Origin of the sequence: Nocardia anaemiae NBRC 100462, assembly GCF_001612725.1 — a bacterium.
Classification (GTDB): Bacteria; Actinomycetota; Actinomycetes; order Mycobacteriales; family Mycobacteriaceae; genus Nocardia; species Nocardia anaemiae.
In genome coordinates this window covers 115,344-172,815 of record NZ_BDAZ01000029.1, presented here as the reverse complement: position 1 = coordinate 172,815, position 57,472 = coordinate 115,344, and the positions used below count along the sequence as shown (strand labels likewise).

54 protein-coding genes are annotated in these 57,472 nt (G+C 65.4%); 35 read left to right on the top strand and 19 right to left on the bottom strand.

All coding sequences use genetic code 11. The features are described from left to right. Positions 1 to 545: 545 nt before the first annotated feature. From NA5_RS19175 to NA5_RS19140, 8 genes are all read left to right on the top strand, one after another. Positions 546 to 1,184, top strand: a complete 639-nt coding sequence (locus NA5_RS19175; protein WP_062987921.1) for a mycothiol-dependent nitroreductase Rv2466c family protein — start codon at positions 546 to 548, stop codon at positions 1,182 to 1,184. Between the two features lie 48 nt (positions 1,185 to 1,232). After that, positions 1,233 to 1,874 (top strand): mycothiol-dependent nitroreductase Rv2466c family protein, encoded by a 642-nt coding sequence (locus NA5_RS19170; protein WP_062987919.1) that lies wholly within the window; start codon positions 1,233 to 1,235, stop codon positions 1,872 to 1,874. A gap of 2 nt (positions 1,875 to 1,876) precedes the next feature. Next, positions 1,877 to 3,895, top strand: coding sequence for an ABC transporter ATP-binding protein (locus tag NA5_RS19165; protein WP_062987917.1), 2,019 nt, complete (start codon positions 1,877 to 1,879; stop codon positions 3,893 to 3,895). Further along, on the top strand, positions 3,892 to 4,731 hold the full coding sequence (locus NA5_RS19160) for a CbiQ family ECF transporter T component (protein ID WP_062987915.1): 840 nt from the start codon (positions 3,892 to 3,894) through the stop codon (positions 4,729 to 4,731). Before NA5_RS19165 ends, NA5_RS19160 begins: the two co-directional genes overlap by 4 nt. A gap of 108 nt (positions 4,732 to 4,839) precedes the next feature. Then, positions 4,840 to 6,027 (top strand): sensor histidine kinase, encoded by a 1,188-nt coding sequence (locus NA5_RS19155; protein ID WP_062987913.1) that lies wholly within the window; start codon positions 4,840 to 4,842, stop codon positions 6,025 to 6,027. Next, positions 6,024 to 6,701 (top strand): response regulator transcription factor, encoded by a 678-nt coding sequence (locus NA5_RS19150; protein WP_062987910.1) that lies wholly within the window; start codon positions 6,024 to 6,026, stop codon positions 6,699 to 6,701. The genes NA5_RS19155 and NA5_RS19150 overlap by 4 nt, the downstream gene beginning before the upstream one ends. 302 nt (positions 6,702 to 7,003) lie before the next feature. Further along, complete coding sequence (locus NA5_RS19145; RefSeq protein ID WP_084484247.1) at positions 7,004 to 7,738, top strand: SDR family NAD(P)-dependent oxidoreductase; 735 nt, start codon at positions 7,004 to 7,006, stop codon at positions 7,736 to 7,738. A 28-nt stretch (positions 7,739 to 7,766) separates the two neighbouring features. After that, positions 7,767 to 8,450 (top strand): SDR family oxidoreductase, encoded by a 684-nt coding sequence (locus tag NA5_RS19140; RefSeq protein WP_157110507.1) that lies wholly within the window; start codon positions 7,767 to 7,769, stop codon positions 8,448 to 8,450. Positions 8,451 to 8,544: 94 nt separating this feature from the next. Here the strand turns inward: NA5_RS19140 and NA5_RS19135 are convergent, their stop codons facing one another. The 4 genes from NA5_RS19135 to NA5_RS19120 form a co-directional block, all read right to left on the bottom strand. After that, the gene (locus NA5_RS19135) at positions 8,545 to 9,555 is read right to left on the bottom strand and encodes a sigma-70 family RNA polymerase sigma factor (protein WP_062987906.1); all 1,011 of its coding nucleotides are present in this window, start codon (positions 9,553 to 9,555) and stop codon (positions 8,545 to 8,547) included. 340 nt (positions 9,556 to 9,895) lie between these two features. Next, positions 9,896 to 11,278, bottom strand: a complete 1,383-nt coding sequence (locus NA5_RS19130; RefSeq protein ID WP_218020122.1) for an MFS transporter — start codon at positions 11,276 to 11,278, stop codon at positions 9,896 to 9,898. A gap of 71 nt (positions 11,279 to 11,349) precedes the next feature. Next, a complete protein-coding gene (locus NA5_RS19125; RefSeq protein ID WP_063813484.1) occupies positions 11,350 to 12,018 on the bottom strand; it encodes an SGNH/GDSL hydrolase family protein in 669 nt (222 codons plus the stop codon). Positions 12,019 to 12,050: 32 nt separating this feature from the next. Further along, on the bottom strand, positions 12,051 to 14,465 hold the full coding sequence (locus NA5_RS19120; RefSeq protein WP_157110506.1) for a LuxR C-terminal-related transcriptional regulator: 2,415 nt from the start codon (positions 14,463 to 14,465) through the stop codon (positions 12,051 to 12,053). 145 nt (positions 14,466 to 14,610) lie between these two features. Here NA5_RS19120 and NA5_RS19115 point away from each other — a divergent pair, with 145 nt between their 5' ends. From NA5_RS19115 to NA5_RS19100, 4 genes are all read left to right on the top strand, one after another. After that, positions 14,611 to 14,925 (top strand): hypothetical protein, encoded by a 315-nt coding sequence (locus tag NA5_RS19115; RefSeq protein ID WP_157110505.1) that lies wholly within the window; start codon positions 14,611 to 14,613, stop codon positions 14,923 to 14,925. A 217-nt stretch (positions 14,926 to 15,142) separates the two neighbouring features. Continuing rightward, positions 15,143 to 16,246, top strand: a complete 1,104-nt coding sequence (locus tag NA5_RS19110; protein ID WP_245672294.1) for a terpene synthase family protein — start codon at positions 15,143 to 15,145, stop codon at positions 16,244 to 16,246. Positions 16,247 to 16,365: 119 nt separating this feature from the next. Further along, on the top strand, positions 16,366 to 17,634 hold the full coding sequence (locus NA5_RS19105; protein ID WP_245672293.1) for a sensor domain-containing diguanylate cyclase: 1,269 nt from the start codon (positions 16,366 to 16,368) through the stop codon (positions 17,632 to 17,634). A 213-nt stretch (positions 17,635 to 17,847) separates the two neighbouring features. Beyond that, entirely contained in the window at positions 17,848 to 18,147 is a 300-nt protein-coding gene (locus NA5_RS19100; RefSeq protein ID WP_062987898.1) for a hypothetical protein, read from the top strand. 13 nt (positions 18,148 to 18,160) lie between these two features. On the opposite strand, the gene NA5_RS43505 is transcribed toward NA5_RS19100, so the two are convergent. Both NA5_RS43505 and NA5_RS19095 read right to left on the bottom strand, forming a co-directional pair. Then, the gene (locus NA5_RS43505; RefSeq protein WP_443093740.1) at positions 18,161 to 18,403 is read right to left on the bottom strand and encodes an FDXHR family putative zinc-binding protein; all 243 of its coding nucleotides are present in this window, start codon (positions 18,401 to 18,403) and stop codon (positions 18,161 to 18,163) included. Positions 18,404 to 18,495: 92 nt separating this feature from the next. After that, the gene (locus tag NA5_RS19095; RefSeq protein ID WP_062987896.1) at positions 18,496 to 19,191 is read right to left on the bottom strand and encodes a TetR/AcrR family transcriptional regulator; all 696 of its coding nucleotides are present in this window, start codon (positions 19,189 to 19,191) and stop codon (positions 18,496 to 18,498) included. A gap of 307 nt (positions 19,192 to 19,498) precedes the next feature. On the opposite strand from NA5_RS19095, the gene NA5_RS19090 reads away from it, so the two are divergent. The 5 genes from NA5_RS19090 (at position 19,499) to NA5_RS19070 (ending at position 23,860) form a co-directional block, all read left to right on the top strand. Further along, positions 19,499 to 20,098, top strand: a complete 600-nt coding sequence (locus NA5_RS19090) for a hypothetical protein (protein WP_157110504.1) — start codon at positions 19,499 to 19,501, stop codon at positions 20,096 to 20,098. A gap of 135 nt (positions 20,099 to 20,233) precedes the next feature. Next, positions 20,234 to 20,437: a hypothetical protein gene (locus tag NA5_RS19085; RefSeq protein WP_062987892.1), complete on the top strand. Its 204-nt coding sequence runs from the start codon at positions 20,234 to 20,236 to the stop codon at positions 20,435 to 20,437. 24 nt (positions 20,438 to 20,461) lie between these two features. Further along, entirely contained in the window at positions 20,462 to 21,463 is a 1,002-nt protein-coding gene (locus NA5_RS19080; RefSeq protein WP_062987890.1) for a glycosyltransferase, read from the top strand. Positions 21,464 to 21,594: 131 nt separating this feature from the next. Continuing rightward, on the top strand, positions 21,595 to 22,776 hold the full coding sequence (locus tag NA5_RS19075; protein WP_062987888.1) for an alcohol dehydrogenase catalytic domain-containing protein: 1,182 nt from the start codon (positions 21,595 to 21,597) through the stop codon (positions 22,774 to 22,776). 13 nt (positions 22,777 to 22,789) lie between these two features. After that, positions 22,790 to 23,860 carry an NAD-dependent epimerase/dehydratase family protein gene (locus NA5_RS19070; protein WP_062987886.1) on the top strand — a complete coding sequence of 357 codons (1,071 nt, stop codon included), beginning with the start codon at positions 22,790 to 22,792 and terminating at the stop codon, positions 23,858 to 23,860. A gap of 3 nt (positions 23,861 to 23,863) precedes the next feature. Here the strand turns inward: NA5_RS19070 and NA5_RS19065 are convergent, their stop codons facing one another. Then, positions 23,864 to 26,077 (bottom strand): MMPL family transporter, encoded by a 2,214-nt coding sequence (locus tag NA5_RS19065; protein ID WP_062987884.1) that lies wholly within the window; start codon positions 26,075 to 26,077, stop codon positions 23,864 to 23,866. A 73-nt stretch (positions 26,078 to 26,150) separates the two neighbouring features. After that, the gene (locus NA5_RS19060; RefSeq protein ID WP_157110503.1) at positions 26,151 to 26,495 is read right to left on the bottom strand and encodes a hypothetical protein; all 345 of its coding nucleotides are present in this window, start codon (positions 26,493 to 26,495) and stop codon (positions 26,151 to 26,153) included. Between NA5_RS19060 and NA5_RS19055 the strand changes: the two genes are divergently transcribed. The 5 genes from NA5_RS19055 (at position 26,475) to NA5_RS19035 (ending at position 28,855) form a co-directional block, all read left to right on the top strand. Then, positions 26,475 to 26,876: a VOC family protein gene (locus tag NA5_RS19055; protein WP_062987986.1), complete on the top strand. Its 402-nt coding sequence runs from the start codon at positions 26,475 to 26,477 to the stop codon at positions 26,874 to 26,876. The genes NA5_RS19060 and NA5_RS19055 overlap by 21 nt on opposite strands. 227 nt (positions 26,877 to 27,103) lie before the next feature. Beyond that, entirely contained in the window at positions 27,104 to 27,529 is a 426-nt protein-coding gene (locus NA5_RS43240) for an SH3-like domain-containing protein (protein ID WP_062987879.1), read from the top strand. Next, a complete protein-coding gene (locus tag NA5_RS43235; protein ID WP_062987877.1) occupies positions 27,526 to 27,825 on the top strand; it encodes an SH3-like domain-containing protein in 300 nt (99 codons plus the stop codon). The genes NA5_RS43240 and NA5_RS43235 overlap by 4 nt, the downstream gene beginning before the upstream one ends. Next, positions 27,822 to 28,529: a thiocyanate hydrolase subunit gamma gene (scnC, locus tag NA5_RS19040; protein ID WP_062987875.1), complete on the top strand. Its 708-nt coding sequence runs from the start codon at positions 27,822 to 27,824 to the stop codon at positions 28,527 to 28,529. The genes NA5_RS43235 and scnC overlap by 4 nt, the downstream gene beginning before the upstream one ends. Further along, a complete protein-coding gene (locus NA5_RS19035) occupies positions 28,526 to 28,855 on the top strand; it encodes an SH3-like domain-containing protein (protein WP_062987874.1) in 330 nt (109 codons plus the stop codon). The genes scnC and NA5_RS19035 overlap by 4 nt, the downstream gene beginning before the upstream one ends. A gap of 11 nt (positions 28,856 to 28,866) precedes the next feature. Here the strand turns inward: NA5_RS19035 and NA5_RS19030 are convergent, their stop codons facing one another. Beyond that, the gene (locus NA5_RS19030; protein ID WP_062987872.1) at positions 28,867 to 29,196 is read right to left on the bottom strand and encodes a cupin domain-containing protein; all 330 of its coding nucleotides are present in this window, start codon (positions 29,194 to 29,196) and stop codon (positions 28,867 to 28,869) included. A 171-nt stretch (positions 29,197 to 29,367) separates the two neighbouring features. Here NA5_RS19030 and NA5_RS19025 point away from each other — a divergent pair, with 171 nt between their 5' ends. Next, positions 29,368 to 31,542 (top strand): hypothetical protein, encoded by a 2,175-nt coding sequence (locus NA5_RS19025; RefSeq protein WP_063813481.1) that lies wholly within the window; start codon positions 29,368 to 29,370, stop codon positions 31,540 to 31,542. A 4-nt stretch (positions 31,543 to 31,546) separates the two neighbouring features. Here the strand turns inward: NA5_RS19025 and NA5_RS19020 are convergent, their stop codons facing one another. Beyond that, positions 31,547 to 32,041 carry a MarR family winged helix-turn-helix transcriptional regulator gene (locus NA5_RS19020; RefSeq protein ID WP_371856439.1) on the bottom strand — a complete coding sequence of 165 codons (495 nt, stop codon included), beginning with the start codon at positions 32,039 to 32,041 and terminating at the stop codon, positions 31,547 to 31,549. A 141-nt stretch (positions 32,042 to 32,182) separates the two neighbouring features. On the opposite strand from NA5_RS19020, the gene NA5_RS19015 reads away from it, so the two are divergent. From NA5_RS19015 to NA5_RS19000, 4 genes are read left to right on the top strand one after another with little or no spacing between them, the layout of a single operon-like run. After that, positions 32,183 to 32,809 carry a TetR/AcrR family transcriptional regulator gene (locus tag NA5_RS19015; protein ID WP_062987866.1) on the top strand — a complete coding sequence of 209 codons (627 nt, stop codon included), beginning with the start codon at positions 32,183 to 32,185 and terminating at the stop codon, positions 32,807 to 32,809. Next, on the top strand, positions 32,772 to 33,521 hold the full coding sequence (locus NA5_RS19010) for an ABC transporter ATP-binding protein (RefSeq protein ID WP_245672292.1): 750 nt from the start codon (positions 32,772 to 32,774) through the stop codon (positions 33,519 to 33,521). The genes NA5_RS19015 and NA5_RS19010 overlap by 38 nt, the downstream gene beginning before the upstream one ends. Before the next feature lie 6 nt (positions 33,522 to 33,527). Continuing rightward, positions 33,528 to 35,876, top strand: a complete 2,349-nt coding sequence (locus NA5_RS19005) for an FtsX-like permease family protein (protein ID WP_062987864.1) — start codon at positions 33,528 to 33,530, stop codon at positions 35,874 to 35,876. 44 nt (positions 35,877 to 35,920) lie between these two features. Continuing rightward, positions 35,921 to 36,355 (top strand): helix-turn-helix domain-containing protein, encoded by a 435-nt coding sequence (locus NA5_RS19000; protein WP_062987862.1) that lies wholly within the window; start codon positions 35,921 to 35,923, stop codon positions 36,353 to 36,355. Here the strand turns inward: NA5_RS19000 and NA5_RS18995 are convergent. Next, a complete protein-coding gene (locus NA5_RS18995; protein ID WP_062987860.1) occupies positions 36,335 to 37,549 on the bottom strand; it encodes a PucR family transcriptional regulator in 1,215 nt (404 codons plus the stop codon). The two genes, NA5_RS19000 and NA5_RS18995, sit on opposite strands and share 21 nt — an antisense overlap. Before the next feature lie 247 nt (positions 37,550 to 37,796). Further along, positions 37,797 to 39,173, bottom strand: a complete 1,377-nt coding sequence (locus tag NA5_RS18990; RefSeq protein ID WP_062987858.1) for a condensation domain-containing protein — start codon at positions 39,171 to 39,173, stop codon at positions 37,797 to 37,799. 197 nt (positions 39,174 to 39,370) lie between these two features. Here NA5_RS18990 and NA5_RS18985 point away from each other — a divergent pair, with 197 nt between their 5' ends. Next, positions 39,371 to 40,408 (top strand): alpha/beta hydrolase, encoded by a 1,038-nt coding sequence (locus NA5_RS18985; protein WP_062987856.1) that lies wholly within the window; start codon positions 39,371 to 39,373, stop codon positions 40,406 to 40,408. A 9-nt stretch (positions 40,409 to 40,417) separates the two neighbouring features. Here the strand turns inward: NA5_RS18985 and NA5_RS18980 are convergent, their stop codons facing one another. Continuing rightward, positions 40,418 to 42,865, bottom strand: coding sequence for a hypothetical protein (locus tag NA5_RS18980; RefSeq protein WP_157110502.1), 2,448 nt, complete (start codon positions 42,863 to 42,865; stop codon positions 40,418 to 40,420). A gap of 327 nt (positions 42,866 to 43,192) precedes the next feature. Beyond that, on the bottom strand, positions 43,193 to 44,749 hold the full coding sequence (locus NA5_RS18975) for an amino acid permease (RefSeq protein WP_245672291.1): 1,557 nt from the start codon (positions 44,747 to 44,749) through the stop codon (positions 43,193 to 43,195). A 271-nt stretch (positions 44,750 to 45,020) separates the two neighbouring features. Between NA5_RS18975 and NA5_RS18970 the strand changes: the two genes are divergently transcribed. Further along, positions 45,021 to 46,370 carry a lipase family protein gene (locus tag NA5_RS18970; RefSeq protein ID WP_371856438.1) on the top strand — a complete coding sequence of 450 codons (1,350 nt, stop codon included), beginning with the start codon at positions 45,021 to 45,023 and terminating at the stop codon, positions 46,368 to 46,370. Here NA5_RS18970 and NA5_RS18965 read toward each other — a convergent pair. Both NA5_RS18965 and NA5_RS18960 read right to left on the bottom strand, forming a co-directional pair. Then, a complete protein-coding gene (locus NA5_RS18965; RefSeq protein ID WP_062987979.1) occupies positions 46,324 to 47,367 on the bottom strand; it encodes a GlxA family transcriptional regulator in 1,044 nt (347 codons plus the stop codon). The genes NA5_RS18970 and NA5_RS18965 overlap by 47 nt on opposite strands. Positions 47,368 to 47,420: 53 nt before the next feature. After that, positions 47,421 to 48,299 (bottom strand): alpha/beta fold hydrolase, encoded by an 879-nt coding sequence (locus tag NA5_RS18960; protein WP_062987853.1) that lies wholly within the window; start codon positions 48,297 to 48,299, stop codon positions 47,421 to 47,423. A 295-nt stretch (positions 48,300 to 48,594) separates the two neighbouring features. Here NA5_RS18960 and NA5_RS18955 point away from each other — a divergent pair, with 295 nt between their 5' ends. After that, entirely contained in the window at positions 48,595 to 48,957 is a 363-nt protein-coding gene (locus NA5_RS18955) for a cupin domain-containing protein (RefSeq protein WP_062987851.1), read from the top strand. Between the two features lie 4 nt (positions 48,958 to 48,961). Here the strand turns inward: NA5_RS18955 and NA5_RS18950 are convergent, their stop codons facing one another. Together NA5_RS18950 and NA5_RS18945 are read right to left on the bottom strand one after the other, a co-directional pair. Next, positions 48,962 to 50,248, bottom strand: coding sequence for a hypothetical protein (locus NA5_RS18950; RefSeq protein ID WP_062987849.1), 1,287 nt, complete (start codon positions 50,246 to 50,248; stop codon positions 48,962 to 48,964). Continuing rightward, positions 50,248 to 50,469 carry a hypothetical protein gene (locus tag NA5_RS18945; protein ID WP_062987847.1) on the bottom strand — a complete coding sequence of 74 codons (222 nt, stop codon included), beginning with the start codon at positions 50,467 to 50,469 and terminating at the stop codon, positions 50,248 to 50,250. Before NA5_RS18945 ends, NA5_RS18950 begins: the two co-directional genes overlap by 1 nt. 288 nt (positions 50,470 to 50,757) lie before the next feature. On the opposite strand from NA5_RS18945, the gene NA5_RS18940 reads away from it, so the two are divergent. From NA5_RS18940 to NA5_RS18925, 4 genes are read left to right on the top strand one after another with little or no spacing between them, the layout of a single operon-like run. Further along, on the top strand, positions 50,758 to 52,065 hold the full coding sequence (locus tag NA5_RS18940; RefSeq protein WP_062987845.1) for an ABC transporter substrate-binding protein: 1,308 nt from the start codon (positions 50,758 to 50,760) through the stop codon (positions 52,063 to 52,065). Positions 52,066 to 52,067: 2 nt separating this feature from the next. After that, the gene (locus NA5_RS18935; RefSeq protein WP_062987977.1) at positions 52,068 to 52,913 is read left to right on the top strand and encodes a carbohydrate ABC transporter permease; all 846 of its coding nucleotides are present in this window, start codon (positions 52,068 to 52,070) and stop codon (positions 52,911 to 52,913) included. Beyond that, positions 52,910 to 53,764: a carbohydrate ABC transporter permease gene (locus tag NA5_RS18930; protein WP_062987843.1), complete on the top strand. Its 855-nt coding sequence runs from the start codon at positions 52,910 to 52,912 to the stop codon at positions 53,762 to 53,764. The genes NA5_RS18935 and NA5_RS18930 overlap by 4 nt, the downstream gene beginning before the upstream one ends. Positions 53,765 to 53,810: 46 nt before the next feature. After that, positions 53,811 to 54,902, top strand: a complete 1,092-nt coding sequence (locus tag NA5_RS18925; protein ID WP_062987841.1) for an ABC transporter ATP-binding protein — start codon at positions 53,811 to 53,813, stop codon at positions 54,900 to 54,902. Positions 54,903 to 55,132: 230 nt separating this feature from the next. On the opposite strand, the gene NA5_RS18915 is transcribed toward NA5_RS18925, so the two are convergent. Continuing rightward, entirely contained in the window at positions 55,133 to 55,762 is a 630-nt protein-coding gene (locus NA5_RS18915; RefSeq protein WP_157110501.1) for a hypothetical protein, read from the bottom strand. Between the two features lie 695 nt (positions 55,763 to 56,457). Between NA5_RS18915 and NA5_RS18910 the strand changes: the two genes are divergently transcribed. Then, entirely contained in the window at positions 56,458 to 57,285 is an 828-nt protein-coding gene (locus NA5_RS18910) for a DUF1460 domain-containing protein (protein ID WP_062987836.1), read from the top strand. Positions 57,286 to 57,472 lie beyond the last annotated feature (187 nt).

Here is a 57,472-nt window from a genome sequence, read left to right as displayed (position 1 = left end):
GACACGATTGTTTCCGGCGTGCTGGCAAAGTCCGCAAGGTGCCCGGCGGCTATCGGGTGGGCGGACGCTTCGGCCAGTCTGCACTCCCACTGGACCACCAACGGGGCGCTACTTGTCGACGACAACGATCAGGTGCTCGACCAGGTCGCGGTGGCGATCCCCCGGACTTTCCAGCGAGCAGTCGTTGCGACGGAGACCGCACGCATTCGGCGGCCATGTATGACATCCGCTCGCGAACACGAGTTGCTGACCGCCGCGCCGACCCTGGCGATCGATAGTGCATCGGAGCCCGAATCGGCGGCTCAGATTTGGCGTGCGGTCCAACCGCGGGGGCGGTTCAGATGTCCGACAAGGCCGATCGGGCGACGCTACGGCAACTGCAGCAGCGTCGGCGCACCGGAGGGGTTCGAATTCAGTAGCCAGCTGCCGTTGATTGCACGACGACACACCGGGGTCGCGGCTGGAACCGTGGATGTCGAGCCCGAATCCGGCCGAACCTCGGTGTGGACGGGCGCACCACGATCACGTCTACGAAAGGGCGCCCCATGTCCGGAAAGTCCCGTGTCGATTTCTGGTTCGACCCTTTGTGCCCGTGGAGCTGGATCACCTCCCGCTGGCTTGTCGAGGCGCGGCAGGTACGGGAGTTCGAGCTGTCGTTCCACGTGATGAGCCTGGTGATCCTCAACGAGGGTGATCTGCCGCATCAGCTCGACGACCCGGAGATGATGAAGAAGGTGTGGGCGCCGGTGCGGGTGGCGGCCGCCGCCGAGTTCGCTGCGGGCCCGGAGATTCTCGGGCCGCTCTACACCGCGATGGGCTCGCGGATCCACCACTCCGGCAACACGGGCTTCCACGATGTCGTGGCACGCGACTTCGACGCGCTGATCGCGCAGTCGCTGCACGAGGTCGGGCTGCCGAGCGAACTGGCCGCCGCGGCGAGGTCCGATGAGTACGACGAGGCGTTGCGCACGAGTACCAGCGCGGGCATGGATGTGCCCGGCGCCGGGATCGGCACCCCAACCATCCACATCGACGGGGCCGCGTTCTTCGGGCCGGTATTCGGCCGGATTCCCCGCGGCGAGTGGGCCGGTGAGCTGTGGGACGCGGCGGTGACCTTCGCGTCCTATCCGCACTTCTGGGAACTCAAGCGCGACCGCGGTGACCTGGAGCCGCAGTTCGACTGATCACCACACATCAACCCGGTTTTACACCGCACCGAGAGGGGATTTCTCATGTCCGACAAGACTCATGTCGACTTCTTCTTCGATCCGTTCTGCCCGTGGGCGTGGATCACGTCCCGCTGGATCGTCGAGGCCCAGCGGGTTCGTGAGTTCGATGTGTCGTTTCACGTGATGAGCCTGGCGATCCTGAACGACGGCGATCTGCCGCCCCAGTTGAACGACCCACGAATGCTGCGGAAGGTGTGGGCCCCGGTGCGGGTGGCGGCCGCCGCCGAGCAGACCGCGGGCCCGCAGGTTCTCGGGCCGCTCTACACCGCGATGGGCTCGCGAATCCACAACGGGGACAACAGGAGTTTCGGCGACCTGCTGACGAAGGACTTCGACCAGATCGTCGAAGAGTCGCTGCGCGAGGTAGGGCTGCCGGGCGAGCTGGCCGCGGCGGCGACCTCGCCGGAATACGACACCGCATTGCGTCGGAGCACCGCCGAGGGCACGAGCGTTGCCGGTGCCATTGCCGGGACGCCGACCATGCACATCGACGGAGTCGCGTTCTTCGGACCGGTGCTGTCGCGGATCCCGCGCGGCGAGCAGGCGGGCAGGCTTTGGGATGCCGCAACGGCCTTCGCGTCCTACCCCGATTTCTGGGAGCTCAAGCGTGCCCAGCCTGCGGATCTGCGGCCCGAGGTCGACTGACGATGTCGGATGCGCTGGCAGGCACCGGGCCACTGCGGCCCGGCGAACTCGCCCACGCCGCGGTGATGGCCGCGGTCTGCAGTGCCATCGCGGTCAGTGCCGTCGCTCTGCCGTTCGCGGCCGGGCTGGCGGTGCTGGCCACGGTGCCGATGGCGCTGCTGGCCTACCGTCACAGGCTCCGTGTCCTGGGCGCTGCCGCGGTCGCGGGTGCGCTGGTGTCGTTTCTTGCCGTGGGCCTCGGCGGCCCATGCGTGATCGCGCTGAGCGTCTACATCGGCGGCCTGATCGGACTGCTGAAGCGTCATGACGCGAACGGTCCGGTCGTGCTCGTCGGCGCGCTGGCCGCGGGCACGGTGTTCGCCACATGCCTGCTGGCGCTGCTGACGGTGCTGTCGCAGCTGCGCCAGCTGATCTTCGACCTCGTCACCGTCACCTGCCACGGCCTCGCGGCCCTCGTCGGCGCCCTGCCCGTCGGCGCGCCGGTTGGCCGGGGGTTGCGCGGCCTCGCCGCGACGCTGATCGGCCACTGGCCGGTGTTCATCGCCGCGGTGTCGATCCTGGCGATCGCCGCGGGCACCATGATCGGCTGGTGGGCGGTCCGGCGCATCTTCGCGCGGCTGGGCGGTGTGCCCGACGTGCACCAGCTCGACCGGGCGGTCGATGATCGCCCGGTCGCGCCCATACCCGCCGTACTGCGGGAGACATCCTTTCGCTATCCCGGCACCGATCGCGACGCGGTCGGCCCCCTGAACCTGAGCGTCGAGGCCGGTGAACACTTGGCCGTCATCGGCGCCAACGGGTCCGGCAAAACCACGCTCATGCTGCTCCTGGCGGGACGCACTCCGACTTCGGGCACCCTGGTCCGGCCCGGGTCGGTGGGGCTGGGCAACGTCGGCGGCACCGCGGTGGTCCTGCAGCACCCCGAAACCCAGGTACTGGGCATGCGGGTGGCCGACGACGTGGTCTGGGGTCTGCCGCCCGGGACTGCTACCGATGTCGACGGGGTCCTCGCCGAGGTGGGGCTGGCCGGTCTCGGTGAGCACGACACCGATGGACTCTCCGGCGGCCAGCTGCAACGGCTCGCCGTCGCCGCCGCGCTGGCACGCGAGCCGCGGCTGTTGATCGCCGACGAGATCACCAGCATGGTCGACCAGACCGGCCGCGAGACGCTGCTGCGGGCGTTGGCGGGGCTGACGCGGCACCGCGACATGGCGCTGGTCCACATCACCCACTACGCCAGCGAGGCCGTCACCGCCGACCGCATCCTCGACCTCACCGGCGCCGACGACAACCTCGACATGGTGCCCACCGCTCCCGCGCCCACCCGGAAGCCGAGCCACCAACCCGCACACCGGTTACTCGAGCTGACCGGAGTCGGGTACCGGTATGCGAGCGGTACGCCCTGGGCGTCAACGGCGTTGGAAGGTATCGACCTCGTCATCGGTGAGGGCGATGGGGTGCTGATCCACGGGCTCAACGGATCGGGAAAGTCGACGCTCGCGTGGATCATGGCCGGACTGCTCGTTCCGACCGCCGGGCAGTGCCTGCTCGACGGCCGTCCGGTCGCAGAGCAGGTCGGGGCGGTGGCCATCGCGTTCCAGGCCGCCAGACTCCAGCTGCTGCGGGGCCGCGTCGACGCCGAGATCGCCGACGCGGCCGGATTCGACCACCAGGACCGCCGCCGCGTGGACGACGCCCTGGCCGCCGTCGGCCTCGAGCCGGGCCTCGCGAGCAGGCGCATCGACCAGCTCAGCGGCGGGCAGATGCGCCGCGTCGCCCTCGCCGGTCTCCTGGCGCGCAACCCCCGCGCGCTCATCCTCGACGAACCATTGGCCGGACTCGACGCTGCCAGCGCCCGTGGACTCCTGGAGCTACTGTCCGGCCTGCGCCGCAGCCGAGGGCTCACGGTGATCGTCATCTCGCACGACTTCTCCGGTCTGGAGGAGCTGTGCCCACGCACGCTGCATTTGTGCAACGGCACTCTGGCGCCGGAGCCGACCAGCACCGGAGGTATCTCATGAGCAGACCGAAGACCAGCTCCCCAGCACGTCCGCTGGTGCTCATGCGGCCAGTGCCCGGCAGAACACCTGTACACGCACTGTGGGCAGGCACCAAGCTGATCACCGTCATGCTATTGGCGGCGCTGCTCACGTTCTTCCCGGGATGGCCCTCGATCACACTGGTCGCGGTCTTCGTGCTCGCTACTGCCCGACTGGCCGGAGTACCCCGGGGCGCAGTGCCGTCGATGCCGCGCACGCTGTGGATCATGCTGGCCGCCGGGGCGGTGGTGACCGCGGCCTCGGGTGGTGCCCCGACGCTGGGCTGGGGATCGGTCCGCCTCGGCGTCGGCGGCCTGCTGGACTATCTGCAACTGATCCTGCTCGCCGTCGTGCTGCTGGGAGTGTGTGCCCTGGTGTCGTGGACTACCAACGCCGCCGAGGTGGCGCCCGCGGTGTCGACGCTGGGCAGACCGCTTCGGGCGCTGCGGCTGCCGGTCGACGACTGGGCCGCGACCATCGCCCTGGCGCTGCGGGCGTTCCCGATGCTGAGCCGGGAGTTCCGCGTGCTCTCCGCCGCGCGCCGGTTACGTCCCCGCCCCGCCACCACCACTCGGCGCGACGGGCTGGCGCGGCGGTCCACCGACCTCATCGATCTGCTCACCGCCGCGATGACCGCGGCATTGCGCCGCGCCGACGAGATGGGTGACGCGATTACCGCACGCGGTGGCTCCGGCCAGCTCGCCGCCCTCCCCGCACGGCCGCGGACAGCCGACGCCCTCGCGTTGGCGGTGGTCTTCGCGGTATGCGGTCTGTCGATCTACCTCGAAACGGGCACCTCCCTGGCCGTCGGCAGCTAACCCGCCACACCTTGTGCGCGGCCGACGGCGCCTGCGTCACAAGCGCCCGGGCCAGGACGCGAGACAATCGAACTGAACTCACACCACCCGAAAGAGGACGAGCACCCCATGGTCAGCGTGGACGATTACGCCGTGCGGCATCCGCAGGTGACCGACGCCGTCATCGTGATGGCGCTGCTCGGCGCCGCGGTCCTCGGGGTGTACATGGTCGGGCCCGGCGAACCTCGCACCGGCGATCCCTGGCCCGGCGTGGTGGTGACCGGGCTGGCCTGTCTGGCGGCGTTCGGCGCACGCGAACACCCACGCATCACCGTCGTGGCGGCCACCGCCTGCACCCTTGCCGCGGGCGGCCTCGGCTACCTGTTGACCCCGCTGCTACTGGCACCGGTGATGGTCGCGCTGTACTGGCTCGCGGTCACCACCTCCTCCCGGGCGACCTGGGCCTATGGCGGCACCGCCACCGTGCTGGTCGTCGGCGTCGCCGTCGGGACCGACCTCGACGCGATGCTGGCCCTGCGCGCCGTCGGACCCGCACTATGGCTGATACTGCCCCTGGCCTTGGGCAGCCGGACACGGCTACGCCACGCATACCTCGACGCCGTCCACGCCCGCGCCGAACACGCCGAACGCGCCCGCGACGAAGAAGCCCGGCTGCGCGTCACCGAAGAACGCATACGCATCGCCCGCGATCTCCACGACATCGTCGCCCACCACATGGCGGTCGCCAACGCCCAGGCCGGTACCGCCGCCCACCTCCTCGCCTCCCAGCCCGCGCTCACCAGGCAAATCCTCACCGAACTGCAAACCACCACCGCCACCGCCATGCTCGAACTCCGCGACACTGTCGGTGTCCTTCGCCGCAGCACCACCGATACCGACACCGTCGAGCCCGTCCCTGGACTGGCCCAGCTTCCCGGCCTGCTGCAGACCTGCCGATCCGCGGGCCTGGCAGTCGACCTGCACGTCGAAGGCCAACCCCGCGAGCTGCCACCCGGAATCGACCTGACCGCCTACCGCATCATCCAAGAAGCCCTCACCAACGCCACCAAACACGCTGCATCGGCGGCCGCTACCCTGCACGTGCGCTACGGCACCACCGACCTCACCATCACCGTTAGCAACGCCACCCACGAAGGCCACCGCAGCCACCCCGGCTACGGCATCATCGGGATGCGAGAACGTGCCAACACCGTCGGCGGCGAGCTACGCGTCACCGACAAAGCCGCCGACTTCGAAGTCGCCGCAATCCTCCCGCTGTCCAACCACCCCGTGCACACTCCGCAGGCGGCCCAATGACCATCCGAGTCCTGCTTGCCGACGATCAGGCCCTGCTGCGCGGCACCTTCCAGATGCTCATCGACTCCTGCGACGACCTCGAGGTCGTCGCCCAAGCCGCTGACGGCGCCCAAGCCATCGACCTCGCCCGGACACATCGCCCCGACATCGTCATCATGGACATACGGATGCCCGGAACCGACGGGCTGACCGCCACCGAAACCATCTGCGCCGACCCCCACCTGACCGACACCCGCGTACTGATCCTCACCACCTTCGAAAACGACGAACACGTCGCCCGCGCCCTGCGCGCCGGTGCCAGCGGCTTCCTCGGCAAATACGTCACCACCGACACCCTGCTCGACGCCATCCGCACCATCGCCGCCGGTGACAGCCTGCTCTCACCGGGCGCAACCAAGGCCCTCATCACCCAATTCCTCGCCACCCCAGCACCGCACACGGCACCCACCACCCCGGGAATCGACGACCTCACCAACCGCGAACGCGAAGTCACCCGCCTAGCCGCAGCCGGGAAATCCAACCACGAAATCGCCGGCGAACTCCACCTCAGTGTGCTCACCGTCCGCACCCACATCCAGCGAGCCATGACCAAACTCGACGCCCGCGACCGAGCCCAACTAGTCGTTCTCGCATACCGCAACGGCCTGGCCACCCCGCAACCCGGCACCACCTGAAATCCACGACCACAGCTCGGGTTCCGTCGCAGACTCGACCACCGCCGGTCCGACCGTCTGGGGCGCGGTGAGCTGCTCCGCGACGCCGGACCGGTCACGGCAGATGACCCGGCCCCGGCCCCGTCACCATCGGATGGATATCGGCCTCCGCACTCGGAACTTCGCCTCTGGCACCGCTCTTCGCACACAGTTCGGATTGCCGCGACGAGTTCGAGTACCGAGGTTTGTCTATATATGTAGCCCCTTCTCGGGGCCGTTCCGGTCGTCCGGCCTGAGCTGATACATCGAAGGAGATCACCCTCATGGTGAGTATTGCGAATAAGGCAGTCCTGGTCACCGGCAGTAACCGAGGCATCGGTCAGGCTTTGGTCGAAGAAGCCCTCAACCGGGGCGCCAAACGGGTGTATGCCGCGGCACGTGTGCCGTTGGCCCACCCCGATACACGGGTTACACCCCTGACTCTGGATGTGACCGACAGGCAACAAATCCAGAACGCCGTCGCAGATATCGAGGCTCTCGATATTTTGATCAACAACGCTGGCGTGGCAATTTACGACGAGTTGAGCGATCGGTCGATACTCGAACAGCACCTCGCCGTCAATGTTTTCGGCACATTCGATGTGACCAATGCTTTCCTGCCATTGTTGGCCAGTTCCAAAGGGGCCGTCGTCAACAACTTGTCGATGAACGCGCTCGTCCCCATGCAGATCATTCCGTCCTATTCGGTTTCGAAGGCGGCTGGGTTCTCGATGACGCAGTCACTGCGAGCGCTGGTGGCCAGGCAGGGCGTAGCGGTACATGCGGTCCTGACCGGCATCGTCGATACCGATATGAGTCGGGATCTCGACATTCCCAAGGCGTCTCCGGAATCAGTCGCGCGAGCTGTTTTCGACGGGCTGGAAAAAGACGAGGAAGAGATCTTCCCCGATGTGGTTTCGGAGACCTTGGCCGAGGGCTGGCGCAATGGAGCGCTGAAGTCGCTCGAGCGTCAGAACGCGACTATGACCGACCAATTTCGGGCCCAGCAATCAGCCTAGGGAAGGTGAGCCGATCATGGTGAACTACATGAGCACGAAAGCTTTGGTTATCGGTGCTGGTAGCGGTGTCGGCCACGCCACCGTCAGCGCCCTCACCGCCGCCGGAGTCCCTGTTGTCGCCTCCGGTAGCGAGCGCGATGCCACTGACCCCGGACACGTCGCTGCCCTCCTCACCGAGGCCGATCCGGACCTCATTGTCGTCACCGCGGGCACACGCCCGCAGATGGCCCCGATCGAGGAACAGAGCTGGGAGTCGTTTTCGAAGCCATGGAACGTCGACGTCAAGATCGCCTTCGAGGTCGGCCGCGCCGCGCTGGCACGCCCCCTGCGTCCGAATTCGACCGTGCTGATCGTATCGAGCGGCGCCGGGCTCGACGGCTCTCCGCTCTCGGGCGGCTACGCCGGTGCCAAGCGGACGCAGATGTTCCTCGCCGAGTACTTCCAGCGCGCCGCTGACGCGCGCGGACTTTCGATCCGGTTCCTCGCCCTGGCACCGCGTCAGTTCCTTGTCGGTACCGCGATCGGGGATGCGGCGGCCGTCGCCTACAGCGCCGGGACCGGCTTGTCGGTCGAGGACTTTATGAAGAAGCGCTTTCCGGCGCCGCTCGACGCAGCCGACGTCGCGAGCGCCATTGTCTCGATCGTCTCTGGCAAAGAGCATCGGAAAGAAACACTGCTGGGCGTCACCGGTAATGGCCTCGAAGTGGTTTGAACTCGCACGCTACCTCGACGGAGGCCGCCGTGGCTCGGATACCCCGGTGACATGGCGGCCTCCACGGTGCATGCGCGCACGAATAGGTCTCGCCTCACGGCCGCGTGCCGCGCGGATCAGCTGATGGTGCCGCGGTGAATACCTCGGGGAGCCCGAACGTCGCGATCAGATCGGCGTCGATGAAGGCGTTGATTCGTGCGATGCGCCCACCGATCAGCGACAGCACCTGCAGACCGTACGCGCGAAACGCTCCATCCTCGGCACGCAGATACACCGCGACCGCAGGCGCACCGTTGGCTCGCGTCGCTGTCATGCGCCATTGGTCCGGGGTATGCAGGACGGCGTCGGCAAGGAATTCGCACACGGCATCGCGGCCGGTGAACCACGTTGGAATGGGGGGCATCTCGAGTTCGACGTCGGTTCGAAGCAGCTCGGCGAGTGCGGTGACATCCGCATGTTCGAAGGCCGACATGTACCGGTCCAGCAGATTCCGCAACTCGGGTTCGTCGGGCTCGGTCAGCTCGTCCTGGATGGGCCCGATGTGTGACAGCTGTGTTCGGGCTCGTTGTAGCGCACTGTTGACTGCCGTGACGGAGGTATCCAGCACGTCGGCAACCTCTTTGGCATTCCAACCGAGGACATCGCGCAGGATCAGCACAGCCCGCTGTCGGGCGGACAGATGCTGCAGGGCCGCGACGAATGCCAGCCGCACTCCGTGGCGGCGCGACACTACCGTCGCGGGGTCGCCGGTAGATCCGCTCAGCAGACTGTCGGGGGCGGGCTGCAGCCAGTTGATCTCCGGATCTGCCGGGCCGAGTGTGACTCCGGCGTGGTCGGCCGGTGCGTTCAGTCCCGAAGGCAGTGGGCGGCGTTTCTGCCCCTTGAGCGCGTTCAAGCATGTTGTGGTCGCGATCTTGTAAAGCCACACTCGCACCGACGATCGGCCTTCGAACCGGTTGTAATAACGCCATGCGCGCAGGTAGGTCTCTTGAACAAGGTCTTCGGATTCGTGAATGGACCCGAGCATGCGATAACAGTGCGCCAGCAATTCGGGGCGATAACTCTCGATAAGTTGCGCGAAATCCGCGGGACCGGGAACAGGCATCGTCACGCCACCGATCCGAGGCCGTGACGCCGAAAGGTGTCGACATCCCAGGTGCGGCTGAAGCCTTCGAGCGCCAGCGTCCGTCCTCGTCGCGAGGCGGATGGAGTTTCGAGTTCTGTCGTCATGTGATCTCCCGAGCCCGGCCCTAGCCGTGTTGATCTTTGGCATCTCATCGAGTTCCCCGCTCAGTCGGACTGCCGATCGAGTGGCACACCACGATTCGGTTGTGGCGTCCTAATAGAGACAACTGGGCCGGTGTGAATTCATCGCAAAACTGAATCCCGTCCGGGAAACGTCGCCGCGGCTGCGCACGCTTCATCCGCAGCCCTGATCCTCGCACTCAGTCCTGGGCCGCTGGCCGCTTCGGCAGCAGGAACACGACAATGCCCGCGATGACAGCGATGACGAACGTGCCGAAGGACGCGACGGCAAAAGCGTGCCCGGCGGCGGCAACTGTGCCGACTGCCTCGGGATGAAACGAGCTGAAGTAGACCGCCCCGATGATGGCAACACCAAGCGCCCCGCCACACTGCTGGGCCGTCGACAACGCGCCTGACGCGATACCGGCCGACTCCGGCCTGACGCGGCTGAGCACCGTGTTGAGCGCTGGCGTGATGACCAGTCCGCCACCGACACTCTGCAGAATGAGGGTGGGGATCACGAGCAGCGGAGTGATCCGCGGGCCGGACACCAGTAGCAGACCGGTCGCCAGGTAACCGCTCGCCAATATGACCGCCCCGACCTCGAGGACACGTCGTCCATATTTCGGGATGATCCGGCTCGCCACCATGCTGAACACGAAGAATGCGGTGGCTGCCGGTGTATAGACCAGACCCGCACCGAGCGCCGACATTTCGAGACCTTGCTGCATCGTTACCGACAAGGCCAGGTAATACGAGTAGATCAGCGCGTACAGGGCCAGCACGAGGATGATCCCGAGCGAAAACGAGCGCTGTCCGAACAGCGTCAGCGGTACCAGCGGGTCCCCGCCCCGCCGTTCCAGACTCCGCTCGATCGCGACGAAAAGGCCGAACGCGACCGCGCTGCCCGCGAAGCAAGCCCAGATCCACCATGGCCAGCCTGCCTGCTGCCCCTGGATCAGCGGCAGCACCAGAAGGAAGAGGGCCGCGCTGAGCACCAGGACGCCGGGCAAGTCCAGCTTGCGGGTGGCGGCTGAGCGCGTCGGCGGCACGTATCGCACGGCGAGCAGGAGCATGGCGATTCCGATCGGCACGTTCACCCAGAACACCAGGCGCCAGCCGGAATCGAACAGATCGGCGCCGATCAGCAGTCCGCCGATGACCTGTCCGCCGATGGTGGCCGTACCCATGACGATGCCGAGCACGCCGTAGACGGTGTGCCGCTTCGCCGCGGGCACCAGCACCGTGACGTACGCGAACACCTGAGGAACCATCAGGGCGGCGCCTAGGCCCTGGACGACACGCGCGGCGATCAGGCTGCCCGCGTTCGGTGACAGCGCGCAAGCGACCGATGACAGCGTGAACAGTGCCACCCCGAGCAGGAAAATCCGCTTGCCACCGTACAGGTCGGCCAGGCGCGTAGCGGTAATGATGAAGACCGCGTAACTCAGCTGATAGCCCGCAAGCACCCACTGCACATCGCTGGCGGAGGCATGTAGGTCCGCGACGATCGAGGGGTCGGCGACCACGACGATGAACGAGTCGAGCACCGCCATGAACAGGGCGGTCAAAACGACCGACATTGTCATCCACGGAATGCCATCGGCTTCCGCGGTGACTACCGGCTGATCAGCTGATCGAATATTTGCCACGATTAAGAGACCTCTTTATTCGTCGCCAGCTTCTTCACCACCTCGGCCGCCATAACGGCCTGACCCGATGTCGAGAAGTGGATCCGATCCGCACTGAGCAGGTCGGCGCGGTTGTTGATCGGGTGATCCCACATGTCCACCACGATGGCGTCGTACTCGGCGGCCAGCCCGCGCACGATCTCGTTGACCGCGGAAATCCGCTCCGCCCAGTCAGGGAAAACCGGGACCACATACGCCCTGCCGAGGGTGAAAGTGGTCAGCATCGCGCCGGTCCCCTTGGCCAGGTCGTACATCTGCCGAAGCGTTCGCTCTATCGCGTCGAAGTCCGGCTTACGCCGCACGATGTCGTTGGCACCGCATGGCACGTGCAGCAGGTCCGGTGCGAACTCGACCATGCGGGCCGCCTGGTTCTCGAGCGTCTGGGCGGTGGTTGCCCCGATCTCGGAGGTATTGAGGTAGGCCAGATCCGGCCGGACCGAACGCAAGATCCCAGCAACCCGGTCAGACCAGCCCTGATCCCGGTAGCCCGGAGTGGGATCGCCGGTTCCCGCCGAAAGGCTGTCGCCGATAACGGCATACCTGCCCCACGGTGCCCCGGTCAGCAATGCCACGGCATCCGCCTGGTCCAGGCAGAACGGGTCGGTCACCTCGGTGAAGACGTGTTGGTTCACAGAGAAGACAATACGGTCGGCCGTATGTTTTCTCAAGGCTGTGTGGTTTCGTCCACGATCCAGGCGGCGATCTGAGCCCGTGAGTTGAATCCGAGCTTGGTCAGGATGTGTTCGACGTGGCCTTGGGCAGTGCGTTGCGAGATCACCAATTTGGCGGCGATCTGTCTGTTGCTGAGTCCCTGGGCTATCAGGTCGGCGACCTGTCGCTCACGCTTGGTCAGTTTCGCGGACGCGCGCGCTGCCTCGGCGTGCTTCTCCCCGAGCGCATACGCCACAGCGGCATCCATCTCGAGTTCCCGACCTTGCCGAAAGGCCGCGTCGAATCTGCGGGTGCCGAGGGTATGGCGCGTCGTCCGCTCACATTCCGCATGAAAGCGCGACATGTTCCGCAGGACCGCCCGCACGCTGCTGCCTCCCAGCCAGTTTCCCTGGGCCGCCCCAAGCAGCACGGCCGCGCGGTCGGCGTCGCCCCGGTCGGCGGCAGTCCAGGCCAGCGCATCCAGCGTGAACGCGGTGAACACCGGACTATTCGACCGACGGTTGACTCGCAATGCCTCCTCGAGCAACCGTTGGGCACGTCCTCGCTCGCCTTGCAGCCATGCGGCGACGCCCAAACCGCGCAACGCGGCCGAACGATAGATCAGTTCACCCTGCGCTTCGGTGATGGACAGCACTCGACGGTAGTGCTCGGTCGCCGGGGTCATCTGGCCGCGCAGTTCATATGACCACGCGAGGATGGTCAGAGCGCTGATGTAGAGCTCGCCCGTCTGGTTCGAGCTGAGCATCGCGACAGCGCGTTCGAGGGCGGAGGATGCGTCGGCCGCCGCGCCGCCAGCGAGTGCGACGATGCCGGATGCGTAGGCGAGCTGTCCCTGGATGGCGGGGGTGGGTTCTTGTGCGGCGAGGACGCGCCCCTCTTCCAAAAGGGTTGCGGCAGCCTGGAAATCGCCCTGCGGCGCGGCAACCTCGCAGGCGGCGCGTAGCCCACTGATGCGGTCGGGTATGGATTGCGCGCCCGGGTGAGCGAGAACGCGGTCGATCCAGGTTCGGCCTTCCCCGTACAGACCGCGAAGGCTCCAGAATTGGTGTAGCGCAGCGGCGGTGCGCAGCCCGGCTGCCGCGGCCTCGTCGGTGCCCTCGGAAAGGCAGGTTTCGAGCGCGTCACGCACGTTGGGTAGCTCGCGTTCGAGGCGGGCGATCCAGTATGGCTGCCGGTCGCTGATCCATCCGGCTTCGGCGTCCAGCACCAATTGTTGGTACCAATCGCGATGCCGTCGACGCATCTCGGCGGCCTCGCCGGAGTCCCGCAATCTTTGCCGACCGTAGTCACTCAGCGTCTCGAGCATTCGGAAACGCACGGCGGTGTGCGATTCCTCCCGGATCAGAATCGACTTGTCCACCAGTGCGGACAGCACGTCGAGCGGCCTGTGCGGCGCCAGGCCGACGCCACATATCTGTTCGACGGCGTCGAGTTCGCAGCTCCCGGCGAATACCGATAACCGGGCCCACAGCAGCTGCTCGGCCGGAGTACACAACTCGTAACTCCAGTCGACACACCACTGCAGCGCCTGCTGCCGGGTCGGCGCGGTACGACTGCCACGGGTGAGCAGCGTGAACCGATCATCGAGACGTTGCAGGATCTGCTGCGGTGACATCATGCGCATCCGGGCCGCGGCCAACTCGATCGCCAGCGGCAATCCATCGAGCCGCGCACAAATCCGGGTGACGGCGGACATGTTGTCCTTGTCGAGTGCGAAACCCGGCACGGCCGCCGCCGCACGGTCGGCGAACAGCGTCACCGCGTCGAAACGGGGCAGCCCAGGCAACGTCGGCTCCCGATCCTGATCCGGGACCGTCAGCGGCGACACCCGCAGCACCGCCTCCCCGGCGATATTCAAGGGTTCTCGGCTGGTGGCCAGCATCCGCAGGCGCGGGCATGTCCGCAGCAATGCCTCGGTCAACTTCGCCGCGGCTTCCACCATGTGCTCGCAGTTGTCCAGTACGAGCAGGGTTTCCCGCGGGGCCAGAAATTTGATCACAACCTCGAGCAACGGACTCGGCGCCGCGTCCCGCACACCAAGAGCGGCGGCCACGACATCGACCAATAGCGCGACATCGGAGACCTCGGCCAGTTCGACCAACCACACCCCATCGGCGAAATCCCGCTGCGCCTGCGACGCGGCCCGCAGCGCCAGCCGCGTCTTGCCCACACCCCCGATACCCGTCAACGTGACCAGCCGGGACACCGAAAGAAGCTTCTTCACCTCCGACAATTCAGTGCGCCGACCGACGAAACTGGTCAGCTCGAGCGGCAGACTGCCGCCACTGTTGCGGCTCATCGCGAATTCCACCACCGCCGACACATCGTCGGGGATACCGCCATCCCGGAGGTCGAGCACCGGCTGGGTGGTGATCCGCAATGTCTCCGAACACCAGGCAACATGCACTCACCTTTCGCCAATGCCCAGCGTATCGCCGACGAGTCCGGAGGGTCTCGAACGCGAACGGACCCGTAAATGCCTTCCATTTCGACGCACCATCGATTAATGTGTCGTTATATAGCGGTACGTTAATTGACGGAAAGATAGTTCGATGGAGATCGCAACGAAGTTCTGGACAGTGCGTCGCGTGGTGGTCGCGACGCTGATCAGCATCGCGCTGGTGCTGCTGACGATCGCATCGCCGCACCTTTTCGAGGCCTCGGCCGGACCTCGGGATTCGCACAGCCCCGGCGGCGGCCACGGCGGCTACGGAGCGGGATCGCGCCCCAACAGCAGCGACCACAGTCAGCGCAACAGCGGCTACGGCAGCGGAGTGCGCTCCAACAGCGACGGCCACGATCAGTACCGAGGCCGCACCGAGAACCCCTGTCAGTACACCCCGACCGGGACGTGCGGCGCGCGCTGACGACAAGGTCGACCCGCCTGCCGCCACCGGCACGATCGGCCGACGCCCTGAGCTGAACCTCGACCACGCCCCTTCTCCCACAAGGCCTTTCACCCGATCGCCGAATGGAGCCATCTGGCTCACGGTCATTTATCATTTGATGACCGGCCGCGGCCAGTGCCGGACTCGGTCCGGCACTCTGGCGAGGTGCGGCACAGTGTGGTCGGGAGGGAGTCTGGTGGTTGGCGAGTACACGCCGGTGGTCGAGGCGCGGCTCGCCACGATGCGGGCAGAGCATGAGGCGTTGGTTCGGTCGCGGGGATGGTCGCTGCGGGAGCTGTTCAGCACTCCCGACTGCGACATCGTCGACTTCTGTCAGGGTTTCGCGCCGAATCGGTTCGGGGCGTTGGCATGTGCGGAGGTGGAACAATTCTGCCGCGGGTACGGGATCTGGTTGGACGCCGGAGGCGCGCACTACAACAGCATGACTCCGTATCTGCATCCGCATGCCGTCACCGCCGAGCGGATGACGATTATCGGGATCTATAACGCGATCCTGTTCTGGCTCAACGATACTGTCGGCCGCGAGAAGTTCGCCCACCTGACGGATACCGAAAAACAGCGGGCCCGCGCGACGGTGGCAGACCTCTGCCGACTTCTCGATACCCGTTGCGCCGCAACCAATCCCACTCCGGTGGAGGCTGCGACCGGGAAGTTCCTCGAGCGGGTGGCGGCCTGGGCGGACCCGGACTGGCTGCAACGGTTCCTCGATTCGACCATCGACCATCTGCGTCCGGCCATCCGGGATCAGAACGCCCGCGCCCGCGGCGAGTTGCTCGCCGTAGCGGACTACATCGACCTGCGCGCGCAGGTGTCGGGCATGTATCCGGCGATCGCGCTGTGCGAGTTCGGCCGCGACGAATATCTGCCTTGGGATCGAATTCGCGCCGTCGGGCTCGACGCCGACCTGCGGCAGCTGCGGCGCTCGACCGTGGAGATCGGAGCGCTGATGAACGACATGTTCTCCTTCGAAAAGGAATGCATCCACGACCGCGCCGATTTCAACCTGATCCCCGTCTGCCTGCTGAACAACCCGGGTGCCACCCTCGCCGACGCTGTGCACGATGCCGCACGACTCGTGCGCGACCGCCTGACCGAATTCCGCAGCATTCGAGCCAGGATCGAGAGCCAGTGCGAGAAGGTCACCGACAGCTCCGTCGCCGATTCGGTATCGGCCCATATCGAGGACCTGCTCGGCTGCGTGCAGGCCACCTGGGTATGGCAGAACACAACCCTCAGATATAAGGGGGCATCGATCTTCGACGAGAACCGTCTTTCGTGAATATTGCCCGACCCGGAAATTTCCACACGAAACGGTCTGCACGGTCTATCGTTCGGTTGGACGCAACGCCGCTCTCGGTCAGGGGTATGTCGAGCGGCGCAAGGTATCGAAGGGCTGTGGTGGACGACTCCCAGTGTGCGGCACTGGCTCGAGCCTGGTGGCAAACGCTTGCCGCCGCCGATGGCATGCGTATGCCCGATGACTTCGGAGACCAACAGTTATCCGGACTGATCCATGACCTTTCCGCAGCCATCGAGGCCGACCCCTTCGACGTGACCGTGGGCAGCCGAGTCGGGGCGGCGCTATCGGCTGCCCGCTTGGCCGAGGATCTGGTGCCGACGGTGTCGGCGCAGGTGTTGTATCGGCTGGCCGACTACTCCGATCGGCCCGACGCCCGACAGCGCCTCGCCGGACTGCTGGCCGCTCTCGGACAAGGTCATCAGGCACACCGCGATGAGTCTCGCGCACAGCAGTATTCAACCGAGCAGGACGAACAGGATACGAGATATCGCATCCTGTTCGACAATACGGCCGTCGCGATCGCCATCGGCGACACCAATGGCACACTGCTGGAAGCCAATCGGGGTCTGGCCGACATGATCGGCGTACCGGTCGAGGCGCTGCGCGGGATCTCGGTGTACGACTTCGCCCATCCCGACGACCGAGACGATATCCGTGCCCTGCTCTACGAACAGCTGGTCCCTACCGGGGCGGGCACGGTCCGACTCGAGCGTCGACTGGTACGTGCCGACGGCAGCGTCGGGTGGATGTCATTCGCCATCTCCTATGTCAAAGGAAACGACGGAAAGCCGGACTACCTGCTGGCCATCGGAGCCGACAGCACCGAAGAACACCGGCTCCAACAGGAACTTCGCAAACAGGCCCGACATGACCCGCTCACCGGCCTGCCGAACCGACGCTACCTACTCGAGCGGATCGAGGGACTCATCGCGACCGCCGACGAAAGCGACCGGGCCGGGCTATGTTTCGCGGATCTCGATCACTTCAAATATGTCAACGACCGCTTCGGCCACGGAACCGGCGATAAAGTCCTGGTCGCGGTGGCCACCCGCTTGCACGACAAACTGTCTGGCTACGACTGCCTCATTTCCCGGCTCGGCGGCGACGAGTTCGTCGTCCTGATCCCGCCCCCGGCCACCGCTGACCAGATAACCGCGATCGCGGACCGACTATTGTCGGTATTCCCCGAGCCCATCACCATCGATGGCCAGCAACTGCGAGTAGCGGCCAGCATCGGTGCGGTGATCACACCGATCGCCGGAGCCAATGCCGAATCCCTGCTCGACGCCGCCGACGCCAGCCTCTACTACGCGAAAACCAACGAAAAGGGGCACTGGGTCCTGCACACCCTGCAAGCCCCGACCTGAGGTCAGAGCTTGATGGCAAGGGTGGCGGGGAAAGACCGTGTTCACGCCCCCTCACGCAGGGGTGGTTTGCGCGAACCAGTTCATGGCTACTGCTAGGTGGATGCCGGTGCCGATGCGGCCATCGGCCGACTATCGGGGCTGGAGACTGGCCCGCGGGAAATGCAGTTCGGTCACCTCGGCCGACTGTGACGGCAAGCGGAAGGAACCAGACAGATGCTGATGCTCACCCCTAGCGCCATCGAGGCAGTTCGCACCATCACCTCGGCAGAGGGCATACCGACGGATGCCGGGCTGCGGATCTCCACCACGGATGGCGCCCAGACCATGTCGCTGGCGATAACCGCGGGACCGGCCGAGCAGGACCAGGTCTTGACCGCGGAGGGGTCGCGGATCTTCCTGGACGAGCAGGCCGCGGCCTTCTTGGACGACAAGATCCTCGATACCGAACTGGACCCGAACGGCCAGGGCACCTTCGTTCTCGCCCAGCAGGACCAAGGCGGCACCGGGCAGTAGTCCGGATCGGACGCTAATCCTGCGGGAATCCCCAGCAGGGATAGTCGCGGCCCGCATCAACAAGCCCGACGCTTTGCGGTGTCCGACAGATGACGTGCGGCTTGTGGCGATAATCGACAACCAGGTGCCGAGTCGCAGCCTTTTCGCCGGTGAACGTCTGATGACATTGGGAACAATGGCAGACATTGTGCGCGCTCAGCGGCCACCAGGACCGGCAGCCCCCGCATTTCACCGTCTCCGGTGATCTCGTCTTCATGATCATTCACTCACTCGCGCACCCCGGACATGGTCCGCCATCAACACCTCGGTCGTACCCGTATCGGGCTCTGGCACACCTTCGATACATGGTCATCCCTGCGGCGTTGGTGTCGGCTCCCCCGGTCCACTGGTGATGATCTCGATCACCGCCGCGACCAGTCGGCCGTGGGGATCGCACAGGCGCGGCAGCGATCTACGATCGACCAGTAGTGAGCCGAGAGTGAGATCTACCAGTTCGGCGCCGACCTGCTCGGCGGAACTACGCCCTTCCGGCTCGAACCACGTCCACGCCCATTGTGCGGCACCGAAGATGAGCAGGCTCCGGATACTGGTATCGACAGCGCGGAACTCGCCCGCGGCAATGCCCGCATCGACCACGCTGTGCAGGATTCCGATATAACTCCTGCGCAGCTTGCGCCCCTCGGACTCCTCATCCTCCTGCGCCAGCCGCGCGACCTCACGCTGGAACGCGACGGTCCGATTTCGATCGTGCACCTGGTAGAGCATGGCCGCGTGCAATAGCCCGGCCAACTGCTCGGTCGGGGTAGCGAACTCCGCCACGATTCGCCGAGCCTCATCGATCCGGCGCCGCATATAGGAAACGTGCAGCGCTTCCAACAACCGCGCCTTCGTGCCGTAGTGGTGCACGATCAAGCCCTGTGAGATGCCCAGCTCGCTCGCTACACCGCTGAAACTGGTCCCGTCATAGCCCTTCTCGGCGACGTGGCGCGTGAATATATCGAGAATCGCGCCCGACTTGCCCGGTCCCGTCGCAGGCCCACTCACTGATCCCACCCCTCCTCGGCCAAATTTCCGCCAAACTCTAGCACCCGCTACCTGCTCGATCAGCCGTTGACTGAGTGCGCAGTCAGTATTAGCATTATGCGCCGAGCCGCAGCGCTGCGCTCACCGCATCAACCATTCATCTCGAAATAGTCGAGCACGACCTATGCATCAGCACGCCCATCTCGCCGAGGCTGTCAACCAACGAGCCTCAGAACACGTCACATGACCGGCCGCTACGTCAGCACCGACCGCAGATGGCGGTCCGTGGCGCCGTGAGCACTCGCTGCCGGAAGGACATGTGATTCCCATGGACGCGGGTTTAGCGGCGACGGAGGATGACCGAGCGATAGACGCGGCATCTGTGCTCTCGCCGGAACAACTATTGGCCGCGATCGCCGGGCGTCTCACCGAGCCGTTCCCACTGATCACCTGGGCGCGAGAACTCGGCGATCTGCATGCTGCCCTGATTTCGGCGGTTTTGAATCCGCAACGGCACCCACCCGAGGTCACCGAGACAGCGCTGCATGCGGATATCGCGAAGGTCATCGACAAGATCAACTCTTGGGCAGCCTCCTACGTCCGCCACAGTCGGTGCGCCCGCCGCCATACGCACACCTTCGGTGAGGTGATCAGCCATGTCGCGAAGACCTACGCCGAGGCATGGTGGACCGTACTGCACACCGACTGCGAGGAGCTTCGGCACTCGGCATGGGTCCATCTAGGCGAGGTCCGGGACGGCTACGCGCACCTCATCGGCGATATCCGGGCAGGCCGCGTCCAACTCCCAGTGGGCTGGCCAGGCATCCGCCGCACCCGACAAGCTGACGGCGCGTTCACAAATCAGGAGACCGACGCTGATGGGGATCGCGGCGAAGGTGGCCTCGACCGCGCACTACCCGCGTGCTGAACGTTCTCATCCGATAATGCGCGCGCCGTAGAGGCGTCCACTCGACGAAGATCAATAGCGGCGGTTTGCTCGTGCCGACGCCGGGTACGACCGATCCACCCAACCAGAGTGCGTTCAGCCTGAAAGGCGCGAACCATGAGGATCTGTCCAGGAACACTGCTCGTACCCGCCGCGACGGCCGAACAAGCCGCAGCTGTCGAGGTCAAGGCGATCAGGCGCAGTCCGGTTCCGTACGCCGAAGTCGAGCCGCACGGCGGCGGGCAGCGGCGGCCCATGCTCCTGCGGGATCTCGAACGCGACTATCGGCTCCCCACACCCGGGACTTTCACCTCGCGATGATCCACAACGGCATCGAGGTGCGGCATGATCGGCTACTACATCCATCACCACGGCTGCGGCCACCTGACGCGGGCGCGAACCATCTGCGCCCATCTCGATGAACCGGTGACCGCGCTGTCCTCGATGCCGTTCACCGGGGAGGACATTTTCGACGAGGTGATCCGCCTGCCGTTCGACAATCTCGCCCCCGAACTCGAAGACCCAACCGCCGCAGGCGTTTTCCATTGGGCACCGAGGCACGAGCCAGGTCTGGCCGCCCGCATGGCGGCCGTCGCGGCGTGGATCGCACAGGCACACCCACGCGCGTTGGTCGTCGACGTATCGGTGGAGGTCGGCCTTTTGGCCCGGCTGCACGGCATTCCGGTCATTTCGATGGGGCTGCCCGGCGTGCGCACCGACCAGCCGCATCAACTCGTGCACCGGATCGCCGACCTGATCATCGCGGCTTGGCCACGCGAACTCTACGATCCGGACTGGTTGCGTCCGTACGCCGACAAGACCAGATATGTCGGCGGCATCGGCCGTTTCACCGACCGCCCCCGGATGCGCACGCCGCACACCGACCGCCCGACGATCCTGGTCCTCGGCGGCGTGGGCGGCGCGGTGTTCACCGCCGCGATGATCCGCGCCTGCGCCGACCAGTATCCCGAATACCATTGGCGCACAGTCGGTGTCGAGCGCTGGGTCGAGGACCCGTGGCCGTCGCTGTGCACCGCGGATGTCATCGTTTCGCATGCCGGTCAAGCCGCGGTATCCGATATCGCCAGCGCGGCCAAACCGGCGATCATCATTCCCGCCGAGCGTCCGTTCGGCGAACAGGACGCGACCGCGCGCGCACTGGACGTGGCCGGTCTCGCGGTGGTATCGCCGCGATGGCCCGACCTGTCCGCGTGGCCCGAGCTGATTTCCCGCGCGCGCGGACTGGATCCGGGCAGGTGGCGGCGCTGGGGTACCCGCGACGCCGCACACCGCGCCGCCGCCGCGATCGCGGCCACCATGGGCCCGATCGCAAGGAGAGCGTCATGAGAAAGGCGGTCATCACCAGCGACTTCACCGATGCCGGACTGCCGGTTAGGTTGCCCGGTTGCGGGTAGTGCCCAAAGGCGGCCGGTATTCGGCTGCGATGCCCTGGCCGAGTGTTCGGGTGAGGAGTCCACATGAGAGCAGTGACTTGGCAGGCGCCGCGCACGGTAGCGGTCGAGGAGGTCCCCGATCCGCGGATCGAGGAACCCACCGACGCGATCGTGCGGGTGACATCGTCGGCGATCTGCGGATCGGATCTGCACCTCTACGAGGTGCTTGGCGCGTACCTGAACGCGGGTGACGTGCTCGGGCACGAACCGATCGGCATCGTCGAAGAAACCGGCCCCGCGGTCAGCACACTGACTCGCGGCGACCGGGTCGTCGTGCCGTTCCAGATCAGTTGCGGCGACTGCTATATGTGCTCGTGCGGGCTGCCGACCCAGTGTGAAACCACACAGGTGCGCGAATATGGCAGCGGCGCAGCACTTTTCGGATATTCCAAGCTGTACGGCCAGGTTCCGGGCGGACAGGCGGAATATCTGCGGGTGCCGCATGCCGACGCCACGCACATCAGCGTGCCGCACGGCCCGGACGACACCCGATTCCTATACCTGTCCGATGTGCTGCCCACCGCGTGGCAGGCGGTGGAATACGCGTCCGTGCCCGCGGGCGGCTCGGTTACCGTGCTCGGCCTCGGGCCGATCGGCGATATGGCCTGCCGGATCGCCGCGCATCGCGGATTGCGGGTGATCGGGGTGGACCGAGTGCCCGAGCGGTTGGCCCGGGTGGCCGCGCGCGGCATCGAGGTGATCGACTGCGATATCGATTCGGCAGTCGGTGATGTCATCCGCGAGCGCACCGATGGCCGCGGCACCGACGCGGTGATCGATGCGGTCGGCATGGAGGCGCACGGGTCACCGGTCGCGGCGATGGCGCAGCGCGCTGCCGCGTTGCTGCCCGATCGCGTCGCACGGCGCGTCACCGACACGGTGGGGGTGGATCGGCTGGCCGCTCTGCACAGCGCGATCGATATCGTGCGCCGCGGCGGAACGATCTCGCTGGTCGGTGTCTACGGCGGCATGGTGGACCCGATTCCGATGCGAATCCTGTTCGACAAGCAGATCCAGCTCCGCATGGGCCAGGCCAACGTAACCCGCTGGGCGCCCGAGATTCTGGCACTGCTTGGCGACGACGATCCGCTCGGCGTGGAAAGCTTTGCCACCCACCGGCTTCCACTATCCGAGGCGCCCGACGCCTATCGGATGTTCCAGCGCAAAACCGACGGTGCGGTGAAGATCGTGCTCGACCCGACCTGAAAGGCGGTGCGACATGCGGGTAGTCGTTCTCGGCGCCACCGGCAATGTCGGAACCAGCGTGATCGAGGCACTGGCCGAGGAGCCGGAGGTCACCTCCATCCTCGGACTGGCACGGCGGGTACCCGAACGCCCGCATCCGGCGGCGCAGTTCATTGCCGTCGATATGCGCGGCGACGATCTGGCCGGATGGTTCGCCGGTGCGGATGCGGTGGTGCATTTGGCGTGGCTGTTCCAGCCGACCCACCGGCCGATGGTCACCTGGCGGGCCAACGTCGACGGGACCGCCCGGGTATTCGACGCGGTCGCGGCCGCCCGGGTGCCGACCCTGGTCTACGCATCCTCGGTCGGCGCGTACTCCCCAGTCACCGATGACCGTGCGGTTTCGGAGGACTGGCCGACCGAGGGCTGGCCGCCCGCGGCATATATGCGCGAAAAGGCCTATGTCGAGCGGCTGCTGGATCTGTTCGAACGCGAGCATCCCGAGTGCCGGGTCGTGCGGATGCGACCGGCCTTCACCTTCCGCCGCGAATCGGCGGCCCAGCAGCGGCGGCTGTTCGCGGGCCCGCTGCTGCCCAATCGGCTCGTCCGACCGAATCTCATTCCGCTGCTGCCGATTCCGCGCGGCATGCGATTCCAGGCCGCACACAGCCATGACATCGGCCGCGCCTACAGCCGAGCGATCGTCTCCGACGTCCGCGGCCCGTTCAACCTCGCCGCCGATCCGGTCCTCGATCGAACTCAGTTGGGCCGGGTTTTCCACGCCCGCACGGTCACGATGCCACCGTCGGTGGTTCGCGCCGCGCTGGCCGTGGGATGGCGACTGCATACGGTGCCTGCACCGGCCGAGCTATTCGACGCGATGATGCGGCTCCCGGTACTCGACACCACCCGGGCGCGCACCGAACTGCAGTGGACTCCGCGCTTCAGCGCCACCGAGGCACTCGAGGACATGCTCGCCGGTCTGCGAACCGGCGCGGGCGGACCCACCCCGCCATTGGCGGCCGACGCGGCCGGACCATTGCGCCTGCGCGAATTCGCCACCGGTGTCGGCGGCAGCGAGCCCGTCGATCGCTGGGGACCCTGACGATTATCCGGTAATGCCCTGCGGCACTTCGGCTTCGGCGCGGTGCCCGAATCGGCGTTCGAGTTCGACACCCTCGATATCGAGGTCGGGGACGTAGCGCGCGAACCAGCGCGGGTGGTACCACATGCGGTTTCCGATGATGGCCATGACCGCGGGCACCAGGGTCAGCCGGACGATGAAGGCATCGAGCAGCACACCGACCGCGAGGGTGAACGCCAAGGGTTTGACGATCGGGTTGTCGGTGGTGGTGAAGGCGACGAAGACCGCGAACATGATCAGCGCCGCCGCGGTGACGACACGCGCGGAGTGGGCGACGCCGTTCTGCACCGAACTGATCGCCGCACCACTGCGCGTGTGTTCCTCCTTGATCCTGGACACGACGAAGATCTGATAGTCACTGGACAGGCCGAAGATGATGGCCAGCGTGATGATCGGAAGGAAGCTCAGCGTCTGCGCCTTGGTGACATCGAAAAGGCTTGCACCCCAGCCCCATTGGAAGACCGCGACCTGCGCCCCGAGGGCGGCGAAGACCGAAAGGATGAACCCGACGATAGACGACAGCGGCACGAGAATCGTGCGGAACGCGATCGTGAGCAATACCAGTGCCAGACCCACGACGACCGCCAGGAAGATGGGCAGCGCCTTGGCCAACTGGTCCGAGGTGTCGATGTTGGCGGCGGTGGTGCCACCGACCAGATACGTTGCGCCGGTGCCGCTTTCGATGCGGTCGCGATCGTCGCGCAGTCGGTTCACCAGATCGGTCGTCGCGGAATCGTTGGGACCGGTCTTCGGGATCACCTGGATCAGCAGCAATCCGTTATCGGAGCCAGCGGGCTGGACGACGGCCACGTCGGGCTCCTGCCGCAGTCGGCCCATCAGTGTCTGTCCGGCGTCCGGGCTGGTCGCGGCCGACAGATCGGCCACAACGAGCAGTGGTCCGTTGAAACCGGGACCGAATGAATCGCTGACGATGCCGTATGCCTTGCGCGCCGTACTCGACTCCGATTGCGTTGCACCACTGGGCAATCCGAGGTCCATGCGGGTGGCCGGTACGGCCAGGACGGCGAGAATCGCGATACCGAGTACCAGCATCGGGATTCGGAATCGGGTGACGAATCGGCCCCACGCGTGTCCGAATGTGCGCTCGGGCTCGTAGGCGGCGATGCGCGCGACCTCTTCGGGCTTGCCAGGATGCAGCGGCGGCGAGATGAACTTGGCGACCATGTCACCGGCGAAGCCGAGTAGCGCGGGCAGCAGCGTGAGTGCGACCAGCATAGCGACCAGCACCGCACCCGCAGCCGTCAGCCCCATCACGGTGAGGAAGGGAATGCCCGCGACCGCGAGACCGCAGAGTGCGATGATCACGGTTATCGCCGCGAACACCACCGAACTGCCCGCGGTTCCAACCGCCAGCGGAATCGACTCGGCCGCAGCCATTCCCAGCACGATCTGGTGTCGATGCCGCGACAGGATGAACAGTGCGTAGTCGATGCCACAGGACAGACCGAGCATCAGCGCCAGCGACGTGGCCGCCGAGGCGACATCGACGAACGCGGCCACGCCCAGAATCCCGGTGAGTCCGATACCCACGCCCACCAACGCCGTGATGATGGGCAGTCCGGCCGCGACCACCGCGCCGAAGGTGATCAGCAGCACAATGAATGCCGCGACGATGCCGAGAACCTCTGGGGTATGCGGGATCTCGGCCGTGAAGCCCGGATACACCGCACCGGAGAATTCCACCGTGAGACCGGTATCGCGAGCCGAATCGGCGATGTGATTCACCTTGTCGAGGGTGTCCTCGCCGACATCCCCGGCCGATACCGAGAACTGCACACTGCCCAGCGCCACGCGCTGATTCGGCGATACCGCCTGCGCCTGGAACGGGTCGACTACCGCCGCGACCTGCGACAGTCCCCTCAACCCGGCCATCACCTGTTCGATCTCGGCGCTCACTTGCTGGTCGGTCACCTTGGCCATGCCGGGGGTTTGGAAGACAACCTGCATCTGCGCGCCACTGAACGCGGGCATTCGCTGCTGCAGCAATGACACCGCATCCTGCGACTCGGTGCCGGGGACGGTGAAATTGTCGTTGGTCTTGCCACCGGTTCCAGCCGCGAAAACGATCGCGCCGACCAGCGCGACGATCCACAGTGCCAGCACCCACCAGCGGCGACGTGCTACGACCTGGCCGAGGGCGAACAGATACCGGGACATACGGGTCCTCTCACCGAGACACCAATTGACACGTCAGCAGAGCGATTCACACAACGCTCGGTACGATATCACACTAATTGACGATTTCCTCATAAGCGCTGCAATGGTCAGCAACCCTCGACGGGTGTCGGAGCACAGCATCCGTCAGAGTGGCGTCGATATCGGAAATGACCGCCCAGTCCGTGCCGCCCCCGGGCAGCGCGGTCTTGATGAAGAACGACGCCACGGCGACCTCGACCGCATAGCAACTGCGGTCGTCGCGGCCGAATCCCGAGAGCCGCAGCGGAATTGGAAGCCACCGGGCCCGAATCGGGTTGAATAAGCCGATCGCCAAATGATGACGCCCGACAAGGAAATAACTGTTCCGGAAAAGTCCGGCACATGTACCGTCGCGCACATGGCTTGCAGAATCACCCAACTCCTCATCGACTGCGCCGACCCACAAAGGCTGGGAGACTTCTGGTGCGAGGTTCTCGGCTACGTCGAACTCGGCTGGGAGGATGGCGCCTTGGAGATCGGCCCGCCCGGAATCGGATTCGGCGGGCCGCAGCCCACACTGATGTTCATCCCCAGCATCGAGCCGAAGCGCGGGAAGCTGCGGATGCACTTCGACGTGAACCCCACCGATCGCGATCAGGACGCGGAACTGGAGCGGTTGCTCGCCGCGGGTGCGCGGAGGGTCGATATCGGCCAGACCGACGCCGTACCGTGGCATGTGCTCGCCGACCCGGAGGGAAACGAATTCTGCCTGCTCCGGCACCCGGTCGAGGCGGTCGAAAGCCATCAGACCACGCGGTGATGCCGTCTTGTCGAGCGGTCACTCGGGCCGCTGTCGGTGTCTGATCGGCGAGTGCCTGGTCGGGCCGGATCGCGGGCGGCTATACCTTCAATCGAACGATCTTGACGTGTAGTCTTGTCAGTCGGATCAATGCATTTTGGATAGGGGCTCGCGGCCCCGTCGCCGGGTGTGCGCCATATGCGATCACCTTGCCGGGGGAACATCGGATCCGTCACTACGGAGACCTCATGAGTTCACCGAATCGATTCGACGAAGTTCAGACTCGTGTAGCAGATCTCGCTCCCGTGTTCCGCAAACCGCTGGACTCGCCGTACGAGATCTCGAACGAATTGTTCGCCGCACTCCGACACGTCCTGCACGACGTGGGCGGACAGCCGGATGTGCCGATCGAGTACCGGGAAAAGGTCGAAGAACCCTGGGAGATGAATACCTACGTCACCTGCGAATGCCTGGGCTGGCGTGGCGCGTGGAATTCCGAGGAACGCAGGCGAGCCGAGAACGATCTCGGCGCGACGCTGTACTTCGGCCTGCCCTATTACGCGCGCTGGGCGACCGTCGCGGCGAAGGTGCTGATCAATAAGGGTTTGATCACCCCGGACGAACTGTCCGCGAAATTGGACGAGGTACGCGCACGGTTGGAGGCGCGGCAATGACCAGGAAGTACCAGATCGGCGATCGCGTCCGGGTGCGAAACGCGACATCGATGTTCCACACTCGCACCCAGGCCTACACCCGCGGTCGAACGGGTGTCGTCGTCGAATACCGGCCCGAATGGGTGATTCCGGAAGATGAGGCGTGGGGGCGTGAGGACGGTCGCTTCGAACCGTTCTACGTCGTGCGGTTCCGCCAGACAGATCTTTGGCCCAAATACACCGGCTTCGACGTCGACACCTTGGAGACCGAGGTCTCCGAGCGCTGGCTCGAGCCCGCAGAGGAGGATGCCAAGTGAGTCAGACCCACGATCACGGGGCGCACGCGCCGATCCAGACGAGCTCGCAAATCAGCGAGTTCGAGATTCTGGAGACGGCGGTCCGCGAGCTCGCCATCGAAAAGGGCCTCTTTTCGCGAGAGGACCATCGACGGTTCGCCGAATGGGCCGAATCGGTCGGTCCGCACGGCGGATCGAAACTGGTCGCGAAGGCGTGGACCGATCCCGATTTCAAGGCGCGCCTGCTCGCCGACGGCACGGAGACATGCAAGGAAGTCGGCATCGACTGGCGTGACCCGACCGGATCCGGCACGCCGAGCGACTACACCTACTTCTACGTGCTGGAGAACACGCCCGAGGTGCACAACGTGATCGTCTGCACGCTGTGTTCGTGCTACCCGCGCCCGGTTCTCGGCATGTCGCCGGACTGGTACCGCACCCCCAATTACCGTCGGCGCATGGTGCGTTGGCCCCGCGAGGTGCTGGCCGAATTCGGCCTGCACATTCCGCCCGAGGTCGAGGTCAGGGTGCACGATTCGAATCAGAAGTCCCGGTTCATGGTGATGCCGATGCGCCCGGCTGGCACCGAGGGCTGGACGGAGGAGCAGTTGGCGGCAATCGTCACCCGGGACACGATGATCGGCGTTGCCGTGCCGCAGGTCGACTGGACCGCGCAGGCGCCGCCGGACCAGGCCGAGGCCACCTCGGGAAGGAGTGGGCAGTGACAAGCGGTCCCTACGACGTTCTGCTGGGCACCCTGGATCCCCAGTCGCGACGGGAGAGCGCGCTTCCCGAACTCGATCGCAAGCCCGACACATGGGAGTCGAGCATGCAGGCGACGTGCGAATGCCTGTCCTGGCGTGGCGCATTGGACAACTTGGAGCGCCGCCATGCCGAGGATGCGCTCGGTGAGACGATCTACCACGACTTTCCGGTACACACCCGATCGGTGGTCGTGACGGCGCATACGCTGATGGATCGCGGATTGATCGTCCCGGAGGAGTTGCGCGCGCGCATGGACGCGGTGCGGGCGCGGTTCAACCGGCAGTAGTCCCCGCGGTATCAGCCCTCGGGGTAGAAGACGAACAAGGTGCAGCCGGTGGTCGACTGCGGGATATGTGACGATCCGGCCGGAGCGTGGATGAACGATCCGGCCGGATAGTCACGGAATCCGTCGTTGAATGTGCCGGATACCACGAAGACTTCCTCCGGCCCCGGCTCGTGCAGATCGATGCCCTCCCATGCGGTACCCGGATCCATTTCCAGCACATACGCTTTCGCGCCGTTCGCCCCGCTCCACAGCGCCCGCGAGCGAATGCCCGGAAACAGCTCTCGCACAGGCGAATCCGCGACGGTGGTCCACTCGTACCCAGGGAACTCGGTGATCTCCATATCTCTACAACCCCCGGTTTCGGCCGGACTATTCCGCCGACGGCAGACCAGTGCAGATAGCAACTGTTGCATACTGCCTCGGTCCGGTAGTGTCTCGGACTCGTGGCATCGAGTGCGGCGGTTGGATCACCGAAGGATGTATATCGATGGGGGACGATAACCGGAGTCGGTGTGATCGTCGGCTATGCGGCGGTACTGCTGGCGAACGGGCGGCACTTCTATACCGATGACACCGAATCCCAATACGGTCCGATGTGGGTCATGCTCGGTCGACATCTGCGGGAGGGGCGTTTTCCCGCGCTGGTGCCGTGGGAGTGGATGTCGGGCAACTATGCGCTGGAAGAAGCCGGAATCTACAACCCGCCGCAGCTGCTGGTCGACCTGATCGCGCCGTCTGTCGACAATCTCGCACTGTTCGTCACAGTGGTGAAGCTGGTCTTCTCGATCATCGCCGCGCTCGGGGTGTTCCGGATCTGTTCGGCCTATGGCGCGCGTGCGCCGTGGGCGGCGGTCGCCGGGATCGCGTTCACGCTGAGCGGCTGGTTCCTGTTCTTCGACGAAGCCAGCTGGGCGACCTCGCTGACCGGCACCGCGTGGATGGTGCACGCATGGGCCGCGGCGGTGCGTTATTCGCGTGGCCGGGGCGGCCCGATTCCGGTCTTCGTATTCCTGTATCTGGCGATCTCGGTCCAATATGTCTTTCCCGCGGTCGAATCGGCATTGATGATCGGGGCGGTCGCCGCCGGCGAGTTCTTCTACCACCGCGGGTGGCGCCCCTCGATCCGGCTGCTGCTCGCGGCGGGATGCGCGGGACTCGCGGGCCTGGCGACCTATCTGCCCGGCGTGCTGTCCTCCGCGGTGACCTGGCGGGGAAATCAGCGAGTGCTCAATGATCCGTTCCTGACCGTGCCGTGGTCGGAATCGCTGAATGCCAGCCTGCCGAGCACCGTTCCCGCGTTCACCGGATGGTGGGGTTTCATACAGCCGCTGCCCATGGTGTACATCGCGTGGTTCCTGATTCCCGCGCTGGCATTCATCGATTGGCGGGCGGCGCTGAATTCGGCGCGGGACCTCGGGTCCATCGCGATCTTCGCGGCGGGAATGTTGATGTGGACCGCGGGGCCGGGGCGCATCGGCCCGCTGCGGTGGCCCGCGCGAGTGCTGCCGATGCTTGCGCTCGGCCTGTTGGTTCTGGTGTGCGTATTGCTCAGTCGCCACGGGACTTTCGAGCAGTGGCGCCGCCGCGGGACGGCGGCGGGGGTGCTGATCGGGTTGCTGTTCCTGCGGTCGTTCTCGGCGGCGCCCGCACTGCTGGTGTGGCATCTGGTCGCGGTCGTCGCGGTGACCGCGCTCGGGGCCGCGGTGCTGTGGGTGATCCGCACCCGAGGGGTCGCGATGGCCTGCCTGCTGACCATTGTGGCGATGTTCCCGATCGCCTACTCGCAGGTGCGCGGCGCACCGCCCACGCCGATGTCGTACAACTTTCCGGAACGGCGCTCGGAAATGCAGGCGAAGTTCCCCGATTTCCCCGGTGTCACACTGCAACTCGCCGATCGGGCACTGGTGCAGCCGAGCGATCAGAGCCTCGCGGGCGCGTACGGGTCCCTCGCCTTCGGCAACTACGCAAAGAACCTGCGCCGGGATTACGTCAACGCATACACCCCGATCGGCTACGCCGCCTTCAGTGCGCTGCTGTGCATGGGTTGGGACGGCAGCACATGTCCGGACGCCTACCGCCGCGCATTCGCGATCGAATCATCCACTGGCAAAACGATTGTCGATCTGATGAAGGTAGATCGAGTCGTCCTGCAGCGGGCCCAATTCCCCGATGCCCGCGATCATCCGGCCCCGCCGGGCTGGCAGTGGATCGACTATCCGGGCCACGAGCGCTACATCTGGGTGCTCGAACGCGTCGACGGCCCGCTCTCGACCCGCAACGGTCTGATCGCCGATACCCAAGGCGCGCAGGCGAGTTCGGTATCGCGGGACAGCGTCACCAGCCGGGTCCGGGTCAGCTCATCCGGCGGCGGACGTGTCGTTTTCGCACGGCTCGGCTGGCCTGGTTATCGAATCACGCTGAACGGCAAGGAAATTCCGTTCACCACCGTCGCGGGCACCTTCATTGCCGTCGACATCCCACCGAACACCGACAATGCGGACTTGCTGCTCACCTGGCGGCCACCCGGCTGGAAGATCAGCATTGCGGCGGCCCTTGCCGGACTCGCCGGGCTGGCCGCATTGCAGTGGGCTCATATCCGCCACCGGCGTCGACCCTTGGATGCCGCGCCCGACGTGTCTGCGCCCGAGGAACCCGAGCACCAGGCGGATCTGGTAGCCGCACGATAGGGCCCTACAGCGGATACGCCTGCAGCCCCTTGGCGGCTCCGCACTCCTCCCCCGCCGTTGTGAACGCGGCCAGCGCTCGCACCAGACCCTGGCGTTGCGCGGCGGGCATGGTCTGCACGACACGGGCGATCTCGGCGCGACGGCGCGCGGTCACCTCGGTGACGACGCGGCTACCGTGCTCGGTGAGATCGACGATCTGCTCGCGTCGGGACTGCGGATTGGGTTGGCGGGTCAGCAATTCCGCGGAAACCAGCCGCTCGACCATCCTGGTCGCGGTCGACGGCTGCACATCCAGTTGCTGAGCCAAGGTGGCCAGATTGCTCGGCCCCTGGGTCGCCAGGATTACCAGGGTGCGGAACTGCGGCAGCGTGATCGTGTCGTCGACGTGCGCGATCGAGCGAGCCGAGATGGCCATGAGCAGGCGGGACGCGGTCAGCAATGCGTCGGTGACCTCGTCGACCGAGTCCGATGGTGTCGAGCGGGCTGACGTCGCCATCATCCTCCTCCGTCGGTGCGACGTTAGGACCTTACCCGCTGACCCAATCTTGCTTATGGCAACTATTGCATAGCGCCACTATCTCAGCTAGATTGGGCATACGCCCAAGGCGATTGTCCAACCGGCCAGACGAGAGGGTTTACGGTGGTCACAGCGGCGGAGCAGGGCCGGGAAACCCGGGCCCGACTGATGACGGCGGCCACCGAACTGATCGCCGAGCACGGGTGGGGCGCGGTGACCACCCGGATGGTGGCCGAGCGTGCCGGGCTCCGCCCCGGACTGGTGCACTACCACTTCACCTCGGTGACCGACCTGCTGATCGATGCTTCGCTGCAGACGGCGCGCACCGAGTACGACAACGTCATGACCGGGGTGCTCGCGGCATCCGGACCGGCCGCGATGCGCCAGATCCTCACCGCGATCAGTTCCTACACCTCGACCGATCCGGCAACGGTTGCCATGAGCGAGATGATGCTCGCCGCCACCCGGCACGAACGCCTGCGCCGCGAGCTCGGCCGGTTCGTCGCCGAGGCCAGGGCCGCGCTGACCGAATGGTTCCGCGAACAACAGGTGGTGACCGATCCGGCGGCGACGGCGGCCGTGGTGCTGGCCCTGATCGATGGCCTGATCCTGCACCGACTGATCGACCCCACCCTGGGATCGATCGATGTGACCGGCCCACTGCTGCGCGCGGCCGGGTTGACCGAACCGATTGCGAGCGAAGGGAACTCCAGTGACCATCCACCCGAAGGCCAGCGAAACCAGGACTGACGGTCGCCGCGGCGGAGCCACCCTGCGCGGCGTGCACAAGACCTACGGCGCGGGCGAAGCAACCGTGCACGCGCTCAGCGATATCGACCTCGATATCGAACCGGGCGAGTTGGTAGCGGTGCTCGGTGCCAGCGGGTCGGGCAAGACCACCCTGCTGAACGTCATCGGCGGCATCGAAAGCCTCGACAGCGGCTCGATAGTCGTTGCGGGTCAGGATATTTCGCGAACCCACCCGGCTGCGCTCGGTGGTTTCCGGCGGGCGCATGTCGGATTCGTCTTCCAGTTCTTCAATCTGATACCCAGCCTCACCGCTCGCGAGAACATCGAAGTAATCATGGAATTGACCGGCCGCGGCGATCGCCGCGAGGTGCCGAAACTACTGGCGGCGGTCGGACTATCCGACCGCGCCGAGCACTTCCCGGCCCAACTGTCCGGCGGCCAGCAGCAGCGAGTCTCGATCGCGCGGGCCCTCGCGACCGACCCGGACCTGCTGCTGGCCGACGAACCGACCGGCGCGCTGGATGTCGCCACCGGCCGTGGCGTACTCGAATTGCTGCAGCAGACCAGCCGTGCTGGGCGCGGGGTCATCATGGTCACGCACAACGAGGTGGCCGCGGCGATCGCCGACCGAGTTGTGCGGATGCGCGACGGCCGGATCGTGGCCAGCGAGATCAACACCGAGCCCGCCGACGCGGCGACCATTCGGTGGTGAGGGCCGATGTTGGTGCCATCGAATCGGGTTCTGGTCCGCAAGACAGGGCGCGACCTGCGGCGACGCACGGCGCAGTTGGCCGCGATCGCGGTGACCGTGCTACTCGGGGTGTTGCTGTTCGTCGCCAGCTACGACTCATTCCGCAACCTCGAAACCTCTTATCGGCAAACCTATGAGCGGTTGCATTTGGCCGACTTCACCGCTCGCGGTGGCGATCCGCTGGCCATCGCCGCCGCTGTCCGGGACTCCGCCGGTGTGCTGCGGGTCGCGGCGCGCACCCAGGCCGATGTGCCGATGTCGATCGGCGCGACCGAGCTCGTCGGCCGGATCACCGGATCCGGTACCGCTGGTATCGACGAAATCGACCTGACCGCAGGCACTTTGCCCGATCCGACGCACCCGGACCAGGTAGTCGTAGAACACCATGCCGCCCAGACCTTCGGCCTGACCATCGGCAGCCGATTGCGGATCTTCGACGGGACCCAATGGCGGCAGGTCACCGTCAGTGGCGTGGCCCGATCCGCGGAATATCTGTGGCCCGCACGCAGCCGCCAGGACATCGTCGGTGATCCCCATGCATTCGCGGTCGTCTTCGCACCGCAGGCCGTGGCGGTATCGCTGGCCGGACAGCCCGGTCCGAACCAGACCCTGATCGAAATGTCGCCCACCGCAACGACATCGGAGCGTGATCGAGTCGTCGATCTGCTGCGGTCGGCCGGTGCGGCCGCAGTCGAACCGCGGCGCGAGCAGCCGTCGAATGCCGCACTGCACGAAGACCTCGACGGATTCGCCCAAATCGCCGTCGGGTTCCCCGCACTCTTCCTCATCGCGGCCGCCATCGCGGAATACGTGCTGATCACCCGCTTGGTGCAGGCCGAACGCCCGATCATCGGCACCCTGCTCGCCATGGGCGCCCGCCGTCGGGCGGTGATCGGTCACTATGTCGGTTACGGCATCGCCATCACCGGGGTCGGCGCGCTGCTCGGTGTACTCAGCGGATTCGTCGTCACCTCCGCGGTGACCGCCGCCTACACCAGGCAGATCGGCATTCCCGATACCGTTGTCGAGCACCGGATGGCCACGGCTGTCATCGGTTTCGCGCTCGGTCTGCTCACCGGAGTCATCGCCGCCCTGGTCCCGGCGATCGGCGCGGCCCGCATCGCACCCGCGGCTGCGATGCGCGGTGACGGTGACCGTCCGGCACCCACCGGACGGTTCGCTCGCCGCACCGCACACTGGCACCGGTTACCCGTGGTCGCGCGAATGGCCGTGCGCTCGTTGACAAGAGGCCGACGGCGGACCCTCGCGACCATGACCGGAACCGTACTCGCGCTGGTACTGATCCTTGCCTCCGTCGGGATGCTCACCAGCATGCGCGCCATGCTGAACGTCCAATTCGGCGCGGTTCAAAAGGAAGACGCGACCGTGCTCGTCGCACCGGGAACCACTGATCTACTGACGCGGCTGCGATCTGTCCCCGGCGTCGCCGCGGTGGAGCCGAGCACGATGACACCCGTTACGGTCGCCGCGAACGGCGACTCCTACTCGACGACGCTGACCGGCCTGCCCGCGCAGACCACCATGCACGGCTTCCGCGATCCGGACGGCGGCACCCGGCAGCTGCCCATCGAGGGCGTATTGGCGGGCGCGCCACTGGCCGCGAAACTGGGCGTCCATGTCGGCGATATCCTCACCGTGACACCCGCTTTCGGTGCGCCACGGCAACAGCGCCTCGCCGGATTCGTCGACGAACCACTCGGCACCGTCCTCTACGCGACCGACACCACCGCCCACACGATCGGCGGGCTCGGCACGACCGGCTACCTGCTCCGATACGCCCCTGGCGTCGACCGAAATGCTCTGCGCGCCACTATGACCGAACTGCCCGGAGTCATCGCCTACACCGACACTCACGCGCTGGAAGACCAGGTCGAGAAATTCCTCGGCCTGCTCTGGATATTCATCGTCGTCATGCTCACCCTCGGCGCGACGCTGGCATTCACCGTCATCTACGTGACCATGACCGTCAATCTCGCCGAACGGACCACCGAACTGGCCACCCTGCGCGCCACGGGCGTCTCGGTGCGCCGACTCACCGCGGCACTGGCCATCGAAAACCTCACCGCTACACTGCTCGCGGTGCCGCTCGGACTGGCGGCGGGCATTGCCACCGCCTGGGCGTTCCTGCGCTCGTTCACCAGCGATATGTTCGATATCGACCTCGTCATCGGCGCGATACCACCATTGCTGGCGGTTGCCGCGGTAGTCGCGGCCGCCGCACTGTCGCAACTGCCCGCTGGCCGACTCGTGCAACGCATAGACGTCGCCCGCGTGGTCCGCGAGCGAGCACGGTAACCTGCGAGGCCGATGTTTCGATCGAAGAAGATGGGCACCCCCAGATGGCTGATTTCGCCGAGCGGTTGAACAAGCTATTCGAAACCGTGCATCCCCCGGGCCGCCGCTCGCATACCAATGCCGAGGTCGCGGACGCGTTGACGAACTCCGGACACCCGATCTCGAAACCCTATCTGTCCCAGCTTCGGTCGGGCCAGCGTGCCAACCCGTCCAGCGAGACCATGGCCGCCCTCGCCAAATTCTTCAAGGTCAAACCGGACTACTTCTTCAACGACGTCTACGCCGCCAAAATCGACCACGACCTGGAGCTGCTGTCCCAGCTTCAGGGCTATCACCTGCGCCGACTATCGAGCCGAGCTTTCGACCTCTCCGAGGAATCGCAGAATCTGCTGGCCACCATGGCGGAGAAATTGCGGGCGAGCGAAGGACTACCCGCCGCGCCGCCGGACACCGACGACTCAGGACCCGATCACCCCTGAGGCCGTGCCCGGTGATCGTCTGGATTCGGCGAAGGTGCAGGCGACCAGGCTCGATCTGAGATACCAGGCGTCGGTGGCGTTTTCGGGATCGAATCCGGTCAATTCGGCGATTCTGATCAGGCGGCGGCGCACGGCGCTGGTCGAGACGCCGAGTCGGCGGGCGGTTGGCCCGCGTTTGCCCTGTGCGGCCAAGTAGATGCGCAGGGTACTGAGAAGTCCGGGCTCGGTCCGCAGCGGATCGAGGATCGCTCGCAGATGCCGGTAGCCGGGACCGGGTCGGACCAGTTGGTACTCATGTGCCAGATCTTCGAACCGGTGCACACCCGGTCCGCGGTTCAGGCGCAGGGCGAGATCGAGCAGTTGGTGTACCCGCTCTGCCGCGGCCGGAATGCGGCCACGCGGCGACGCGGCGAATGTCGCGGTTATCGGGGCGGCAGCGGCGCGGGCCAGCCGGGCGACCAGATCGTCCAGCCATTCATCGGTATCGGACGCGAATTCCGTTGGGATGAGGATGGTTCCGCCGTCGACGCTGAGCATCGATAGCGCCCGGCATTCGCGAATGGTCGCCAATTCGGCTTGGACGCGGCGCAGCTTGCGGCGCGCGACCACCCGGGAGTCGAGCCGAGCATCGTTTTCGTCGGCATGCCGCCCCAGCGCGATCGCGATCACGAAGTAGGACGGCGAAAGTTCGGTGCCGCATCGGTGTGCCATCGTCGCATCCGCTTTTCCGGCCAGCAGTGCCGATACCAGTGTCTGCGCGGCGACTCTACGATCGCCGGTCATGGCACGCACTTCGCCGACGTACCCGCGCAATACCGCGGTCGAAAGCTGCTGTGTCGCTTGGATCAGCCGCACGCCGTCGGTGTAGAGCTCCTGGCGAACCAACCGCGGTCGATCGGCGGCGACGAGTTCGAAACCGGCTTTGATACCGGCGTGCATGACCTGCTGGATCAGCGCGACCGGCAACTCCCGATCCGCCATTCTGGCCGCGATGGACTCGAGCCGGGCGACGGTCCGCTCGGGAACCGGTCTACCCGTGCGCATCGCTGCCGTGAGGGCCTCCAGACCGCAGCGTGCGACCGTGATCAGCTCAGCATGAACGGCACCGTCGATGCCCTCGACCGATACGCTCTGGAGACGGTTCACGATCTTGCGCGACAAAGCCAGGTAGTTCGGCTCGATCGAATCATTCATAGCCGTCATGGCATTTCCCCGCTCCGATCGCGGCCCCCGATACCGTGAAATAACATCCGAGAATTCCCCAGACATCAGATTATCGGCGATACGCACCCGGCCAGCCGATGGTGAAGCGACACAAAATATTCGCCGTACTTCGATGACACCCATGCCAGGCCTGCCGAAGCAGATCTCGCGGACCGAAAATGGTGACGCCGATACCGATCGCGATCAACGGAGGTCATGCGAACGGCGGCAAGGCATCTCACACGCTGGTAATGACCGCGGTCAGCGTCTTCGCGTACCGGTCGATCGACGCGTGCGCCTGCGGGGTGTCGGGAAACATCAGGCTCAGGGTGGTCACATCGTTGAACCGGTTGATCCAGAGGTAGACCTCGCTCGCGCTGGTTCGATTGCCGTACAGGCCGCCGTTGATCCGATCGAACATTTCCGCACCGGCCATCCTGCGGACATCGACATACGACAGCATGGGCGCGGCCCAGCCCGGCTTGGTCCGAATGCCCAGATCCGAGGTCACCAGCTCGAGCACCCGGTGCGGCGAAATATCGGTCAGATCCTTGGCGCGCTCGGCCGCATCCTGGACCGAGGGCACGAGCGAGGTGAAGGTGTCATCCGGACGGATCGCCGCGGTGACCGGAATGAGGTTGGTGTACCAGCCCACCGAGTTCGCCTCGCCCGGAGTCGCGCGGGTGTTGGCAGGCGTGAGTCCGAAATACCGATCCCGACCGGTCAATTCGAGCTCCGTCATGGCCAGCGCGGTGAACAGTCCGCCGACGAACCGGCCACCGTGGTCCTGGCAGACCTGTTCGAATCGCAATGCTTCGGCCTCGCTCATCAGTGGCAGCGTCACCTGCGCACCTCGGATGCCACCGCCGGTCTGTCCGAGATCCAATGGGAACGACGGCATGTCACCGTCATTGAGCTGTAGCAGCTCGACCCAATGCCGGATCTGCGGCGACTCGAGCGTGAGCTGTTCATTGAGCGCACGCTCGCGCGCACAGTATGCGAGGTGACCGTCGACCGGTGCGGAAGGCACTCGGCCGCCGGACAATTCGTTGCCGTACAGGGTCAGCAGATCGACGCATGACAACGCCTGCGCGACCCCGTCGGTATGCAGATGATCCACGGCCGCGTACACCGTAAACGAATCACCGTGATCGATGGTGCCGAAACTGAAGCAATCCCATTCGAACGGACCCGGTGTTTCGGCCTGTATCCGCTCGCGAATCGCATCGCTATCGGTGAATACACCATGGTCGGTAGCAACGAATTCGATGTCCTCCGGCCGCGCCACATGGCGCACGATCCGGCCGTCGGCAGTAAACGAAAACCAGCTCGAAAACGTGTCGTGCCGACGCAGGAATGCGTTGAATGTGCGGGTCAGCGCATCGTGGACCGGAGCGCCGGGAATATCGAAGGCAATCATGCACAGTCGCGATGCGCGAACGCTGGCATCGGCATTGCGATACGCGGTCCGCAGATACGCCTCCTGCTGGTAAGAGGGGCTTATCGGGTGTATCGGAGCCGTCCGCACCGCCGCCCGCGAACTCGGTGACGCCGTCCATGCGGTGAGCCGACCGCTTTCAGGATGCCATTCATCGAAAAAACCGAAATTGACCAATGGATGCCCTCGATTCGTGAAGCCGGGAGAATCTCAGTCAACGTGATGAATTGCCGGTCGGCCATGGCCGGGCTCGAACTTTGTGAGGTTCCCCAGAACTAATGGATTTCGCCGAAAGAACATCCAAATGGCCTTATCCATCCTGGCAATCTGCGGCTACCGTGACCACGGCAATAGGTCGTGGGAAGGAGGAGTGAGTGCGAACTGCGACAGGGCTCATAACGCTCATCTCCGCATTGAGTGTGGCCGCCGTGCCCGCTACCGCGCGCTCGGAACCCAGCGGCGCGATCACGGTCGCCGCGGCGACCGTCGCCGCGCGCCCGGCCGCCGACGGCTCCGCCCTCATCGGCATCGTCGAGAATCCGGACGGCATGCTCGACCTGCGCGTCCACTCGGTCGCGATGGATACCGATATCGTTGTCAAAGTGCTTCGGGCACCGGATAGTTCGCTACCGGCGCCCACGCTGTACCTGCTCAACGGCGCCAGCGGTGGCGCGGATGCCAGTAGTTGGCCCGAGCAGACCGATATCGTCGACTTCTTCCGGGACAAGCGGGTCACGGTCGTCACCCCGATGGGCGGCAATGGCAGCTACTTCACCGATTGGCGCAACGACGATCTGATCCTGGGCCGCCAACGCTGGACGACCTTCCTGACCGGCGAACTGCCGCCGATCATCGACTCGGCCTTCAACGGCAGCGGCGCCAACGCGATCGCGGGTATCTCCATGGCCGCGACATCGGTATTCCAACTCGCACTCGCCGCACCCGGGCGCTACCGGGCCATCGGCTCCTACAGCGGTTGCGTACGGACCAGTGACCCGCTGGGGCAAGCCATGATCGACGCGGTCGTGCTGCGCTGGCGCGGCAATCCGATCAATATGTGGGGGCCGCCGAACGATCCGGCCTGGGCCGCCAACGACCCCTATGAGCATGCCGAAATGCTGCGCGGCACAGCCATTTACGTCTCGACCGGAACCGGTGTCCCCGGGTCCCTCGATACCCTCGACGGTCACGGTATCCGAGGCAACGGGGGCAAATTCGTCAGCCAGCTCGTCAACGGCGGTGTGCTGGAGGCCATCACCAACCAATGCGCGCACGCACTGCGCGAGCGCCTCAGGCAACTGGACATCCCCGCCACCTTCGACCTGCGCCCCACCGGCACCCACTCGTGGGGCTATTGGCAGCAAGACCTGCACACGTCGTGGCCGATGATCCGCGACGCGCTCACCGGGTAGCGCACCAGCTCAGTTCAGCCGAGCGCCGACCCGGGCCATGGGCGGTGCCCATCCGGGCCGCTGCGGACTGTGGGGCGCCGGGGGCGTCGGTGTGTTCGTCGCTGTTCGCTTCGCCCCGCTCAATGCTTGGTCGGTAAGGGTCGCATCGGAGATGTGGCCACGAGCCACACGCAGCAACTGTTGGTTCGTGGGATCACCCAATGCGTCGTTGACGCTGTCCAGGACGCGATCCGCCTGCCTACTTCCGATCGCCCCCATCATGCGCTGGGCGGAGAGCTGATCGAATGTAGTACCGGCCAACGGGCCGGTGGCGGCAGCGCCATTGGCCACTCGTTGGAGATCCTGAACCACTTCCGCGGAAGGTGCGTTCAGGTACGCACTGACGAATTGCTCCTCCGCACCGTTGGCTACGCCCTGATCGAGCGTGACGCCAGCGGGGACCGAGCGCCGGTACCGGAATGCCGCGGCCTGCAAGGTGGCCAGATCCGCCGCGACTTCGCCTGGGTCGCTGCCACCCGCGATGAGGCGTAGCGAGGAATCCTGTACGCGCTGGACCGCCGCGACCACGTGGCCGAGGTGGTTGTTGGCCATCGTCCAGTCCTTGGAGTTGCCATCGACGATCGACCACGAGCGAATGGCGTTGAAAACGATGTCCTCGTCGGTGAATCCGGCGGCGAGCAGCGCGGCCGGTGCATCGCTGATCTTCCCGCCGATATCCTCCAAACCCTGTAGCGCCGCTGCCGCGCCGCGAACTGTATTGATGCCGCCACCCGGCGCGGCGAGCGCGGCCTCCCGGGCAGCTCTGCCGAACACCGGTCGGTGCACGTAGGCCTGGGCGTAGTAGCCCTCGGGGCCGCCCATACCCGGCGCGCCCCAGAATCCCCATTGCCCCAATTGGGCCGCACGCTCCGTGCGCGCGAAGGGCCGCAGCGGTGAACGGGTCCGGCCCAACAGCCATTCGGTCGCAGGCGAATTGCTGACGGTGCTGAAGGCGGCAAGAGCAGGCAACATGCCCATACGCATGGAGTGCGCCGCCCCGGCCGCGCCCATGCCGAGGGCGGTCGCGCTGCCACCGGAACCGCGCGCGCCACCACCGCTGCCCTGCACGGCCAGTGCGAACCGATTCGCGATCCACTCGTTGCCGCGGTCCAGACTCTTGCTGAGGCGCTTCAGCTGAAGGATCGCCACGATTTCGAAGATCGCGCCGATGATGAACACCACCATGACCTGATCACCGGCCAGCTTGAACAGGTCCCCCAGGATCAGCACATACACGCCGAGAAAGATGGTGTAGGCCGTCATGCGCGCCGCGGCGACGAAGCTGTCGACGACATTGCGGATCAGGAACGTCTGTGTGGGCCCGTATACGAATCCGCCTGCGGCGAAACCGAATATCGACATCAATCCGTGGTAGACGGTGTCGAGTGCGGCCCGGATCACCTTGATCGCGAGCACGGCCCCGAAGGCGAGCAGGATCGCCCCGGCCAGCAGCAGTAATAGGCCGGTGCCGATCTGTTCGAAGTTCGGATTCTCCATCGATTCCTTGGCCACGCCGTCCCCGCAGGCGCCGATGCCCTTTTTCACCCGGTCTTCACTGCGCGCCGTGACACCGGCCGACCACGCGGCACGGCATGACGCCTGTTCGTCGACCACATGCCCGAAGTTCCAGACCTGCAACGGACGGCGGGCGAAGTTGTCGGTCAGCGTGCCCTGCATCGTCGCCACCATGTGGGACGGATCGACGTTGTTATTGCCGTTCAGTCCGGCCGCCACCGAAATGCCGAGATCACGGCCCTTCGCCAGCAGACCGTCCGAGGACAGCACATCGGCAAGTGGCTCGGCCAGGAAGATCGGCCCCAGCAATCCGACCATGATCATGGTCACCACTTGCAGGGTGGCCTTGGAGTACAGACCGCGCACGACGAACCACGCGACGAAGAATGCGCCGATCGTGGCCGCGGTCACCAACATGATCGGCGTCGCGATCTGCCCGGTCAGGCTGTGCGCCACCCCGAGCAATGCTCGCGAGAAGAGGTTCAGCCACTCGAAACTCAGGGCGTAGCCGATCAGCCAGATCGCCGTGATCACAAGGATTTTCCAGCCCGCGAACTCCAGGCCGATGACCAGGGATATCGCGGTGTCGCCCGGATTCAGTACACCACCGTGGTCGGTGGCGAAGACATAGCTGGCGGCCTCGACGCTCGAGGAGTCGGCGACGTGAGTCCAGCCGAGCGCACTGCCCACCGACGATCCGGCGCTGCGGGTGCCGCTTTCGGCCGTGGCCGAGGCCGTGGCGCCGAGCAGACCGGGGAAGACGACCAGAACGAAGACAGTCAGCAGGACCCCGACCGTCCAGCGGCGTCGCCGCGTCGCGCGGATCCAGCTCCGACACCGCCGCAGCACCGCGGGCACCTGCCATCGATCCGGATCCCAGTAATCCGAACTCCAGTTGTTCACCACTACAACCTGATTCGTTTACGCGCACCCGAATCGCAGGCACGGCATGGCCAGACGAGCATCGAAGCGGACAAACCATCGGAGCTGCTCAACAGACTCCGAAAACGACCACTCAAACGCTAACCACGCGCCGTGAACGCACCCCCTCGTGTCAGTGAACAGCGCACAGCGAAACCAACAGAGCCCGTAGGCTTTTCGCCTCCACCGCGACCGCGGCTGTTCACCGTTTGTTAGCCCCGCTGGGTCGCGGAATATTTGCGCGGCCCGACGCATGGTCGGGTGCGGACGCCACTATTGCGACACGGATGGCCGCACGGGATGCGGCTACTAGAGCGGATCCGGATTGGCGTAGCGCGACTTGGGGGCCTCGATGATCACTTCCGGTTCGGCGGACGGCCCCAGGGGCGGACGCTCGGCCACTACCGGAAATTGGCCGGTGTGATGTTGGCGAATGCGCGCTATTCGCAATACTTTTCGGCGGGCCAGGAACCAGCCCCCGATCAGGGCCGGGCCCATGATTACCAGCATGGCGAGTACGGCGGTGCGCTGGACCATATCGCCGCTACAGGCCATCAGGATTACCACGGTGGCGAGGAAGATCAGAGTCGCCACATCGGTATAGGGAGCGCCGGGTAGTCGCGAGGCCGGACGCCAGGCCAGGCCGCGACGCCACTCGCGCCAGAGTCGCAGGTGACAGAGCACGACCGCGGTCCACGACACAATGGTGCCGAGGGCCGATACGTTCAGCACGATCTCGAAGGCCTTGTCCGGCACAACCGCGTCGAGTCCGACACCGATCAGGGCGATCGCGCCGGTGGCGAGAATGCCCACGTACGGTACGCCCGTCCGCGACATGCGCGAGGCCACACCGGGTGCGCTGCCGTTCATCGACATCGAACGCAGAATCCGGCCGGTCGAGTACAGCCCGGCATTGAGACTGGAAAAGGCGGCGGTGAGCACGATCAGATTCATGACCGAACCGGCCGCTGGCACACCGATTTTCGCGAAGAACGTGACGAACGGACTCTCACCGGCCCGAAAGACCGTATAGGGCAACAGCAATCCGAGCAGTACCAGGGATCCGACGTAGAACAGTCCGATGCGGGCGATGACGGAGTTGATCGACCGCGGCATGATCGTCTCCGGATGCTCGGCCTCACCGGCCGCGATGCCGACCAGTTCGACCGCGGCATAGGCGAATACGACACCGGTGGTCACCGTCACCAGCGGTAACAGTCCAGCCGGGAACAAGCCGCCGTGGTGGGTGATCACACCAACACCTGTCGAGGCACCCTGAATCTTGAAGCGGCCCACCAGGAATATCGTGCCGATGAGCATAAAGCCCGCCAGCGCAACGACTTTGATCAGCGCCACCCAGAACTCGAGTTCGCCGAACCAGCGCACCGAGATGAGGTTGGTACTCACCACCGCGATCAGGGCGATCAGCGCGATCACCCAGTGCGGGACGCCCCCGAACGCTCCCCAATAGTGCGCATAGCTGGCGATGGCGGTGATATCGACGATCCCGGTCATACACCAGTGGAAGAAGTAGGTCCACCCGACCGCGAAAGCCAGCTTCTCCCCATAGAACTCGCGCGCATAGGAGACGAACGATCCGGCGGAGGGCCGATGCAGTACCAGTTCGCCGAGCGCGCGCAGGATGAAGAAGACGAATACGCCACACAGCGCATACACCAGGAACAATCCCGGTCCAGCGCTGGCCAGGCGGCCACCGGCACCGAGAAATAGCCCGGTGCCGATCACCCCGCCGATCGCGATCATCTGCACTTGGCGCGCGCGCAGCGATCTGCGATAACCGACATCCTCGGCATGCAGCGCTTCTGCGAGCGCCGATAACTCAACTGGTCCCCGAACTGCGATCACGACCAGGCCTTCCAGTGCGGGAAGTCATGTCGCGGACAATGTACCGTTATTTAGCGGTACATTCAACGCGTTTCATTTGAAGCTTCAACGGGTACTCTGTCGAGCCCGTGCATTCCAAGCCTCCTGGCCGACCGGATTAGTGCAGCTGCACAAGAGCCGAGGTCGAGGCTCTGCATCATGCCGATAGCCCCGCGCCGTCACTTGCGGTGAGCTGGATCCAGCAGGCCGAACCCATAATCGGCCGCGGATCAATGCGGATTCGGAGGATGTGGTGAAGCGATCTCGGCGGCGGCTCGCGGTACTCGCGGTGACGGCAGCTCTGGCGGTGGCAGCGGGTCCGGCGATCGGCAGTGCCGGGGTGGCGGCCGCCGATCCGGCATTCCCGCCGAATTTCCCCCCGGACCAGAATCAGCTGCCGCAATTGCCGACGGAGCCGCAGATCTACGATCTGTTGCCGATCCCGGCACCGGATCAGGACCCGTGGTACGACGATCCCGCGGATCTCGCGTCGTATCAGCCGGGCCAGATCGTGCGCAGCCGCGAAGTGCAGACGCGGGTGCTCGGCATCCCCTTCCCGGTGTACACCAAGCAGCTGCTGTTCCGCTCGAACGATGTGCACGACAATCCGATCGTCACCGCGACAACCATTGTGGTGCCCGGTATTCCGTGGCAAGGCAGCCCGCGGCCGGTGCTGTCCTACCAAGAGGCGATCGACTCCACCGATTCGTCGTGCAATCCCTCGCATACCATGCAGACCGGCACCATGAAAGAGTCCGCGCTGGTGATCTATTGGCTGGCAGAGGGTTTCGCGATCAACGTGCCGGATTTCGACGGAAAGTTCAATACCTTCAACACCTATGCCGAGGGCAAGATGGTCCTCGACAGCCTGCGCGCCATGAAGAACGATCCCGCCCTCGGACTCACCGATTCCGGCATCGCGCTGTACGGATATTCCGGCGGCGGTTCGGGTTCCCTTCGCGCGGCGGAGTTGCGCGCGAGCTACGCACCCGATGTGCGGCTGCTCGGCACCACCATCGGCGGCACACCTGGCGACCTGGTGGCGGAGGCCAGGTATGCGACCCGAGCCGAACCCGGGCTCACCGGTACGAGCAACTTCACCATGTGGCTCGGTTTCGCGAGTCTGGCCCGGGAGTATCCGGACGTCTTCGATCCCGCCGATCTGCTGACCGCCGAGGGGCAGCAGATCATCCGGGACGTCCAAAGTCGTTGCTACGCAACCATTGCCCTCACCGGTATCTATCGCCCCATCAGTGCCTACTACCAACCGGGCAAGTCACTGGAGTCGTCCCAGGAGGTCCTTCGGGTACTGCGGGACAACAGCTTGGGCAAATACCTCCCGGATACGCCGATCCTGTGGTGGCACGGACTGTGGGATGAACTGATTCCACCGTCGGTTGTCCTGCCGACCGTCCAAAGCTACTGGGAGCGTGGCGCGGACCTGCGCTTCTACACCGTTCCCGTGCCCGAACACATCGTCAATGCCGTCACCGGCTGGCCGCCCGCCGTCGTCTGGACCAGCGCGGTGCTGCGCGGCCTGCCGCCCGGACCGAGGTTCAAGGCGGATTTCCAGCCGCTGCCGCCCGGCTTTCCCGGAAGCTGAAATCGTCTGTGTCCGAACTCGATCCGCCGGTTGCGAAATGCTGCCGGTAACGGTCGGGTGTGGTGGCCAGCTGCCGGGAGAAGACCCGATGCAGCGTCTCTCCGTGTTTGTAGCCGACTGCCTTGGCGATCGCGAGCACAGTCAGGTCCGTCGTCTCCAGTAGTCGCCGGGCCGCCTCGACCCGCAGATTCTCTACGAAAGCGGCTGGGGTACTGCCCGTTTCAGCACGGAAGGCGCGGGCGAAGGCGCGCTCGCTCAGACCGGCTCGCGCCGCCAACGCGGCCACGCTCAGATCTTCGTCCAAATGATCGGGCAACCATTGCTGTACGGCTCGGATAGCCGGGGTACGGGCGGGTTGCGCACGTAGTTGAGCGCTGAATTGCGCTTGGCCGCCCGGTCTTCGGGTGAAAACGACGAACCATCGGGCGATCAACTGCGCCACCTCGGTGCCGTGATCGGCCTCGACCAGGGCCAGCGCGAGATCGATACTCGCGGTGACCCCCGCCGAGGTCCACCGGTTGCCATCGTTGACGTAGATCCGGTCCGGTTCGACCAGCACCCGCGGGAAACGCTCGGCCATCACCGCACACGCGCCCCAATGCGTTGTCGCACGATAGCCGTCGAGCAGTCCGGCCCCGGCCAGCAGGAGCGAACCGGCGCATACCGACGCCACCCGCCGCGAACGCCGGGCAATGGCGGGCAACTCGCGGACCACCTCGGCCGATACCGATGGGACGAAGGCGCCGTTGCCGCCGATCACGATCATGGTGTCGATCTCGTCGTCACCGGCGGCGATCTCCGGCAGGGCATGGTCGACATTCATCGTCAGACCGCCCTCCACCGCGACGGCGCCCGCGCGCGGCGACGCCGTCAGCAAGCGGTAGGCCGGTGCGCCGACAATAGCGTTCGCCGCACCGAAAATGTCCATGGGACCGGCCAATTCGATCAGCTGGATGCCGTCGTAGACCACGAGGACAACCGTGCGAGGCGTCGACACATCCCTATCATCACCGCACGCCCCCAGGACTGTCACGGCAATGTGCAGTCCGATCACCCCGCGTGCCGGACCGGTGCGGCCACACCGGCGGCATGCCGTCCTAGGAACGGAATGATCAATTCGGCGACCCGGTCACCGAATTGCGCGTGCGGATAGTGCCCGCCGTTCTCGATCACGGCCACCTTGCCGATGCCCATGGGCATGGCCGCGACGATGGCCATGGCCTCGGCCCTCGGGTCCGGGAAATCGGGATCCTCGGCGCCCATGATCACCAGCGTCGGCCGGTGCACCTGCGGCAGCGCCGCCTCGGCATCGGCCGGAGTTGTCTTGCCGGTCTTGCGGAACTCGCGCCACCGGCCGGGTTCGCACAGGGTCGTGCACACGCCGTCGAGGTAGCTCGGAAAGTCCTCAGGCTTGGTCGGATACGCGATATCGAGGTACCTGCGCCACAGCCGCGGCGAACCGAGCAGCAGCGTGCCGAGCAACCGCACCAGCCCGCGTCGGTACCGCGGCACCGTCCACAAGGCAGCGATATCGAGTCGCTGCCTCCTGGTGAACGGGTTGATCTCGACGATGGCGGTGACCAGTTCCGGCGCCTCGGCCGCGGCGATGGTAGCCGCCCCGCCGGACAGCGAGTGGCCGACGATGACCGCCGGGCCGCCGAAATGCCGGATCACACTGAGCAGATCGCCCGCGACATCCGTGCGGCTGATGGCCGCCTTACCGGTCACCGACGGCCAGCCGGGGCTGGATTCGCCGTGCCCGCGCAGGTCGGCATTGACCACCCGGTAGCCCGCGGCAATAAGCCGGGGTACGAGATGGCGGTAGTCGTGCCGGGAAGTTCCGATGCCGTGCGAGAGCAGCACCAGCGGTCCGTCCCCGACGACATCGCAGGCGATCCGCCCCTCCTCGAATGTCACGAACTCGGTCATTTGTCTTACCTTCCAGGCGTTTTCGAAAGGTCGCGATGCGCGCGATGTGCTCGAATTGAACGCCGCGATCGCGCTGTTGTCGGTAGCCCCGACCGGATCGGTCAGATAGACAGCAGATTTCGTCAGTGCCTGATCCCATCGGCACGCACCGGCTTTCCGGCCGCCTCGGCGCGAGCTACCTTTCAGCTAGAACTGCGCGTTAAACTGTGACAGGCGTCACATTTTATGGCGCGGCACCGCGGGGTGGTGTGGTGCCCCATCGAGGGTCGGGGCAGCGATACCGAGGAGAACAACCATGTCCGGACTGGTGCACAAGAGCTTCGACAAGCCCGAGGAGACCCGCTTGTTCGAGGATGGCAAGGGCAAACTCGATCTGGTCAATCTCGATGGCGGCCCGGTCGGCCGGGCGGTTTTCGAACCCGGCTGGCGGTGGTCGCAGCACGTCAAGCCGATCGCCCAGACCGACAGCTGCGAATCGGCCCATATGGGCTACTGCCTCTCGGGCCGACTGATGGTGGCCATGAACGACGGCGAACAACAGGAATACGGCCCCGGCGACTTCATGATCGTCCCGCCCGGACACGATGCCTGGGTCGTTGGCGATGAACCCTGCGTCATGCTCGACTGGCAGGGCGTCGCCGACTACGCCAAGCGGTGAGCGCTCAGTCCCAACTCGGCGCGGCGTCGTAGCGGCGGCGCATCTGGCGGCGGCGGTAGAACACCTCGTCCACCGAGAGGGTCGTGGTGGTCACCGGCGCCAGGCGGATATTGAGGCCGAGTTCCCTGATGCGGTGCTCCAGATCGATGCGACGCTCCGGCGGCAGGTTGGACCACATCGTTTCGAAGCGGCCGCGAACCGGGGTGTCGGCGGCGGCGATCAGGTCCAGCAGCAGCGGCCAGTCGTGGGCGTCGGTGGCGATGCCGGGCAGTGCGGACACCATCGCATCGTTCATCTGCGCGAGCAGGGCTATCATCCGGCGCTGGATTGCGGCGTCGGCGTGTGCCATCAGGCTGAAAAGTCCACGCCACAGCTCGGATTCGATGCGACCCTCCAGGCTGCCGACGAGTCCGGCCAGCGCCGCGTCGTTGGCAATGATCGGATTCGCGGCCAGGGCTCCCAATGCCCATTTACTCAGGCGCCCGATGAATGTCAGCAACTCCGGTGCGGCACCGGCCCGCAGGTAGGTGGCGATGAGATTGCCGATCATTTCGGTGGACCCGACGCTGAGCAGGACATCGCCGATCGATGCGGTCAGATCGGCCTCACAGCGCGCGAACGTCGACAGCGCGGCCAACTGCAGCCCCGTCGACCCGGTGAGCACGGTGTGCAACATGCGCGGGACCCGCTGCCGCGGCCCGACCAGCAGTTGCCGGAAGATGGCGCTCACGCCTGCGACAGAGTAGGCGTAGGCGGCCGAGAAGATCAGTCCCTCGTCATCGAGTACGCCCTGTTCGAAGGCCGCGACCAGGGTCGGTGTGGCGAAGGCGTCGAGGAACGGCCCGGCGGTGATGTAATCCTTGCGGGCCAGCATTTCATTGAGAATCCGCACGATGGGTTCCGGTGGCGCAACCTCGGCGAGCTGGCCGACAGTGCGCGGATCCATATACGGCGCACAGTCGGCCACATACGCGGGCGCGAGCATGGCGACCGTCTCGGCCGCCTTCTTCGGGTGATCGACACCGACCGCGCCCGCGGCCCGGCCCGTCATCATCGGCGGCACGATGCGCTGCACCAGCGGCATCGAGATGCGCAGCGGAATGATCGGCACCAGTTTGCTGATCCGCTCGAACGTCTCGTTGTGCTGGTCGAAGATCAGCCCCGCCAGCCGTTCCTGGAGTTCGTGCAGATTCTCACTGCCCAACCGCTCCAGATGCGCGAGTCGCTCCACGGGAGCGTGCAAAGTCCGTGACAGCAGGACGATCTGGGCACCGGTTACCAGATCACTCATCAGCCGAGCCGGCTCCCGAACATGATCTTCTTCGTCACCGCCCGGAACGGCCGGGGCAGCGCGCCGACCATCTCATCGATGGCCTCGATGAGCGCCGCCGTCTCGAGTTGTTTGGCCGCGCGGAACATCTCGAGCAGTTCGGCGGCCTCCTGTTCGGTGATCATCCCGGTTGCCGCCAGCGGCCCGCGTAGTTCGTGTTCTAGGTCGGTCCTGGCGGTCATAGGGCTACCCATTCTTCTTCTATCGCAACGTCGATCACTCGTGAAAGCCCCGAGCATAGGGGTCTCGGCGACCGAGCGGGGCAGTGCGTAAAGAATTCGTTATCCAAAGATCTTCATAACTTTTTTGAGAGGGTTGACTTCCTTTTTATTTGTGCCGCAAGACAACTCGGGTTTTGTTCTCACTCACGGGAAGTTGCGCGTTCGGCTGTGCGCACACATCTGTTTGTATCTGGGCATGATCGATTGGTGTCGGCTCACCCGAGTCCATTCCTGCCTCGGGAGCCACCCATGCCGACATCCGGCCTGACGCGCCGGTCGTTCCTCGGCGCGGCGGGCATCGCTACCCTCGCGCTCACCGCCGCGTGCACCGGCTTCGCCACCACGGGCAGTGGCGGCATGCTCTTTCTCTCAACCCAATTCCGCCCCGCCGACGAGGCCGAGCGGTTCCGCGACCTGCTCGGCAAGACGGCGCCGGGCGTCAGCTATGTGACCATCGAGGAGAGTCCGTTCGCGAGTCAGGTGCGCAGCCAGGTCGGGGCCGGTTCGACGCAGGTCGGTCTGCTGGGCGGGTTGCACGGCGATATCGCACCGCTGGCCGACGGCTATCTCGAGGATCTCACCGGGCTGCTCGCCGACCTCGGCAACCGCGGCTGGCCCGCCGCCTACCTGCAACTCGCGCGGGCCGGTACCGACCGGACGTGGTACATCCCCTGGGCCACAGCGAGTTACCTGCTCGCCGCGCACGCCGAGGCGCTGCAACACCTGCCATCGGGCGCGGACGCCACGGCACTGACCTACGACCAGTTCCTCGACTGGGCGATCGCCGCGCGTCGCGCCAATGGCAACCGACCGATGCTCGGACTGCCCGCCGGGCCGAAGGGACTGCTGCATCGCTTCACCCAGGGCTATCTGCTGCCGTCGTTCACGGGTGGTCAGATCACCGGCTTCCGCTCGGCCGAGGCCGTGACGGCCTGGCAGTACTTCCGCGAACTGTGGGCCAACTGCGCACAGTCGAGTACGAATTACGACTTCATGCAGGAGCCGCTGGCCAGCGGCGAGGTGCGGATGGCATGGGATCACGTCGTGCGCCTGGTACACGCACCCGAGCACGACCCGCGGGACTGGCGCATGCTGCCCGCACCACGTGGCAAACACGGCCTCGGCTATATGGCCGTGGTCGCCGGACTCGCGATTCCCAAGGGCGGCACCGATACCGAACTCGCCCAGCGCACCATCAGCGCGCTGACCAAACCGGAAACCCAGATCGACCTGCTGCGCTCCAATGGCTTCTTCCCGTCGGTCGACACCGTCATCCCGGACGATCTGCCTCCGGCGATAAAACTCGAGGCCGATGCCGTGCACCGGCAGCAGCAGGCGCAGGGTGCGATCCTGTCGCTGCCGCCGGTCGGTCTCGGTCAGCGCGAGGGTGAGGTGAGCAAGGTGTTCAAGGACAGCTTCCGCTCGATTGTGTTGGACGGAGCCGATATTCGGGCCACACTCGATCAGCAGGCCCGGGTGCTGCAGGGCATTCTCGACGAGCTGAAGGTGCCGTGCTGGGCACCCGATCCCGTCGCCGACATCTGCGCGGTGGGGTAGATATGCGAGCGCGACTCGGTTCCCCGTGGATTCTGCTGCTGCCCTCGATCGTGCTGCTGGCCGCGTTGTTCGGTTGGCCATTGGTGCGTGCGGTCTTCGACGCGTTCAGCGACGATCACGGCTTCACACTCGCGCACTGGAAGCGCTTGTTCGATGACCCGTATTTCTCTACCGCGCTGCGTAATACGCTGTTGTTGATCGTGATCGTGGTGCCGATCCAGCTGGTGCTCGCGGTCGGTATGGCGCTGCTGATGCAGGCGCGTCCGCGGTTCGCCAGCGGTCACTTCTACCTGTGGTGCGTGCCGCTGGCGATCTCCGAACTGGCCGCCGGACTGGTGTGGTTGTCGATCTTCGGCAATCGCGGATACCTGAACTCACTGCTGGTCTGGCTCGGTCTGTCCGAGGACGGTGTGCAGTGGCTGAACTATCAGCACACCGGCACCATGCTGCTCGCGGTGGTGATCGCCGAGATCTGGCGGGCGACCTCACTGGTCTTCGTCATCGTGGTGGCGGGCGTGCAGCTGATTCCACGGGATTACGACGAAGCGGCGCAGGTGTTCGGGGCGAACTTCTGGCAGCGGCTGCGCCATGTGACGCTGCCGCAGCTCGGACCGAGTCTGCAGGTGGCGCTGATCCTGCGCACCATCCTCGCGCTGCAGGCGTTCGCCGTGGCGCAGGCACTCACCGGCCGCGACTTTCCGCTGCTGGTCGGCGAGACCTACGAGTGGTATTCGAATCTGCAGAATCCGGCGGTGGCGAGCGCCGTATCGCTTGTGGTGCTGGCCATTTCGCTCGGTACCGCGGTGTTCTATCTGCGGACCGTCAGGGCACCGGAGGGGTCGCGATGAGTGAGGCCACCGTGCTGCCGCCGATCGATCGCGCACCGCTGCGCCGACGCCGGTGGCGGGCCATCGGAGTGCAGGTGGCTTGCATCGCGGTGACGCTGTTCATGGCACTGCCGATCGTGCTGATCGGACTCGCCGCGGTGTCCTCGCGCGCGGCGCTGAACGAGTTCCCGAAGCCATTGCTGCCAAGTGAATTCTCCACCGAGACGCTGCAGTCGTTCTTCCGCGCGACCGGAACCGTTCCGGCGCTGGGCAACTCGGTGCTCGTCGGGCTATACACGGTGTTCTGGTCGCTGGTGATCGGCGCTCCGGCCGGATACGCGTTGGCTCGCACCGCCTTCCGCGGAAAAGACACCTACCAGATCTTCATCCTGTTCGTGCGAGCGCTGCCGATCGTGGTGCTGTCGGTGCCGCTGGCCACGATGTTTCTGCGACTGGATGTCTACGACACCGTCTTCGCCGTGACGCTCGTACACTCCACGCTCGCGCTGCCCACCACCGTGCTCATTACCGCGAGCATCTTCGTCGCGGTACCGGCCGACCTCGAGGAGGCGGCGCGCGTCTTCGGCTGCACACGCTGGCAGGCCGCGCGCAAAGTCGTTGTGCCGCTGGCGCTTCCCGGCCTCGCGGCGTCGTCGATCTTCACGTTCGTGCTGTCGTGGAACGAGATCCTCGGCGCAACCATCGTGACGCTCGGACATCGCACGCTGCCCGCGCAGGTGCTCACCACGCTCGGCGAGGCGTCTACGCCGTACCGGTTCGCGGGCGGGTTCGCGTTGATCATTCCGGCGCTGGTCTTCATCTTCGTGATGCGGCGCTACCTGGTGAATATGTGGGGGACGACGCTGAGATGACACTGCTTGGGATGACACAGCTCGGGATGACAGAGGTGTACGGCATATGGCCGAAGTGATTCTGCGGGACCTGGTGAAGACCTATCCCGGCGGCACGACACGCGCCACCGACCGGGTCTCGCTCGAGGTCGCCGACGGCGAATTCATGGTGCTGCTCGGGCCGTCCGGCTGCGGTAAGACGACGCTGCTGCGCATGATCGCCGGGCTGGAACTGCCGGATGCAGGGCAGATCGTGATCGGCGGCAAGGATGTCACCTATCTGGAACCACGGCGGCGCAACCTGTCGATGGTGTTCCAGTCCTATGCCGTCTTCCCCAATAAGAAGGTCGCCGACAATATCGGCTTCGGCCTGCGGGTGCACGGTGTGCCCGCCGAGGAGATCCGGCGCAAGGTCGCATGGGCCGCGGATCTGCTGCAGCTCACACCGTACCTGGATCGGTACCCGGCGAAGTTGTCCGGCGGCCAGCGCCAGCGCGTCGCGGTGGCGCGCGCGATCGTTATGGACGCCGATGTGCTGCTCATGGACGAGCCGCTATCCAATCTGGATGCGCTGCTACGGCTTTCGTTTCGCGCCGAGTTGAAGAAGCTGGTCGGCGAGCTCGGCACCACCACGATCTATGTCACCCACGACCAGGTCGAGGCGCTGTCGCTCGGCGATCGCGTCGCGGTCATGTGCGATGGGGTGATCGTCCAAAGTGGTTCGCCGACAGCGGTTTACGACGGTCCGGCGACCGAATTCGTCGGTGGCTTCCTCGGCAGCCCACCGATGAACTTCCTCACCGGAATCGTCGACACCGGCGCGGCCGGACCGCATATCGACCTCGGCGGCCAGTCCCTGCCGGTGCCCGCCGCGCTCGCATCGTTCAACGGAAAGAAGCTCGATCTCGGCATCCGACCCGAGGCCATTGTCGTCGGCGACGAGGCAGGCGCCGATTGGGTGCGCGCCGAACTCCAGGTGCTGGAGCCGCTCGGCTCGTCCACCCTGCTGACCACCGATGTCAGCGGACAGACCGTCAAGATTCAGACGCGGCCCGGCTTCCGGGCCGACCAGGGCGATGCGCTGAACCTGCACCTGCCAGCGCAGGCGTGCCGCTGGTACGACCCGGAAACCGGGTTATTGCTGGCGGACTCAGCGTAGATATCCGGTGGAGACTTCGCCGTATCCGATCAATTCGACGGAATATTGCGCAGGCGATCCCTCTGTCGATACCAGTGCGCCGTCGAGAGTACGTTTGGCTTGCTGCAGGATACGGCAGCTCGGCGAACAGATATTGTGGATGGCCATCGCACGCCGTGCCTGTCCCGGGGTCAATTCACCGGGGTCGGTGAAACAGTCGCCGATATTGGAGATTATCGATCGCATTTCAGCTAACCAACTCTCACTGGCACGGGTTCTTCTTCCGCGATTCGACCACGACCGATGGTGAGCGACACCAAAGTAATATTGCCGATTGCGGTAATCAGCGGGCCCGCGAGGGTGGCGAATTGATATCCACTTGCCAATAGCACTCCCAGCACACCGAGCGCACCGGCGAAGGCATTCGCGGCGAACATTTGCCAGGTTTCTTCCTGAGGCTTCGACCAGGCGTGCCGCAGCGTCGGAATCGTGGCTATGAGGTTGGCACAGATGGCCACCACCGCGCCGAAGGTCTTATCCGAAATTTCCACTGTGACCAGCACACATGCAGTGGAGGAGAGCAGACATGCCCAATCGATATTGTCCCCCGGCCGCAGACTCACCCCGCGGCTCAGACCGAGAGCTATCACCGCGACGTTCATACTCGCCGACGCGGCATTGATACCGGCGGCGAGATATGCGCCCGCCATATATGCGACCACCGCGAATACGGTATTGGCGGTACACCAGGCCACCCAGGACGCCATCCGCGGTCGCGTGCCGCCGTCCAGAATTCCGACCAGATATGCGACTACTCCATACAGTGAGATGCCGACGCTGACCAAAGCTGCCGACGTACTCGGACTCCAGAACTCACTCACGTGCACCATTCCTCATTTTTCGCGCAGACATGCGCAAGACAGCCACAAACGGCGATTCCACCCGCATACGAACACACCGAAGGAGACATATCCGGTGCGACGATGGGAACCGTATCTGCCGTGGATGAACACTTCGGGATGATTTGTTCGTTCGCGATTGAAAGTATCGTTACACGGAGGTTCTGGCGTCACAAACGCAGCAGGTCGGCCGTAACGAACTTTTACGTGGGTAACTGGTGCTTAACAGATATCGTTACTGGGCTCACATCAGTGCGGAATCGACATTGATCCGCCATGTCGATGACAAGCAGGCCGCAGACACACGAAGACCCCAGCCGTAGCTGGGGTCTCCCGTGGTTACGCCGACCGTTGTGCGAGTCGAAACCTCTGCACCCCGGCCTCGGTTACAGAGCCTGCCACACTCGCGGGGAATCGTCGCGCCGAGTACGACGGCTTCCGGACGCCACCGCACACTTGCAGATGTAAGTCCGGTCGAATCGTGCTCAACCAGGCAATATGCGTCGACAAGAAGGGCTCGGAGATAACGAAACGGCAACATCGTGATCATCCCGTGTCCAAACTGTTCGACTCGGAATCCAGGGCTCATGACGAGATCCCCGGCGGATCATGCAGCCGCCGTGCCGTTTTCGAGTTCGGCGGCCGTAGCGCACCGGACTCGGACTACCGTGGCAGCAATGACCGTTCACCCTGCTGGAGGCCTTTTGCGCAGCATCGCCCGGGTACTGTTCGTCATCTCGGCGCTCCTCGGCCTTGCCCTACCGACCGTGCCCGCCGCGTTCGGCGCACCGATCACCGATGACGTCACGACCGGGAAGATCGATGAGTTGCTGGCAGTGCGGGCCGCCGCACCGGGTGCGAGCAAGGGCGAGCTGATCGATCGGCTGTCGGCTCGGCTGCTCGGCACGCCGTACGGCGCGGATATGCTCATCGGCTCGGCGGACCAGCCCGAGCAGTTGGTCATCGACCTGCGGCGGGTGGACTGCTTCACCTACCTCGACTATGTCGAAGCCCTCAGCAGGTCCACCGATCAGGATCAGTTCGTGGCGAATCTGATCGCGACCCGCTACACCGACAGCCGCGTCGAGTTCCGCCAGCGCAAGCACTTCTTCAGCGATTGGTCGCATACCGCGCGCAGCGCGGCCACCGACATCACCGGCACGCTGAGCCCGGCCGCGGTGGCCGTCACCAAACACCTCAACGCGAAAGCCGATGGCGGGACGTATCTTCCGGGCCTGCCGGTGGTCGATCGCGCTATCACCTACATCCCGAGCGCCGCTGTGGACCAGGGCGTCATCGGTGGACTCCGCACCGGCGACTACATCGGCGCGTACGCCGACCAGCCGGGACTCGATGTCACCCACGTCGGCATCTTCGTCATGACACCGAGCGGCCCGGTCTTCCGCAACGCATCCTCACTCGCCGCCGATAACAAGGTGGTCGACTCCCCCTTCGCCGACTACCTGCGCACGATTCCGGGCATCATGGTGCTCCGCGCGCAGTAATCGCCGCGTGCACGAGAATCGAACCGGCCACCGCGTCATCGACGAAGCGGATGGCGGCGAGGGCCTAATTCGTCGGTCGGATCACGGTATGGTCGTCGCCACACCCGACTCGTCCGCTGCCTGCACGGCACCGGCGAGTCGAATCGCTCACCATGATCCGCTCCCGCGGTTGACCGCTCGTGCCGCC

Excerpts from the sequence above, each read along its gene's own strand:
- NA5_RS19175 (WP_062987921.1), top strand. The coding sequence starts at position 546 with ATGTCCGGAAAGTCCCGTGTCGATTTCTGGTTCGACCCTTTGTGCCCG.
- NA5_RS19170 (WP_062987919.1), top strand. The coding sequence starts at position 1,233 with ATGTCCGACAAGACTCATGTCGACTTCTTCTTCGATCCGTTCTGCCCG.
- NA5_RS19165 (WP_062987917.1), top strand. The coding sequence starts at position 1,877 with ATGTCGGATGCGCTGGCAGGCACCGGGCCACTGCGGCCCGGCGAACTC.
- NA5_RS19160 (WP_062987915.1), top strand. The coding sequence starts at position 3,892 with ATGAGCAGACCGAAGACCAGCTCCCCAGCACGTCCGCTGGTGCTCATG.
- NA5_RS19155 (WP_062987913.1), top strand. The coding sequence starts at position 4,840 with ATGGTCAGCGTGGACGATTACGCCGTGCGGCATCCGCAGGTGACCGAC.
- NA5_RS19150 (WP_062987910.1), top strand. The coding sequence starts at position 6,024 with ATGACCATCCGAGTCCTGCTTGCCGACGATCAGGCCCTGCTGCGCGGC.
- NA5_RS19145 (WP_084484247.1), top strand. The coding sequence starts at position 7,004 with ATGGTGAGTATTGCGAATAAGGCAGTCCTGGTCACCGGCAGTAACCGA.
- NA5_RS19140 (WP_157110507.1), top strand. The coding sequence starts at position 7,767 with ATGAGCACGAAAGCTTTGGTTATCGGTGCTGGTAGCGGTGTCGGCCAC.
- NA5_RS19135 (WP_062987906.1), bottom strand. The coding sequence starts at position 9,555 with ATGCCTGTTCCCGGTCCCGCGGATTTCGCGCAACTTATCGAGAGTTAT.
- NA5_RS19130 (WP_218020122.1), bottom strand. The coding sequence starts at position 11,278 with ATGTCGGTCGTTTTGACCGCCCTGTTCATGGCGGTGCTCGACTCGTTC.
- NA5_RS19115 (WP_157110505.1), top strand. The coding sequence starts at position 14,611 with ATGGAGATCGCAACGAAGTTCTGGACAGTGCGTCGCGTGGTGGTCGCG.
- NA5_RS19100 (WP_062987898.1), top strand. The coding sequence starts at position 17,848 with ATGCTGATGCTCACCCCTAGCGCCATCGAGGCAGTTCGCACCATCACC.
- NA5_RS43505 (WP_443093740.1), bottom strand. The coding sequence starts at position 18,403 with ATGAAGACGAGATCACCGGAGACGGTGAAATGCGGGGGCTGCCGGTCC.
- NA5_RS19090 (WP_157110504.1), top strand. The coding sequence starts at position 19,499 with ATGGACGCGGGTTTAGCGGCGACGGAGGATGACCGAGCGATAGACGCG.
- NA5_RS19085 (WP_062987892.1), top strand. The coding sequence starts at position 20,234 with ATGAGGATCTGTCCAGGAACACTGCTCGTACCCGCCGCGACGGCCGAA.
- NA5_RS19080 (WP_062987890.1), top strand. The coding sequence starts at position 20,462 with ATGATCGGCTACTACATCCATCACCACGGCTGCGGCCACCTGACGCGG.
- NA5_RS19075 (WP_062987888.1), top strand. The coding sequence starts at position 21,595 with ATGAGAGCAGTGACTTGGCAGGCGCCGCGCACGGTAGCGGTCGAGGAG.
- NA5_RS19070 (WP_062987886.1), top strand. The coding sequence starts at position 22,790 with ATGCGGGTAGTCGTTCTCGGCGCCACCGGCAATGTCGGAACCAGCGTG.
- NA5_RS19065 (WP_062987884.1), bottom strand. The coding sequence starts at position 26,077 with ATGTCCCGGTATCTGTTCGCCCTCGGCCAGGTCGTAGCACGTCGCCGC.
- NA5_RS19055 (WP_062987986.1), top strand. The coding sequence starts at position 26,475 with ATGGCTTGCAGAATCACCCAACTCCTCATCGACTGCGCCGACCCACAA.
- NA5_RS43240 (WP_062987879.1), top strand. The coding sequence starts at position 27,104 with ATGAGTTCACCGAATCGATTCGACGAAGTTCAGACTCGTGTAGCAGAT.
- NA5_RS43235 (WP_062987877.1), top strand. The coding sequence starts at position 27,526 with ATGACCAGGAAGTACCAGATCGGCGATCGCGTCCGGGTGCGAAACGCG.
- NA5_RS19030 (WP_062987872.1), bottom strand. The coding sequence starts at position 29,196 with ATGGAGATCACCGAGTTCCCTGGGTACGAGTGGACCACCGTCGCGGAT.
- NA5_RS19020 (WP_371856439.1), bottom strand. The coding sequence starts at position 32,041 with ATGATGGCGACGTCAGCCCGCTCGACACCATCGGACTCGGTCGACGAG.
- NA5_RS19005 (WP_062987864.1), top strand. The coding sequence starts at position 33,528 with ATGTTGGTGCCATCGAATCGGGTTCTGGTCCGCAAGACAGGGCGCGAC.
- NA5_RS19000 (WP_062987862.1), top strand. The coding sequence starts at position 35,921 with ATGGCTGATTTCGCCGAGCGGTTGAACAAGCTATTCGAAACCGTGCAT.
- NA5_RS18995 (WP_062987860.1), bottom strand. The coding sequence starts at position 37,549 with ATGAATGATTCGATCGAGCCGAACTACCTGGCTTTGTCGCGCAAGATC.
- NA5_RS18960 (WP_062987853.1), bottom strand. The coding sequence starts at position 48,299 with ATGACCGAGTTCGTGACATTCGAGGAGGGGCGGATCGCCTGCGATGTC.
- NA5_RS18955 (WP_062987851.1), top strand. The coding sequence starts at position 48,595 with ATGTCCGGACTGGTGCACAAGAGCTTCGACAAGCCCGAGGAGACCCGC.
- NA5_RS18950 (WP_062987849.1), bottom strand. The coding sequence starts at position 50,248 with ATGAGTGATCTGGTAACCGGTGCCCAGATCGTCCTGCTGTCACGGACT.
- NA5_RS18945 (WP_062987847.1), bottom strand. The coding sequence starts at position 50,469 with ATGACCGCCAGGACCGACCTAGAACACGAACTACGCGGGCCGCTGGCG.
- NA5_RS18940 (WP_062987845.1), top strand. The coding sequence starts at position 50,758 with ATGCCGACATCCGGCCTGACGCGCCGGTCGTTCCTCGGCGCGGCGGGC.
- NA5_RS18935 (WP_062987977.1), top strand. The coding sequence starts at position 52,068 with ATGCGAGCGCGACTCGGTTCCCCGTGGATTCTGCTGCTGCCCTCGATC.
- NA5_RS18930 (WP_062987843.1), top strand. The coding sequence starts at position 52,910 with ATGAGTGAGGCCACCGTGCTGCCGCCGATCGATCGCGCACCGCTGCGC.
- NA5_RS18925 (WP_062987841.1), top strand. The coding sequence starts at position 53,811 with ATGGCCGAAGTGATTCTGCGGGACCTGGTGAAGACCTATCCCGGCGGC.
- NA5_RS18910 (WP_062987836.1), top strand. The coding sequence starts at position 56,458 with ATGACCGTTCACCCTGCTGGAGGCCTTTTGCGCAGCATCGCCCGGGTA.